This window comes from Streptomyces triculaminicus, from assembly GCF_017349075.1.
GTDB lineage: Bacteria > Actinomycetota > Actinomycetes > Streptomycetales > Streptomycetaceae > Streptomyces > Streptomyces triculaminicus.
In genome coordinates, this window is sequence record NZ_JAFMOF010000004.1 from 973,411 (window position 1) to 1,031,081 (window position 57,671).

The following is a 57,671-nucleotide window of genomic DNA, read 5'->3' on the forward strand; positions in this document are numbered from 1 at the left end:
CGCGGAAGGCAGCAGCCAGTAGTGCTCGCGCTGGAAGGCATACGTCGGCAGGTCGACCGTACGTGTGCCGCTCGGCGCATGGACGGCGGCCCAGTCGATCGGGATTCCGCGGATGTGCATCAGCGCCACGGCCTGCCACCAGGAGCTGAGCTCGTCGCGGCCCGCGCGCAGCGTGGGTATCGCGACGGTCTGCGCATCGTCTTCGATGCTCTGGCGGGCCATGGCGGTCAGGACGCCGTCGGGGCCCAGTTCGACGAACTTGGAGACGCCTGCCGCGCGCAGGCTCCGCACGCCGTCGGCGAAGCGGACGGCTTCGCGAACGTGGCGGACCCAGTATTCGGGAGTCCGGATCTCGTCGGGGTCGGCGAACTCGCCGGTGACGTTGGAGACGATCGGCAACTGCGGGGCGCGGAAGGCCAGCTTCCCTGCCACGTCGGCGAACTCGTCGAGCATCGCGTCCATACGCGGCGAGTGGAAAGCATGCGAGACCGTCAGCCGCTTGACCCGACGACCCGCCTCACGCCACACAGCCTCCAGCTCCGCGACCACATCCGCGTCACCGGACACCACCACCGAGGTAGGCCCGTTGACCGCGGCGATACCGACGCGACCTTCGTACGAGGACAGCGCCTCCGCGACCTCGGACTCCACACCCTCGACAGCAAGCATCGCCCCACCGGACGGCAACGCCTGCATCAACCGACCCCGCGCCGCCACCAGCGCGCACGCGTCATCCAACGACAACACACCCGCCACATGCGCGGCAGCCAACTCACCAATCGAATGCCCGAGAAGATAGTCGGGCGTGACACCCCACGACTCCAGCAACCGGAAGAGAGCAACCTCCAGCGCGAACAGCGCCGCCTGCGTATAAACGGTCTGATCGATCGCGTCCCCCTCGCCGAAGAGGACTTCGCGGATCGGCCGGTCCAGCCGGGCATCCAGCCGCTCCGCGATGGAGTCCAGCGCCTCCGCGAAGGCGGGGAACGCCTCATACAGCCCCGGCCCATCCCGGCCCGCTGCGCCCCTGCCCCGTGAACAGGAAGGCAGTCCGGCCCTTGAGCGTCGCCCCGCTCTCCACGTACGCGTGCTTCTCGCCCCGCGCGAGCGCGGTGAGGCCCGCACGGAAGCCCTCGCGGTCGGCGGCGAGCACCACCGCGCGGTGGTCCAAGGCGGCTCGTGTCGTCGCCAGCGACAGCCCGATGTCGGCGGGGTCGTGGTGGGGCGCGGTGTCGAGGAACGTACGGAGCCGGTCGGCCTGGCCGCGCAGCGCGTGCGCCGTCTTCGCGGACAGCGGCCAGGGCACCAGGGGCACGGGGGCCGGAAGGGCGGCGGGTGGGTTCTGCCTGGCCGTGTCGGCGGGCTCCGGGGCCTCTTCCAGGATCACGTGCGCGTTGGTGCCGCTCACGCCGAACGCCGACACGCCGGCCCGGCGCGGCGCGGTGCCCTTCGGCCAGTCGCGGGCCTCCGTCAGCAGCTCGACCGCACCCGCCGTCCAGTCCACGTGCGGCGACGGGGCGTCCACGTGCAGCGTCCGGGGCAGCACTCCATGCCGCATCGCCATGACCATCTTGATGACACCGGCCGCGCCCGCCGCCGACTGTGTGTGCCCGATGTTGGACTTCACCGAGCCGAGCCACAGCGGCCGGTCCGCCGCCCTGCCCCGGCCGTACGTGGCGAGGAGCGCCTGCGCCTCGATGGGGTCGCCGAGCGTGGTACCGGTGCCGTGGGCCTCGACGGCGTCGACATCGGCGGCCGACAGTCGGGCGTTCGTCAATGCCTCGTGGATGACGCGCTGTTGGGAGGGCCCGTTGGGGGCGGTCAGGCCGTTCGACGCGCCGTCGGAGTTCATCGCGGAGCCCCGGAGCACGGCCAGTACGGGATGCCCGTTGCGCCGTGCGTCGGACAGCCGCTCGATCAGCAACAGCGCCACGCCCTCGCCCCAGCCGGTGCCGTCGGCGCCCGCCGCGAACGGCTTGCACCGCCCGTCGGCCGCGAGGCCGCGCTGGCGGCCGAACTCGGCGAACGCACCCGGGGTGGCCATGACGGTGACGCCGCCCGCGAGGGCCATCGTGCACTCGCCGGAGCGCAGCGCCTGCGCCGCGAGGTGCAGCGCCACCAGTGACGACGAGCAGGCTGTGTCCACCGACACCGCCGGTCCCTCCAGGCCGAGCGAGTACGCCACCCGGCCGGAGAGCACGCTGGTGGCGGCGCCGATCAGGGAGTAGCCCTCGAGGTCCTCGGACATCGACGTGGCGACCCCGTAGCCGGAGTTGGTGGCCCCGACGAACACTCCCGTACGGCTGCCGCGCAGCGACGTCGGGTCGATGCCCGACCGTTCGAGGCACTCCCAGGCGGTTTCCAGGAGGATGCGCTGCTGCGGATCCATCGCGAGGGCCTCGCGGGGCGAGATGCCGAAGAAGTCCGCGTCGAAGGAGCCCGCGTCATGGACGAAGCCGCCCTGCCGCGCGTAGGTCCCGGGCCCTTCGGCCTCCGCGGCGTACGGCCGCTTCGTGTCCCAGCCCCGGTCGGCGGGGAATCCGGAGATGCCGTCGCCGCCCCGCTCGAGCAGTTCCCAGAAGGCTTCGGGGGAATCGATTCCGCCGGGCAGCCTGCAGGCCATGCCGACGATGGCGAGGGGCTCGCGGCCGGCCGCGGTCAGTTCGCGGTTGAGGGCCTTGAGCCGCTCGGTCTCCTTCACGGAGCTGCGCAGGGCTTCGACGTACTGGTCGATGGTGGCACTCATGACGCGCGGGCTCCCTCGTCGGTGGCGTCGTCGGCGTCGTCGACACCGGTGGCGGAGAACAGTTTGAGCAGGCTCTCGCCGTCCATGGCGTCGAGCTCTTCCGCACGGACACCGGAGCCGGCCCGGTCGTCGGCGGCTGCCGCCTCGGCGGTGCCGGGCTGTCCGGCGTCGGCCAGGCGGAGCAGGATGTCCAGCAGGCCGGCCTCGCGGAGCCGGGCGGGCGGGATGGCGGCGACCGTGCGCATGATCCGCTCGTCTTCGGGCGACAGCGGAGACAGTACGGGGCCGTCCGCGGGTTCCGGAGCCAGCTGGGCCAGCAGTCGGCCGGTGAGGGCGTCCGGTGTCGGATGGTCGAAGACGGCCGTCGTGGGCAGCGCGATTCCGGTGGTCGCCTCGATGCGGTCGCGCATCTGGAGGGCGGACAGCGAGTCGAAGCCGAGGTCACGGAACGCCCGGTCGGCCTCGACGTCGGAGGCGTCCGCGTGGCCGAGGACCAGCGCCGCCTGCTCCAGGACCAGTTCGAGCAGGGCGTTTTCACGCTGCGCGAGGGGGAGCGCGGCCAGTCGGGCCCGCAGCGCGGTGGTGTCGGCCCGGAGGCCGTCGCCCGGGCCCGCGGCGGGCGGCCGGGCCTCGGGCAGCGCGGCCAGCAGCGGGCTCGGACGGGCCATCGTGAACGCGGGGGCGAACAGCGGCCAGTCGACACCGGCGACGGTCACGCACGCCTCGTCCCGCGTCACCGCGTCGCCCAGAGCGGTCAGCGCGGGTTCCACCGCCATCGTCAGCACTCCGCGTCGGCGCAGTTCGGCGGCCGTGGCGCCGTCCCCCATGCCGGGCCCGTCCCAGGCGCCCCAGGCGATCGAGGTCGCGGGCAGACCGGCGGCACGGCGGCGCTGGGCCAGCGCGTCCAGGTGGGCGTTGGCAGCGGCGTAGGCGCCCTGGCCCGCGCCGCCCCAGGTCGCGGCGGCGGAGGAGAACAGCACGAACGCGTCGAGCGCGGGGCTGTCGCACAGGGCGTGCAGGTTCTCCGCGCCGGTGGCCTTGGCGGCGAGCACGGCGGCCAGGCGACCGGGGGTGGTGTCCGTCAGCGGGCCGAGGTCCCCGATCCCGGCGGCGTGAACGACCGTGGTGACCGGTTCGTCGGCGGGCAGTCCGGCCAGCAGCGCGGCGAGTGCCTTCCGGTCGGCCACGTCACAGGCGGCCACGGTCACCTTGGCGCCGAGCGCGCCGAGTTCCGCGACGAGGTCGGCGGTGCCGGGGGCGCGGTCCCCCCGGCGGCTGGTCAGGACCAGGTGCCCGACGCCCCGCTCGGCGAGCCTTCGGGCCACGTGCCGACCGAGACCGCCCGTACCGCCGGTGATCAGGGCCGTGCCGCGTGGCCGCCAGGTGTCGGTGAGCGGGTCACCGGTGGCGCGGACCAGTCGGCGGCCGTACGTGCCGGTAGGCCGCACGGCGATCTGGTCCTCGCCGCCGCTGCGGGCGCCACCGATTCCGGCATCACCAGTGCCGGAAGCACCGCTGTCGGCCAGGAGCGAGGCGAGGAGGGTGCCGGTGTGCGCGTCGAGGATTTCCGGGAGGTCGATCAGGCCACCCCAGCGGGTGGGGTGTTCGAGGGCGGCGACCCGGCCGAGGCCCCATACGGCGGGACCGGCGGTGCCGTACGGCGCCTCGTCGGGGGCGACCGCCACGGCGCCGCGCGTCAGCGCCCAGACCTTGGCGTCACCGGCGCCGGGCGCCTGCGCGTCCAGGGCCTGAAGCAGCGCCAGGGTGGCGGTGATCCCGGCGGGAACGTGCGGGTGGTCGGGATCGGGCCTCTCGTCCAGGGCGAGCAGGGACAGCATTCCGGTCGGGGTGCCGGAGGCCCCGGCCTCCCGCAGGGCACGGCGGAGGGTGTCGGGGTCAGGCCCGGCCGGGACGCGGACGACGGTCGCGCCGTGCCGGGTCACGGCTGCCGCGCAGGCTTCCACGACGGGATCGTGGGTTCCGGCCGGCGGCTCGATCAGCCACCAGGTCCCGGTGAGGCGTGGCCGCGGTGCGGCCGGGAGGGGCTGCCAGTCGATGCGGTAGCGCCAGTCGGCCGGGCTTCCCACGCCCGGTGCCACCGGCCAGAACTGTTCGCGCTGGAAGGCGTACGTCGGCAGGTCCACCCGCGTACCGCCCCACTGGGCGAACACCCGGTCACGGTCGACCGCGACGCCGTGGACGTGCGCCGTGGCGAGGGCCTCGATCGCGGAGGCGGCCTCGTCCCGGCCGCCCCGCAGGACGGGAAGGGCGACGCTGGTGCGCGTACCGGCCTCGTCCGCGAGGCACAGCCGGGTCATGGCGGTGAGGACGCTGTCGGGCCCCAGCTCGATGAACTTGGTGACGCCCTCGGTGTGGAGGCACCGCACCCCGTCGGCGAAACGGACGGCCTGGCGGATGTGCCGGACCCAGTAGCCGGGGGTCCGGATCTCGTCCGCGTCGGCGAGCTTCCCGGTCACGTTGGAGACGATCGGCAGCTGCGGGGCGTGGAAGGTGACCTTGCGTGCCGCGGCGGCGAATTCGTCGAGCATGGCGTCCATACGCGGTGAGTGGAAGGCGTGCGACACCGTCAGCCGCTTGACCCGCCGACCCGCCTCGCGCCACCCGGTCTCCAGCTCCGCGACGACATCCGCGTCTCCGGAGATGACCACGGAGGTGGGCCCGTTGATCGCGGCGATGCCGACACGATTCTCGTACGAGGCCAGAGCCTCCGCGATCTCGGGCTCCTCGCCCTCGACGGCCAGCATCGCCCCACCGGCAGGCAACGCCTGCATCAGCCGACCACGCGCCGCCACCAACGCGCACGCGTCGTCCAGCGACAACACCCCGGCAACGTGCGCGGCAGCCAGCTCACCGATCGAATGACCCAGCAGGAAGTCAGGGGTGACACCCCACGACTCCATGAGCCGGAACAGGGACACTTCAAGGGCGAAGAGCCCCGCCTGCGCGTAAACCGTCTGATCGATCCACTCCCCGTCACCGAAGAGGACCTCCCGGACCGGACGCTCCAACCAGGAGTCCAACCGCTCCGCCACCGCGTCCAACGCCCCCGCGAAGACGGGGAACGCCGCGTACAACTCGCGACCCATCCCGGACCGCTGCGCCCCCTGGCCGGAGAACAGGAACGCCACGTCTCCCGGCGAGGCGAAGCCTCGCACCACATGGGGGGCCTCCTCGTCGCCGGCCAGCGCGGACAGGCCGGCCAGGAATCCGGCGCGGTCGGCGGCCAGGACCACCGCCCGGTGGTCGAGGGCCGCCCGACTGGTGGCGAGGGAGTGGGCCACGTCGATGTCGGCGAGGTCGGGCGAGTCCGCCAGGAAGGAGGCGACGCGTTCCGCCTGGCCGCGCAGTCCGGCGGCCGAGCGTGCGGAAACCAGCCACGGGAGCACGGACGGCCGTGCCGCGGCCCGCACCGCGGGCTCGGCCCGTACCTCGGGGGCCTGCTCGAGAACGACGTGCGCGTTGGTGCCGCTCACCCCGAACGACGAGACGCCCGCCCGGCGCGGGCGCCCGCCGGTCTCCCACGGCCGGGCCTCGGTGAGCAGCTCGACCGCGCCCGCCGTCCAGTCCACGTGCGACGACGGTTCGTCCACGTGCAGGGTCCGCGGCAGGACGCCGTTGCGCATGGCCATGACCATCTTGATGATCCCGGCGACGCCGGCGGCGGCCTGGGTGTGGCCCAGGTTCGATTTGACGGATCCGAGCCACAGCGGCCGGCCGGCGTCCCGCTCCTGGCCGTAGGTGGCGAGGAGCGCCTGCGCCTCGATGGGGTCGCCGAGCGCGGTGCCGGTGCCGTGCGCCTCGACCGCGTCCACGTCGGCGGGCGTGAGGCGGGCGTTCGTCAGGGCCTCCCGGATCACGCGCTGTTGGGACGGTCCGTTGGGCGCGGTCAGGCCGCTGGAGGCGCCGTCCTGGTTGACCGCGCAGGACCGGACCACCGCCAGGACCTCGTGTCCGTTGCGCTGCGCGTCGGAGAGCCGCTCGACCAGCAGGACGCCGACGCCCTCGCTCCATGCGGTGCCGTCGGCGGCCGTGGCGAACGACTTGCAGCGGGCGTCCGTCGCCATGCCCTCGTCGAACTCCGACCCTGCGAACATCGTCGGGGTCGCCATCACGGTCACCCCGCCCGCCAGCGCCAGGTCGCACTCGCCGCCGCGCAGCGCCTTCACGGCCAGGTGCAGGGCGACCAGGGACGAGGAGCAGGCCGTGTCGAGGGTGATGGCCGGACCCTCCAGGCCGAGGGCGTACGCCACCCGGCCGGACAGCACGCTGCCCGCGTTGCTCGTCCCGACGAAGCCCTCCAGCACCTCGGGCACGGCGTGCAGGCCGACCGCGTAGTCGTGGTACATCGCCCCGGCGAAGACTCCCGTACGGCTGCCGCGCAGCGACAGCGGGTCGATGCCGCCGCGTTCGACGGCCTCCCAGCTCGTCTCCAGGAGGAGCCGCTGCTGCGGGTCCATGGCGAGCGCCTCGCGCGGCGAGATCCCGAAGAATCCCGGGTCGAAGCGCCCTGCCTCGTGCAGGAATCCGCCCTCACGGGCCGCCGCCCCCGCGAGCGCGCCGAGGTCCCAGCCGCGGTCGGTGGGGAAGCCGGAGACGGCGTCACCGCCCTCCGCGACCAAACGCCACAGGTCCTCGGGCGAGCGGCAGCCGCCCGGATAGTGGCAGCCCATGCCGATGATGGCGATCGGCTCGACCGCCCGGTCCTCCAGTTCGCGGATCCGCCGGTTGGACTCGCGCAGCTCGGCAGTGGCTCGCTTGAGGTACTGGAGGAGCTTCTCCTCGTCGGGCATCGGGGATCTCTCTTTCGGGTGCGGTAGGACCACGTGACCTTCATGAACCGGGATGGGAGCCGGCCGGGGCGGTTGCGGGGGACGTTCGCGGTCAGGGCCGCGTGAACTCCTCATCCAGCATCTGGAACATCTCTTCCGCCGTCGCCGCGTCGAGGCTGTCCGGTTCCGCCGTCGGCTCCACCGCCGACTTCCAGCCGGAGAGCAGGGACCGCAGTCGTATGGTGATCTCCTCGCGCCCGGCGTCTTCGGCGCCGACGTCCCGCAACAGGGCTTCCAACCGGGACAGTTCGGCCAGGGCTGTCGCCGAAGCGGTCCGCTCCTGCGGTTCCAGTGCGGTCCGCAGGCGCTCCGCGAGGGCACTGGCCGTGGGGTGGTCGAAGATGAGCGTGGCGGGCAGCCGCAGCCCCGTGGCACCGGCGAGCCGGTTGCGCAGTTCGACGGCGGTGAGGGAGTCCAGGCCGAGTTCCAGGAAGCCGCGCTCGCTGTCGACGGCGCCTGCGGAGGCGTAGCCAAGGACAGTGGCCACCTGCCCGCGCACCAGGTTGAGCAGGATGCGCCTGCGGTCCGCTTCGGTGCCCCGGGCCAGCTGCGCGTGCAGGGCGGGCACCGATTCGGTGCCGGCCGACGAGGTGCGCCCGGTGCGCGGCGCGGGCGGAACCAGCCCCCGCAGCAGAGGCGGGACGTCGGCCGAACGGCCTCGCAGCGCGGCCGGGTTGAACGCCATCGGCACGACGGCCGGCTCGCCGGTGGCGCAGGCCGCGTCGAACAGTGCCATGCCGTCGGCCGTGGGCAGCGGTGTCATGCCGGAGCGCATCAGCCTGCGGACGTCGGCCTCGGTCAGTTCCCCGGTCAGGCCGGTGCGCTGCGCCCACGGTCCCCAGGCCAGCGAGGCCCCGGGCAGGCCGTGCGCGGCTCGGTGCTGGGCGAGCGCGTCGAGGAAGATGTTGGCCGCCGCGTAGTTGCTCTGCCCTGCTCCGCCGAGCACGCCCGCCGCCGAGGAGAACAGGACGAACGCGTCCAGCTCCATACCCTCGGTCAGCAGGTGCAGGTTCCAGGCGCCGCGTAGCTTGGGGGCGAGTACGGCGTCGAGGCGCTGCGGTGTCATAGCGGCGAGGACGCCGTCGTCGAGGACGGCGGCGGTGTGCACGACCGCGCGCAGCGGATGCGCGTCGGGTATCTGCCCGAGGGTGTGCGCCAGGGCGTCGCGGTCGGCCGCGTCACAGGCCACCACAGTCGCTTCGGCACCCAGTTCGGCCAGCTCCGCCACGAGTTCGGGAGCACCGGGTGCGGCCGGGCCGCTCCGGCTGGTCAGCAGCAGGTGCCTCACGCCGTGTGCGGTCACCAGGTGCTTGGCGAGCTCGGCGCCCAGGGTGCCGGTCGCACCGGTGATCAGTACGGTGCCGTCGCCGCCCAGGACGGTGTCCTTCCGCCGGCCGGAGTCCGGCATCGGCACCCGGGTGAGGCGAGGGGCGTGGGCCCGGCCGGCCCGCAGGGCGAGCTGCGGCTCTCCGGTCCCGGCCCCCGTCTCTCCGGCCGTCCCGGTCCCGGCCTCGATGGCGTCCGCGACGGCCGCCAGGGACCGTACGTCGTCGTCGACGTCCAGCAACAGCAGCCCGGGGTGCTCCGACTGCGCCGAGCGCAGCAGGCCCCACACCGGTGCGGTCGCCAGGTCGATCGCCTCGTCGCCGGTGACGGCCACCGCGTGGCGGGTCACCACCACCAGCCGGGCGGAGGTGAACCGCTCGTCGGCCAGCCAGTCCTGGATCAGCTCGAGCGCCCGGTGCACGGCGTCCTCCGCCGCCGGTACGAGCGCGTCGTCGTCGACCGATCCCCCGGTTCCCCCGAAGCATTGCGCGACCACCACGTCGGGCACCTGCGTGCACTCGGCGAGCGTGGCGTGGACGGGCACCGGTTCCCCGTCGTCCGCCGTCAGCATCGTGGCCAGCCCCCACGCGTCCGCACCGAGCAGCGCCAGGCTGCGGGGTGCTGCGGCGGTGGGCAGGTCGAAGGCGGTGCCCCAGTCGACACGGAACAGTGAGTCTCCGCCCGATCCGCGGCGCAGGCCCGCGAGTTTTGTCGCTACGGGACGCCGGACGAGGGACCGCACCTCCATGACCGGCTGCCCGATGTCGTCCGTGATCGTGACCCGGATCGCGCCGTCGGCCTGGGCGATCCGTACGCGCACCGTGGTCGCACCCGAGCGGTGCAGGTGGACACCCTGGAAGGAGAACGGCAGCTCCACAGGCCGCTCACCGGTCTCTCGGGCCGCCGCGTCAGTCTCTTCGGACGGCTCTCCGGGCGTGTGCAACAGACCCATTCCGTGCAGGGCGGCATCCAGCAGCGCCGGGTGCACACCGAATCCGGCGGCCTCCCCGTGCAGCGCCTGCGGCAGGTCCACCTCGGCGTATACCGCGCCGTCGTGCCGCCAGGCGGCCCGAAGCCCTTGGAACGCGGGCCCGTATCCGTATCCGAGGTCCGCGACGGCCCCGTAGAAGCCGTCGATCGCGACGGCCTCGGCCCCCGCGGGCGGCCACTGCGTGCCCGGCGCCTCCTGGGGCTTCCCGACGGGCGCCAGGGTGCCGGTGGCGTGCCGGGTCCAGGGCGCACCGCCGGTACCGCCACCGAGCGTATCGTCCGGCTCCGGCTGTTCCGGTCGCGAGTAGATGTTCACCGGGCAGCGCCCGGACTCGTCCTGCGGGCCGACCACGACCTGCAGCTGGACGCTGTCCCGCTCGGTCAGCACCAGGGGCTGTTCCAGGGTCAGTTCCTCGGCCTGGCGGTGCCCGACCTCGTCGCCCGCCGCGAGCGCGAGCTCCACGAAGGCCGTGCCGGGCAGCAGGATCGTGCCGAGTACCGCGTGGTCGGCCAGCCAGGGCTGGCTGCGCACGGAAAGCCGTCCGGTGAGCACCGTGCCCTCTCCGTGGGCGAGCGGTACCGCGGCCCCGAGCAACGGATGCCCGAGGGCCCCGAGTCCGGCAGCCGACACATCGCCCGCGCCTTCCTGCGCCAACTCCAGCCAGTAGCGGCGGCGCTGGAAGGCGTAGGTCGGCAGGTCGGTGAAGGTGGCGTCCTGTCCCTCGAGGAAGGATGCGACATCGAGCGGCAGGCCGTGGGCGTGCCCCTCGGCCGCCGAGAGGAGGAAGCGGTCCAGACCACCCTCGTCACGACGCAGGGTGCCGAGCGCGACCACGTCCGGGACGTCCAACTCCTCAACCGACTGGGTCAGGACCGGGTGCGCACTGATTTCGACGAAGAAACGGAAACCATCCTCCACCAAACGGCGAACAGCAGGCTCGAAATGAACGGTCTGAGAAAGGTTGCGATACCAGTACGAACCATCCATCACCGTGGTGTCCAACCACTCACCGGTCACCGTGGACAACAACGGCACCGATCCCGCACGAGGCTCGAGCCCCTCGAGGACAGTGGCCAGCTCTTCCTCGATCAGAGCAACCTGACGCGAGTGCGACGCATAGTCGACAGGAACCCGCCGCACACGGACACCCCCCGCCTCAGCCGCCGCCAGGAACTCGTCCAACGCCGCCGACTCACCAGCCACAACCGTCGAACGCGGCCCATTCACAGCAGCCACCGAAATCCGCTCACCAAAAGGCTCCAGCAGCACACCCACCTCACCCGCGGGCAACGCCACCGACACCATGCCCCCACGCCCAGCCAACGCCGTAATAGCCCGACTCCGCAGAGCCACCACCCTCACAGCATCCGCCAGCGACAACACCCCCGCCACATACGCAGCAGCAATCTCACCCTGCGAATGACCGATGACGGCATCCGGCACCACACCCACCGAACGCCACACAGCAGCCAACGACACCATCACCGCGAACAACGCAGGCTGCACCACATCAACCCGCTCCAGCGACGCAGCACCCACCTCACCACGCAACACCGCCAACAACGACCAATCCACATGTACGGCCAACTCCCGCGCACACGCCTGAACCTCCGCCGCAAACACCGGCGACGACTCCAGAAGCCCACGAGCCATACCCACCCACTGCGAACCCTGACCAGGGAAAACAAACACCGTCTTCCCCTCCCGCACACCACCCTCAACAACCCACCCACTGGGCTCACCAGACGCCAACGCACCCAACCCGTCCAGGAGCCCCTCACGCCCACGCCCCACCACCACCGCACGCCGCTCGAACAACGAACGACCCAAAGCCAGCGAATACGCCACATCGACAGGGCCCACCTCCGGACGCACCTCCAGGTGCTCCCGCAACCGCCCCGCCTGCGCACGCAACGCCTGGTCCGTACGTCCCGACAACACCACCGGCACCAGCGCGTCGCCGTCCGCCGCACCGGAGTCCCGCACAAGCCCCTCCGCCGGCGCCTGCTCCAGGATGACGTGCGCATTCGTGCCCGTACCACCGAACGCGGACACCCCCGCGCGCAGCGGCCGGTCCACTTCCGGCCACGGCCGGGCCTCCGTCAGCAGTTCCACCGCGCCCGCCGACCAGTCGACGTGCGGCGTCGGCTCGTCCACATGCAGCGTCTTCGGCAGGACACCCTCACGAAGCGCCATGACCATCTTGATGACACCGGCGACACCGGCGGCGGACTGGGAGTGTCCGATGTTCGACTTGATGGAGCCCAGCCACAGGGGCCGTTCGGCGGGCCGGTTCTGGCCGTACGTCGCCAAAATGGCCTGCGCCTCGATCGGGTCGCCCAGCGTGGTGCCGGTGCCGTGCGCCTCGACGGCGTCGACGTCGGCCGGTTCCAGGCCGGAGTTGACGAGCGCCTGCCGGATCACCCGCTGCTGCGAGGGTCCGCTGGGCGCGGTCAGACCGTTCGACGCGCCGTCCTGGTTGATCGCCGTACCGCGCAGGACCGCGAGTACCCGGTGCCCGTTGCGGCGCGCGTCGGACAGCCGCTCCAGGGCGAGCATGCCGACGCCCTCGGCCCATCCGATGCCGTCCGCGCCGGCCGCGAACGGCTTGCAGCGGCCGTCGGCGGCCATCCCGCGCTGGCGGCTGAACTCCGTGAACGACACCGGTGACACCAGCGCCGCCACGCCGCCCGCCAGGGCGAGGTCGCACTCGTTCTGGCGCAGCGCCTGGCAGGCGAGATGGATCGAGACCAGCGATGACGAGCAGGCGGTGTCGACCGTGACCGCCGGGCCCTCCAGGCCGAGCGTGTACGAGACCCGGCCCGACACGGCGGCGGTTCCGGAACCGAACAGGAAGAAGCCTTCCGTTTCGCCGCCCGGCTTGCCACCGACTCCGTACCCGACGAAGGACGTACCGACGAACACTCCGGAGCGGGAGCCCTTGAGGGTGCGCGGGTCGACGCCCGCCCGCTCGACGGCCTCCCAGGACGATTCGAGGAGCAGCCGCTGCTGCGGGTCCATCGAGAGGGCCTCGCGGGGCGAGATCCCGAAGAATTCGGCGTCGAACTCACCGATGTCGTGGACGAATCCGCCTTCCCGGACGTACGAGGTTCCGGGGTGGTCGGCATCGGGGTGGAAGAGCCCCTCGAGGTCCCAGCCCCGGTCCTCGGGGAACGCGCCGATCGCGTCGACCTCGTCGGTGACCAGCCGCCACAGGCCGTCCGGGGAGTCGACGCCGCCGGGGTAGCGGCAGCTCATGCCGACGATGGCGATGGGTTCGTCGCTGAGGTCGGCGGCCTTGACGGCGGTGGTGGCCGTCTCGGCGCGGCCCAGGAGTTCGCCGAGGAGGTGGTCGGTGAGGGCGAGGGCGCTCGGGTGGTCGAAGACCATCGTCGTGGGCAGCTTCAGCCCGGTCACCTCGCGCAGCCGGTTGCGCAGGGCCACGGCGGTCACGGAGTCGAAGCCGAGGTCCCGGAAGGCCCGGTCGGGTTCGATCGCCGCCGGATCCTCGTATCCGAGGGCGGCCGCCGCCTGTGTGCGCACAAGTACCAGGAGGTGCGGGGCGCGTTCGACCTCCGGGAGGGCCCTGACCTGCTGGGCCAGTGCGGAGGTCGCACCGTCCGTCCCGGTCGCGTCCGGACCGTCGAGCGCGGCGCGCACCTCGGGGAGGTCCTCGATCAGCGGGCGCGGGCGGGCGGCGGTGAAGCCGGGGGCGAACCGCTCCCAGTCGATGTCCGCGACGGCGACGAAGGTCTCGTCGGCCTCGAGGGCCTGTTCCAGTGCGGCGATCGCCAGGCGCGGGTCCATCGGGCGCACCCCGCGCCGCGCCAGGCTCTCGGTCGCGGCGGCGTCCGTCATGCCGCCGTCGGCCCAGCCGCCCCACGCGAGCGCGGTGGCCTTCAGGCCCCGGTCGCGACGGTGCCGGGCGAGCGCGTCCAAGCGGGCGTTGCCCGCCGCGTACGCGGCCTGCCCCGCCCCGCCCCAGACGCCCGCGCCGGACGAGAACAGGACGAAGGCGTCCAGCTCGGTGCCGGCCAGCAGCTCGTCGAGGTGCTCGGCACCGGCCGCCTTGGCGGCCGTGACGTCCGCCAGTTCGTCCAGGCCGATGCCGGTCAGGGCGGTGGACTGGGCTGTTCCGGCGAGGTGGAAGACCGCGTCGAAGCGGTGCCGGGCGACGAGCCCGGCCACGGCCTCGCGATCGGATACGTCGCATGCCTCCAGGACGACTTCGGTGCCGAGTGCCGTCAGTTCGGCCGCGAGGTCGGCGGCACCTGGGGCGTCGGCGCCCCTGCGGCTGGTCAGTACGAGGCGGCTCGCGCCCCGGTCGGCCAGCCAACGCGACACGTGCCCGCCGAGGGCACCCGTACCGCCGGTGACCAGGACCGTACCGCGCGGGCTCCACCCGTCGGCGGCGGGCTCGGACAGCGCGGCGCGCACCAGTCGGCGGGCGAACAGGCCGGAGGCGCGGACCGCGAGCTGGTCCTCGGAGCGGAACCCGGCCAGCGCGGCCGCCAGGCCGCCCCAGATCCGTCCTTCGGTACGGTCGTCGCCCTCGCCGAGGTGCGACGGGAGGTCGATCAACCCGCCCCACTGTTGGGGGAATTCGAGTCCGGCGACCAGGCCGAGGCCCCACACGGCCGCCTGGCCGGGACGGCGCAGCGGCTCGGTGCTGCCGACCGAGACGGCGCCCGTGGTCAGCAACCACAGCGGTGCCCGCACCTCGGCGTCGGCCAGCGCCCGCACCAGGGCGAGGGTTCCCGCCAGGCCGGCGGAGATCTCGGGCCGTGCCGGGTGCGGAGCCTCGTCCAGGGCCAACAGGGACAGCACACCGGCGAGCTCGGGAACGGCGCGCAGTCGTGCGGCCAGCGCGGCGGAATCGTCGAGGTCGTCCCGGGCGACGGTGTGCGTGACGACGTCGGCGCCCGCCTCCGTCAGCCGGGCCGCGCACCGCTCGGCCGTGCCGCACCCCTCGATTCCGGTAAGGAGCAGCCATGTACCGGAGAGTTGGGGACGAGCAGGGCCGCTGACCGGCCGCCAGCTCACGTCGTACCACCAGCCGTCCGTGGGCGACTGTGCGCGCCGGGTCGCGGCACGCGGTGCGTCGGCGGGCTCCAGCCAGTAGCGCCGGCGCTGGAAGGGGTAGGTGGGCAGGTCGGTGAAGGTGGCGTCCTGTCCCTCGAGGAAGGATGCGACATCGAGCGGCAGGCCGTGGGCGTGTCCCTCCGCCGCCGAGAGGAGGAAACGCTCCAAGCCACCCTCGTCACGACGCAAGGTACCCAGCACGACCACATCGTCGGCCTCGAGCTCCTCGACCGACTGCGTCAGCACCGGATGAGCACTGACCTCCACGAAGAAACGGAAACCGTCCTCCACCAGACGACGCACAGCAGGCTCGAAATACACGGTCTGCGCAAGGTTGCGGTACCAGTACGAACCATCCATCACCGCCATATCCAGCCACTCACCCGTGACCGTCGACAACAACGGAACACACGCAGCACGAGGCCGAAGCCCATCAAGAACCGCGGCTAGCTCCTCCTCGATCAAAGCCACCTGACGCGAATGAGAGGCGTAATCGACAGGAATCCGCTTGGCACGAATCCCCTCGCTCTTCGCAGCACTCAGGAACTCCTCCAGAGCCACCGACTCACCCGCAACCACAGTGGAGCGCGGTCCGTTGACGGCAGCGACAGAGATCCGCTCCCCGTACGGCTCCAGCAGCACACCCACCTCACCAGCAGGCAACGCCACCGAGACCATGCCACCCAACCCCGCCAACGCCGTAATGGCCCGGCTCCGCAAGGCCACCACCCTGACCGCATCGGCCAGCGACAACGCACCCGCCACATACGCAGCAGCAATCTCACCCTGCGAATGACCGATGACGGCATCCGGCTCGACACCGGCCGAACGCCACACAGCAGCAAGCGACACCATCACCGCGAACAACGCAGGCTGCACCACATCAACCCGCTCCAGCGGCGCAGCACCCTCCTCACCCCGCAGCACCGCCATGAGCGACCAGTCCACATAAGGGGACAACTCGACGGCACACGCCTCCGCCTGCGCCGCGAACACCGGCGAAGACTCCAACAACTCACGGGCCATACCCACCCACTGCGAACCCTGGCCAGGGAAGACAAACACCGTCTTCCCCTCCCTCACACCACCCTCCACAACCCTCGCAGCGGGCTCACCAGCAGCCAGCGCACCCAGAGCGTCAAGAAGCTCCCCACGCTCACGGCCCACCACCACCGCGCGCCGCTCGAACAACGAGCGGCCTGCGGCCAGCGAATACGCCACGTCAACAGGCCGCGCCCCCGGATTCGCCTCCAGGTGCTCCCGCAACCGCGCAGCCTGCGCACGCAGAGCCTCACCACTGCGCGCGGACAGCACCACCGGCACGACACCACCCACAGCCGGCATCGCACCGGAGTCCCGCACCAGCCCCTCCGCCGGCGCCTGCTCCAGGATGACGTGCGCATTCGTACCGCTCATGCCGAACGCGGAGACGCCTGCGCGGCGCGGCCGGTCCACCTCCGGCCACGGCCGGGTCTCGGTCAGCAGTTCCACCGCGCCCGCCGACCAGTCGACGTGCGGCGTCGGCTCGTCCACATGCAGCGTCTTCGGCAGGACACCCTCACGAAGCGCCATGACCATCTTGATGACACCGGCGACACCGGCGGCGGACTGAGTGTGTCCGATGTTCGACTTGAGCGAGCCGAGCCACAGCGGCCGGCCCTCCGGCCGGTCCTGCCCGTACGTCGCGATAAGCGCCTGGGCCTCGATCGGGTCACCGAGTTCGGTGCCGGTGCCGTGTGCCTCCAAGACGTCCACGTCGGCGGGGCCCAGGTGCGCGGAGGCCAGCGCTTGCCGGATCACGCGCTGCTGGGCCCGGCCGCTGGGCGCGGTGAGGCCGTTGGACGCGCCGTCCTGGTTGATCGCCGTGCCGCGTACGACCGCGAGCACCTGGTGGCCGTTGCGGCGCGCGTCGGACAGCCGCTCCAGGAGCAGCATGCCGGCGCCCTCGCCCCAGCCGGTGCCGTCGGCGCCTGCGGAGAACGCCTTGCTGCGGCCGTCGCCGGACAGGGCGCCCGCCTGGCTGCTGTCGATGAACATGCCGGGGTTCGGCATCACGGTGACGCCTCCGGCCAGGGCCATGGAGCAGTCGCCCTGTTCCAGGGCGCGGACCGCCAGGTGCAGGGAGACCAGCGACGACGAGCAGGCGGTGTCGACGGTGATGGCCGGACCCTCGAAGCCGAAGACGTAGCCGATGCGCCCGGACAGGACGCTCGTGGAGGCGCCGGTCAGGAGGTGGCCGCGGCCGCCCTCCGGAATGTCGTACCGGCCGACGCCGTAGCCGGACGTCGCCGCGCCGACGAAGACGCCGGTCTGGCTGCCGCGCAGCGCGTGCGGGTCGAGCCCGGCGCGTTCGAAGGCCTCCCACGAGGTCTCCAGGAGGATCCGCTGCTGCGGGTCCATGGCGACGGCCTCGCGCGGGCTGATCGAGAAGAAAGCGGGGTCGAACTGCGGGGCGTCGTACAGGAAGCCGCCTTCGTAGGCCTGCCGCCCTTCGGACGTGGCGTCCGCGTACATGCCGGAGACGTCCCAGCCGCGGTCCGCCGGGAAGTCGGAGATCGCGTCGACGCCGTCCAGGACGAGCCGCCAGAGCTCGTCGGGCGTGCTGACGTCACCGGGGAACCGGCAGCCCATGCCGACGATCGCGATCGGCTCGTCCTCCTCGCGCGACACGCTGGGGGCGTGCGCGGCGACCTCGTCCCGCCGCCCGAGGAGTTCCCGGTGGAGGTGGTCCGCGAGGGCGGTGGGGGTGGGGTGGTCGAAGACGAGGGTCGGAGGCAGGCGGGTGCCGGTGGTGGCGTTGAGGCGATTGCGGAGCTCGACGGCGGTGAGGGAGTCGAAGCCGAGTTCGGCGAAGGCGCGGTGGGCCTCGATGGCGTCGGGGCCGCCGAAGCCGAGGACTGCGGCGGCTTCGGTCCGTACGAGGGTGAGCAGGAAGCGCGCCCCTTCGGCCTCGCCGAGGGAGGACAGCCGCTGTACGAGCCCTGCGGCCCCTTCGGTACGGGCCGTGCCCGCGGCGCGCCGTACCGGGCGGACGAGGGAGCTCAGCAGTGGGGGCAGTACGTCGAAGAGGCCGGTGAGGGCCTTGATGTCCAGGTCGACCGTGACGGGGGCGGGCGCGGGTGCGCGGAGTGCCTGGTCGAGGAGCGCGAGCCCGTGTTCGGCTGTGAGGGGGCGCAGTCCGGTGCGCTGGATGCGGTCGCGGTCCGCGTCGCTGAGCTCGGCGAGCATGCCGCCCGTGGTGACCTGCGCCCAGGGGCCCCAGGCCAGCGAGTGGGCGGCGAGGCCGTGGGCGCGGCGCTGCGCGGCGAGGCCGTCGAGCAGGGCGTTGGCGGCCGCGTAGTTGGACTGGCCCGGCGAGCCGAGGACTCCGGCGACCGAGGAGTACAGCACGAACAGGGAGAGGTCGAGGTGCGCGGTGAGCTCGTGCAGGTGCAGCGCGGCATCGGCCTTGGGCGCGGAGACGCTCTGCAGGCGGTCGGCCGTCATGGACTCGATGACGCCGTCGTCGAGGACGCCGGCGGTGTGGACGACGCCCGTGAGGGGGTGGTCGGCGGAGACGGTGCCGAGTACGGCGGCCAGTGCCGCCCGGTCGGAGACGTCGCAGGCCGCCACGTCGACCTCCGCGCCCATCTCCCGTATCTCGGCGACGAGTTCGCAGGCGCCGGGCGCGTCGATGCCCCGGCGGCTGGTCAGCAGGAGATGACGTACGCCGTGTTCCGCGATCAAGTGGCGGGCGAGGAGGCCGCCGAGCGCGCCCGTGCCGCCGGTGATCAGGACGGTGCCGTCGGCGTCGATCGGGCGCGGCAGGGTCAGGACGTTCTTGCCGATGTGCCCGCCCCGGCCCATGAGGCGGAACGCGGAGACGGCTTCGCGCAGGTCCCAGGCGCGGACGGGCAGGAGGTTCAGGTCGCCCTGCTCGAAGAGCCGGACGAGGTGGGTGAGCATGAGCTGGAGCCGGTCCGGTCCCGCGTCGAAGAGGTCGAAGGCCTGGTAGGTGATCTGCTCGGCGAACGTGTCGGACGAGGCGAACGAGCCGGCGTCCCGCAGGTCCGCCTTGCCCATCTCCACGAACCGGCCGCCCCTGCCCAGGAGCCGGGCGGAGGCGTCGATGTAGTCACCGGCCAGGGCGTTGAGGACGACGTCGATGCCGCGCCCGCCCAGCGCCTGCCGGAAGGTGTCCTCGAAGGCCAGGTCGCGGGAGGAGGCGATGCGCTCGCCCGGCACACCCAGGTCTTCCACGACGCCCCACTTGGGGGTGCTGGCGGTTGCGTAGACGTCGGCGCCCAGGTGCTGGGCGATCTGGACGGCGGCCATGCCGACGCCACCGGCGGCGGCATGCACGAGCACGGACTCGCCGCGCCGGAGTCCGCCGAGGTCGACCAGCCCGTAGTAGGCGGTGAGGAAGACCATCGGGACGGACGCGGCCTGGGTGAAGGTCCACTGCTCCGGCATGCGCGCGACCAGCCGCCGGTCGATCACGGCGACCGGCCCGAACCCGCCGCTGAGCAGGCCGAAGACCCGATCGCCGACCTTCAGGTCCGTGACGTCGGCAGCCACTTCGAGGACCACGCCCGCGCCCTCGGATCCCATGAGGGCGGTGGCGTCGGGGTAGGAGCCCAGGGCGATGAGGACATCGCGGAAGTTGACGCCGGCGGCGCGGACTCCGATGCGCACCTGGCCCGGCGCGAGCGCGGGGACGCCCACCGGAACCGGTGCGAGGTCCTCCAACGCACCGCGCTCCGAGCCCTGGAGCCGCCACGCCGTGCCGTCGCGGACCGGGTCCGGCAGGCACAGGCCGCCGCCGCCCTTGACCAGGCGTGCCCCCAGCAGGGCGCCGTCACGGACGGCCAGCTGACCCTCGCCGGACGCGGGGGCACCGGCCACGGCGCCCCAGGAGGCGGGCGCGTGGTCCGTGTCGACCAGGAGCAGACGGCCGGGGTGCTCGGTCTGGGCGGAGCGCACCAGTCCCCACGCGCCGGTGGCGGCGAGGTCGGTGACCGTGGCACCGTCGCCGGTGTCGACGGCGCCACGGGTCACCACGGCGAGCGGAACACCGTCGAAGCCGTCGTCGGCGAGCCACTCCTGGAGGACCGCGAGGACCTCGGCGGTGGCCGCCCCGGCGACGGGCAGCACCACCACGTCCGGTACCGCGTCGGCCAGTTCGGCCGCATCGCGCACGGTACGCACCGCCACACCGGCGGCGGTCAGACCCTCGGCGGCACCGAGCGCGTCCTCGCCCAGGACCGCGACGCGCGGGAGTTCACCCCCGGGGGCGGGCAGCCTGACCCACTCCACGCGATGCAGTCCGTCGACCTCCGCCGCCGCGCCCGCCAGCTGGGTGGCGGCCACGGGGCGCACCGTGATGCCCTCGACGGAGACGACCGGCGCCCCGGCGGCGTCCACGCCGTGCACCGAGATCCCGCCCGCGTCGGACGGGGAGATCCGGACCCGGAGCTCGGAGGCCCCGGAGGCCCACAGCGAGACGCCCGACCAGGAGAACGGCAGCCCGGCCTCGCCGCCGGCCCCGTCCACCGCGCCCGCCGCGGCCGCCTGCAGGGCGGCGTCCAGCAGGGCCGGGTGGATGCCGAACCGTGCCGCCTGTGCCTGCTCCCGCTCGGGCAGCCGCACCTCGGCGTAGATGTCGCGCCCGACGACCCATGCGGCACCGACGCCGGAGAAGACCTCCCCGTACGCCAGCCCGCCGTCGGCCAGGAACTCGTAGAGCCGCTCGGGCCGTTGCTCCCGTGCGTCGGGCGGCGGCCACGCGGAGAAGCCCTGGAAGCGCGCGTCCTGGGCGGCCGGCGGGGCGGCGGGGGCGAGAGTGCCGCTGGCGTGCCGGGTCCAGGGGAGGTCGGACCAGCCGTCGTCGGAGCCGGTGTGCTCGACGCGCCCGTACACGGCGAACGTACGGCGCCCCTGCTCGTCCAGGGTGTCGACGGTGACCTGGAGCTGGACGGCCCGGTCTGGCGGGAGGACGAGCGGGGTTTCGAGGATCAGCTCGTCGAGGTGTCCGCAGCCCGCCTGGTCGCCCGCCCGTACCGCCAGTTCCACGAAGGCGGTGCCGGGGACGACGACCTGGCCGTGCACGACGTGGTCGGCCAGCCACGGGTGGGTGGTCCGGGACAGCCGCCCGGTGAAGACGGATCCCTCGCCGCCGGCGAGGGCGACTCCGGCGCCGAGCAGGGGATGCCCCATCACGCCGAGGCCGACGGCACTGACGTCGCCGGTCCTGACCGTGCCCCGGGGCCAGTACCGCTCGCGGAGGAAGGCGTACGTGGGCAGTTCCACGACCCGTCCGCCGTACGGGGCGAAGAAGGCGGCCCAGTCGACGTCGGCCCCCTGCGCGTAAGCGGTCGCGAGCGCGCCGCACAGCACCTCGGTCTCGTCACGGTCGGTGCGCAGGACGGGGACGGCGACGGTGTCGACGGACTGCTGGGCCATGGCGGTCAGGACGCCGTCGGGGCCCAGCTCGAGGAGGGTTTTCACACCCCGGCCGTGCAGGTACCGGACGCCGTCGGCGAAACGGACGGCTTCGCGAACGTGGCGGACCCAGTATTCGGGGGTCCGGATCTCGTCGGAGTCGGCGAGCTCGCCGGTGACGTTGGAGACGATCGGGATCTGCGGGGCGTGGAAAGTCACCTCACGTGCTACGGACCCGAATTCATCGAGCATCGCGTCCATGCGCGGCGAGTGGAAGGCGTGCGAGACCGTCAGCCGCTTGACCCGCCGTCCCTGCTCACGCCACATCGCCTCCAGGTCCGTCACAGCATCCGTGTCACCGGAGACGACGAGCGAGGCGGGCCCGTTGACCGCCGCGATGCTCACCTGGCTCTCGTACGAGGCCAGCGCCTCCGCCACCTCGGACTCCTCGCCCTCGACAGCGAGCATGGCCCCACCGGACGGCAGCGCCTGCATCAGCCGGCCGCGCGCGGCGACCAGCGTGCACGCGTCGTCCACCGACAGCACACCCGCCACATGCGCGGCAGCAAGCTCCCCGATCGAATGCCCCAGCAGGAAGTCGGGCGTGACACCCCAGGACTCGAGGAGCCGGAAGAGAGCGACCTCCAACGCGAAGAGGGCCGCCTGCGTGTAGGCGGTCTGGTCGATCCACTCCCCGTCACCGAAGAGGACCTCACGCAACGGACGCTCCAGCCGGGAGTCCAACCGCTCCGCCACCGCATCCAACGCATCCGCGAAGACAGGGAACGCGTCATACAGCCCCCGGCCCATCCCGGCCCGCTGCGCCCCCTGCCCCGTGAACAAGAACGCCGTCTTCCCCGGGCTCGCCACCCCGCTGACGGTACCGCCGGGGCCGCTGCGGCCCTCGGCGAGCGCGCCCAGCCGCTCCGCCAGCTCCTCGCGGCCACCGGCCAACACCACGGCCCGGTGCTCCAGCGCCGCCCGTGTGGTCGCCAGCGACAGCGCGAGATCGGCGGCCGTCAGGTCCTTGCGCTCCGTCACAAAGGCGCGCAGCCGCTCCGCCTGGGACCGCAGCGCCGCCTCGGACTTCGCGGAGACGACGTAGGGCACGACGGACGGCGGCGGCACGGACGGTGTGTCCGCCGCCGCGAGCTCCGGCTCCGGCGCTTCCTCGATGATCACGTGTGCGTTCGTCCCGCTGACCCCGAACGAGGACACACCCGCCCGCCGGGGCGTCCCGGTGCGCGGCCAGGCCTGCTCCTCGGTGAGCAGTTCCACCGCTCCGCCGGTCCAGTCGACCTCGGGTGTCGGCTCGTCGACGTGCAACGTGCGGGGCAGCACCCCGTGCTCGAGCGCCTTGACCATCTTGATCACACCGGCGATGCCCGAAGCGGACTGGGTGTGGCCGATGTTGGACTTGAGCGAGCCCAGCCACAGCGGTCGGTCCGCGTCGCGGCCCTGGCCGTAGGTGGCGAGCAGCGCCTGTGCCTCGATCGGGTCACCGAGGGTGGTACCCGTGCCGTGCGCCTCGACCGCGTCCACGTCGGACGTCGACAGCCGGGCGTTCTCCAGAGCCTCCAGGATGACGCGTTGCTGCGACGGGCCGTTGGGGGCGGTCAGGCCGTTGGAGGCGCCGTCGGAGTTGATGGCGGAGCCGCGGACGACCGCCAGCACCCGGTGGCCGTTGCGGCGGGCGTCGGAGAGGCGCTCCAGGAGAAGCATGCCGGCGCCCTCGGCCCAGCCGGTACCGTCGGCGGCGGCGGCGAAGGACTTGCAGCGGCCGTCGGCGGCGAGACCGCGCTGGCGGCTGAACTCGGTGAAGACGGCGGGTGTGGACATCACCGTCACGCCGCCCGCCAGCGCCAGCGAGCACTCACCGACGCGCAGCGCCCGCGCCGCCAGGTGCATGGCCACCAGCGACGACGAGCAGGCGGTGTCGACGGTGACGGCAGGGCCTTCGAGTCCGAAGGAGTACGCGATACGGCCCGAGGCCACCGCGGTCGCGCCACCGGTCAGCAGATAGCCCTCGCTGTCGTGCGCGGAGCCGTCGAGGAGGGCCAGGTAGCCCTGGTCGTTCGTACCGGCGAAGACGCCCGTGCGGCTGCCGCGCAGCGCGGTCGCATCGATCCCGGCACGCTCGAACGCCTCCCAGGAGGTCTGCAGCAGCAGTCGCTGCTGCGGGTCCATGGCGAGTGCCTCGCGCGGCGAGATGCCGAAGAAGGCCGGGTCGAAGTCCGCGACGTCGGTGACGAATCCGCCCTCGCGCACATAACTGGTGCCCGCCTGCTCGGGGTCGTCGTCGAAGAGCCGGGACAGGTCCCAGCCGCGGTCGTCGGGAAAGCCGGATATCGCGTCCCCGCCGGCGGCGACGAGCCGCCACAGATCCTCGGGCGATGCCAGGCCCCCCGGATAGCGACAGCTCATGCCGATGATCGCGATCGGCTCGGCGTCCCTGGCCTCGATGTCCTGAAGCCTCTTACGGGTCTGCCGGAGGTCGGCCGTCACCAGCTTGACGTAATCGCGCAACGTCTCTTTGTCTGCCATGTACGTCAACCTCTTGTCAACGGCTTGTCAGCGGGTTTTTCCTGCGGCTCTGGTCAGCGGGCTCGGATTAGGCTGCCGCGACGGGAAACTGCAACATGCCGCGCACGATGTAGGAATTCCGGCGTCGAACGGGTGCGACCTGCCGGAGATCCGGAAGTCGTTTCGCCACGGCGGTCATGGCCACTTCCGCCTCGATGCGGGCGAGCGTGGCACCGAGGCAGAAATGCATTCCCATGGAGAAGGAGAGAACTTCCGGCTCTCCCCTTCTGGTGGTGCTTCTGGTGATGTCGAAGCGGTCGGGGTCGTGGTACGCCTCGGGGTCCCGGTTGGCCGCGCCGGCGCAAATGGCCAGTTCGGTGTCGGCGGGCAGGAACACGCCGCCCAGCTCCAGGTCCTCCTGGACGATCCGCCGGTACTGCTGGACCGGGGTCTCGTACCGCAGCGTCTCCTGCACGACGCCGGGCGCCAGGCTCACGTCGTCCTTGAACATCGCCCACTGCTCGGAGTGGCCGAGCAGGGTCGCCGTGGCGTTTCCGATGAGGTTCACCGTGGTCTCGACCCCGGCCAGGATCAGGAATGTGCACAGCGCGATCAGTTCGTCGAGCGAGAGCGTGCCGTCGTCGAGCGCGGGGAGCAGGTCACTGATCATGTTCTCGCCCGGATTCTCCCGGACCAGCACGACGATCTCGCCGAACACCCTGGCCGACTCGTCGATCGCCTGCAGCACGTCGTCCGCGACCTCCGGGGACGCGTCGCCGTCCATGAGGTGCGCCATGCGCCGAGTCAGGCGGAACGCACTGCGCCAGTACTGCTCGGGAATACCCAGCAGTTCGCTGACGACCCGTACCGGCAGCTGCTGGGCGAAGGCCGTCATGAAGTTGAACTTGCCGCCCTTGGCCAGGATCCGGTCGATGAGCTCGTCGACGTACTCCTCGACCCTCGACCGCCATTTCTCCATGCGGCGCGGATTGAACGTGGGAGCCGCGAGTTTCCGCAGCCGGGTGTGGTTCGGTGGGTCCTGGCCCAGCATGGAATTATCGAACTCAATGGCCTCCGGGGCCTTTTCACCGTTGGTCAGGCGAACTCCGAACCGCCGGTCCCGCAATATCTTTCCGGCCACCGCGTGCCGACCGGTCACCCAGGTTCCAATGGCGCTCCTGTAGAGTGGCCCCTTTTCCCGCAGCTGCGCGTAGAGGGGACCCGGATCCTCCGGCACGCCCAGCAGAAGCGCATACGGGTCACCCTGCTGCGCCGCGGAGCCGAGAAAGGCGTTCCACACCTCACGACGCGCCTGCTCCCGCTGACCCGCACCCCCTGCCATCACCGCTCCCCTGCCCGAAATCGAGGCCAAAGTCGATAAACCCGCCGTACCCTAACCAGCGAGAAACCCCTAACCACAACCCTTAGCCATCCCCTAACCGCGGACGCGATGACGGAGGCATTCGAAGGTCGGAACGGCAGGAGTGGCTCATCGGGGCCGTACGGCCTGCCCCGGGGACCGTCCGGCAAACCGCCTCAGAGCCCTTTTAGGGGTCTAGGGGGCATGACGGTGCGCCACCCCGCAGTTTCGCCACGGTATGGATCCCCGCCGCCGTCGGTTCTACCGTGGGGGTCCGGCACGGCATTCGGTCCGGCCGACTCCTTGCCCGGTGCTCTCTGCGAGGTCCGACACGGAGGTCAAGCATGCGCAGTCAACCGGCGCCCGGCGTGAGCGTCAACATCGGCACGGACGGCTGCCTGGAGCTGCGGTCGGATTCGACCGTACGCCCCGGCGTCTACCGCTGGGCTCCCGTGTGCACGGCGATGTGGATCGCCTTGCGCCAGCACGACGGCGACGTCGACGCGGCGGCCCGCACGCTCGCCTCCCAGTGGGGCACCGCGCCGACGGACACCCGTGCGGACCTGGGAATCTGGGTGGACGAACTCCGCGATGCGGGACTGGCGTACTGACGGAGGACGCATGCCGGGGCCTCTCCTCCCCGGGCACCCCCTAATTCTGGAACGGAATCCGCCCCCGCGACAGCCTCCCTCCGCCCGCGCTCCTTTTCCGCTCTAGCGGGACTACGGGTCTGGCTCCCGGTTCGGCTAGGGGTCCCGCTGTGGCAGCGCCAGCAACCCTTGAAGTGCGGTGAGCAGTGGTCACGTCGGCCACACGGACGTCACGGCGACAGCCGGTCAAAAGGGGGCATAGTGGAGCGCGAATACAGCGACGCACTGGAGGGTCTCGTCGGGCAGTTCGAGGCGTGCGCCGAGGGCGGCGGCGGTCAGCTCGCCCTGGTGACCGGCGGATTGGCGAGCGGTAAGACCCATCTGGCGCACGCCTTCGCGCGGCACACGACGCGCAACGGCGCGTTGCACCTCATGGCGACCGGCTCCCGCGCGGAACGCGACTTCCCCGGCGGGGTCCTCGACCAGCTGTTCCGCAACAGCCGCGTGCCCGCCGAGACCGCCGCCAGAGTCACTCGGCTCCTCTCCGAACTCGCCGACCCCGGCACAGGATCCGGCACCGCATCCGACGCCGGCCCCGGCATCGCCCCGCCGCACGCCGAGGCACGCGTCCTGCACACCCTCTGCGTCGAACTTCTCGAACTGGCCCGGCAGCGCCCCCTCGTCGTCAGCGTGGACGACATTCAGTTCGCCGACGCCTTCTCCCTGCGGCTGGTCCTGCACCTGCGCCAGCGCATGGCCGCCGCACCCGTGATGATCGTGCTGACCGAATGGAGCTGGGGACTGCCCACCCTGTCGCGGTTCCACGCCGACCTCGCCCGGCAGCCGTACCAGCTCGTCGAGCTCACCGCACTGCCCGTCGCCGCCGTCGCGGCAGGGCTCGCCGAGCGGACCACCCCGCAGCAGGCCCAGGACCACGCGGCGCACGTCCACCGGCTCGCGGGCGGCAACCCCCTCCTCGTACACGCCCTCACGGAGGATCTGCGCAACGGCCGTCCCGTCCCTTCCGCCACCTGCGCCGAGGCCGGTCCCGCGTTCACCCAGGCCGTGCTGAACTGCCTTTACCGCTGGGACGGCGACCTGCTCAGCGTCGCCCAGGGCATCGCCGTCCTCGACGAGCACGCCTCGGCGCCGCTTGTCGCGGAGCTGATGTCCCTGCCCGCCGACCGGGTCGGTAGAACGCTCAACGCCCTGGCCGCCGCCGGGCTCGTGGACGGCGCGCGGCTGCGCCATCCCGTGGCCCGCACCGTCGCCCTCAGCCCCCTCCCGGCCACCGAGCGGGCCCACCTCCACCGCACAGCGGCAGAGTTGCTTCAACACCGGGGCGCCGACCCCGTCACCGTTGCCGAACACCTCATCACCGCCGGCTCCGCCGACCCTTGGGCGACCGGCGTCCTGCGCGCGGCCGCTGCCCGCGCCACCGCCTACGACAACGTGGAACTGGCCACCCGCTGCCTCGAGCTCGCCATGGACAGCTGCTCCGACCCGGCCGGCGCGGCCGCCCTGCGCCACACCCTGGCCCGCACGCTCTGGCGCGTCGAGCCGGCCGCCGCCGCCCGCCACCACGCCGCCGCCCGCACCGCGCTGGACCACGACGGCCTGGCCGTCCGCGACGCCCTGCCGCTCCTCAAACAGGCCCTCTGGCAGGGCGACCTCGACACGGCACGGGGCGCTCTCCGCACCTACACCCAGCAGGCCGCCGACGACGAGCGCGACAGTTACGCGGAGGCCGAACTGCGTCTCGCACAGCGCTGGTTCTACGGCGCCACCTTCACTCGCGGCCCCGGCGCACCGGACTGTCGCGAGAAGTGGTGCGCGCGCGGCCCGCACACCGAGGACCCGTGGACCCGCGCCGTCGACGCGGTGTGCGACGGGATCTCGGGAAGCACCGCGAAGAACGCCGTGGCCAGCGCCGAGCACATCCTCAAGAGCTGCCGGCTGGGCGAGACCTTCCTGGAGGTCGTCCTCGCCGCCCTGCTCACCCTGATCCGCGGCAACGGCCTGGAGCGGGCCGCCGAGTGGAGCGACAAGCTGTACGCCGAGGCCGTGCGGCGCGGTGGGCTCACCTGGCAGGCCGCACTCGGCGCCGTACGTGCCGACATCGCCCTGCGGCGCGGTGAACCGGGCACGGCCGCCGTCCACGCCCGGACCGCTCTGGACCTGCTGGCACCCCAGAGCTGGGGGGCGCTGCGCGGCTACCCGCTCGGCACCCTCGTCGCCGCGCACACCGCCCTCGACGACCCGGACGCGGCCGAGGAAGCGGTGCGCCAGATGCCCTCCGACTCCTTGTCCCCCACCGTGTGGAGCCTGACCTTCCTGTACGCGCGCGGCCGCCACCACCTGTCCGTCGGCCGGGTCCTGGCGGCGGCCAAGGACTTCCGGAACTGCGGCGGCCTCGCCCAGGAATGGGACCTCGATTCCCCCGAACTCGTGCCGTGGCGCAACGGCCTCGCAGAGGTGAACCTACGACTCGGCCGCACCGTCATCGCCCGCGACCTGGCCAAGCAGCAGCTCGACCGCTACCGGGGCACGAGCCTGCGCACCCAGGGCGTCTCCCTGCGGCTGCTGGCCGCCACGGCCGAACCGCCGCAGCAACCCGGGTTGTTGCGCAAGTCCGTCAGCCTGCTCGAAGCCTCGGGCGACCGCATGGAACTGGCGCGCTCCCTGGCAGACCTGAGCGTGGTCCTGCGGAGCATCGGTGAACTCGACGAGGCCCGTGCGGCGTCCTGGCGCGCCGCCCAGGAGACCAAGCTCTGCCGGTCCGCCATCGTCCGCCCCGAAGCGCCGGCTCTCCCCGAGCAGAACCCGCTCGCCCACACGCACTCCGGCATCCCCGCCTCGGACACCCCCGGTCCGGGATCGTCCGAGACCACCGAGATCTCCCTGCTGAGCGACGCGGAGGGCCGGGTCGCTCTGCTGGCGGCGCGCGGGTTCAGCAACCGCGACATCAGCCAGCAGCTGTTCATCACGGTGAGCACTGTCGAACAGCACCTGACGCGCGTCTACCGGAAGCTCGGGGTGAGCGGACGACGCGGCCTGCTCACCCTGCTGCCGAACCCGCAGCGCCAGTCCGTCTGAGCGGGAGCGGCCCCGGGCCCACGTGCCATGCACGCGGGCCCGGGGCCGGTCACCGCCGGAGCCACGGTGGCGTCCTGGCCGGTGACTCCTCCTGGCGGGTCACGCGGCGAACAGGTCGAAGGTCGAGGTCCGCTGGGGGCCCGAGGTCACATTCAGCAGCGGGTCCACCGCGAGCATCGCCTGGTGCAGCCGCTGGAGCTGGCGCGACGGCTCCACGCCCAGGTCCTCGATGAGCCGCGTCCGCAGCCTTTGGTAGATGCTGAGCGCCGAGCCTTGCCTGCCCGAGCGGTAGAGCGCCACCATGGCCTGCGAGTGCAGCCCCTCGTGATGCGGGTGCCGGGCCGTCAATTCGGTGAGGTCGACGAGGAGTTCGGCGTGCCGACCGAGACGAAGGTCGGCGTCGATGCGCCGCTCCACGGCCACCAGCCGGCTCTCCTCCAGGCGCATGACCTCGATCTCCAGGATCGGCCCGACCTTCAGGTCCACCAGCGCGGGCCCGTTCCACAGGTCCAGCGCCTTGCGGAACCGCTGGGAGGACCGTTCGTTCTCGCCCGCTTCGAACGCGACCCGGCCCTCCGCGACCAGCAGTTCGTACTCGTGCATGTCGACGCAGGCCTCGGGGATCCGGAGCAGGTAGCCGCCGTGCCGGGTGGCGAGCACCTCCTTGGCGTCGCCCGGCGCGTCGGGCCCCATGGCCTTTCCGATCCGCCGGCGCAACTGGAGGATGTACGACTGGAGCGTGGTGATCGCGCTCTGGGGCGGACGCATCCCCCAGATCTCCTCCATCAGCGTCTGCATGGGAACCACGCGCCCCGGGTAGAGGGCAAGAAGTGACAGGATCTGCCTTGGCTTGGTCGCCGTCGGAATGATTGATTCCCCATTGACATCGGCAGCCAACGGCCCCAGAAGCTGAATCTTCATGTTCCCCTCGTACCTTCTCGGCGGTCTCCGGCGGCAATCAATCGCGCCACCATTCGCAAACTAGTACTAGCCCGAGGAGGCCATGGGTCATTTCAAGCGCCCCTCTAGCGCTCCGCCACCGCAGAAGCCGCACAGCTCACAAAAGCTCACATGCGAGCGCTCTCGCGGGTGTACCCGCGGTAGCAGAGGAGGGGCTACGGGTGCGTCCCAGGACGCCGACGCACTCCGGGACTGCGTGCGGCACTACGTCACCGAGCAACTCGGCCGCCCCGCGCGACGGGTTGATTGTGGATGACACCGACTTCGTCAAGAAGGGCACGATTTCGGCCGGTGTCGGCTCTCGCTCACGTCTTCCCGGCCGCCCTCGCAGCCCAGGCCGCAGCCCGGCACTGCCACTACCGAAGAAGAACCAGCAGCACCTTGGGTCCAATCCGATGTCAAGGGTTGACCAGTTGGTCATGGCATGTATTCTCTAATTGAGAGATCGTTTAGGAAGACCTCGGTAGACCCCGGAGGGATCCTTGTTAGACCGGTTCGGTTGGCGGCTGCAAGTTAGCGATCCAGTTACTGTCAGTGGACGTATCTATAACGAGGCCTACCTTCACGGGTACACGGTTTCATCAGAGGGCTCGCTCGTGATCGTGTAGCTGTTGAATTACTCACTCCGCCCTCGACGCGTCGGATGGGCGACCGAGCGGCGTAAACGGCTGATGAAGCGTGTCGCTAGCCAGGCGAATTCCCAGCATTGACTGAGCGAATCTCGCCGCGCCCCGGCTCGGGAGAACCTGACCGCCGCCCGCGCCGACTTTCAACACCGCCCTCGCGCGCCTGCGAGCCCCCGCAGAGCGGCCCTTCGCCCAGCTCAAGAGCCGGCGCATGCCGCACAAAATCCACATCAGCCCCGGACGGGGCACCGTCCTGCTGCACGCGCTCCTCGCCGTCAACCAGCAACGGCGCTCGCTCGCAAGGACGTAGGCGATGCCGAGGTCGCCGATTCGACCATCGTCATGATGACGTAGGAAACCGATTCCGTCCCTGACTCTTCACAGAGATACAGCAGCGACGACAACTCACTGAACAAGGGAACAATCTTGTCTGAAACACTTTCCGGTCGGCATATCGAAATCGCCTGGCCCGACCTGGGTATCACCGTGACCGCGGAACTCGACGGCCGCAACCCTGAACTTGCCGACGCGCTGTGGGAGGCGTTGCCCTACCAGAGTCTGCAGGGACACGCGCTGGTGGCGGGACAGCATCTGTATCACGCGGCTCCGATCCCGTCGTTGCTGCATCTTTCCGCGTCCACTCGGATAGCAGATCGACGCGAGGCGCCCGACGGGACCGTATTCTGCTCCGCGCTTCAGCATTTGGGCATCAAGTACGGCACGTTGACCGAACCGATGCCGGCATCCCCGGTGGGCCGGATCCGGCAGGAGGATATGCCCGCACTCCTGGAGGCCGGGCAGGCGACCTGGGATTCGGTCTATTCGACGAAGAAGGCGATCCTGGTGGAGGTCCGCAAGGCAGGAACCGAAGGCGGCCACCGTATTCCGCATTTGACCGCCGCCGACCCCGACGCGAAACGTCTCATCCACGACGTGTACACCGCGACCGAGCGGGCTTGGCTGTCCGCACCGCAAGAGCTCGCTGATCTCCACGAGGGGGTGATCCCTTCCGGGGCAGGGAGTTTTGAGACGGTGTTGCCCACTCTGCTTTTCGTCAACGGTGAGACCCGCCCGCTGGGGTATGCCACCTACGGTGGTCTGGTCCGGGCCGCGGTCCAGGACATGCCGATGGATTCATTGCGTCACATGGCGCGCCTGCTGGTCGGTCTTCCGGCCGAGTTTCTGGGCTACTGCGGCCTGGAGCAGCTCTGGAGTTTTACCCAGCGCTTCCTGAACTGCCTCGACCAGCTCGATCGCGACGATTTCCTGAGCGTGGTGAGCCAGCTGGCCCTCTACGTCAACTGTTTGGGTGGTTGGAATCTGCACCTGTACCCGTGGGACACCGGAAATCACCTGCGCCAACTGCGCTCCAGTGAATCGGTCCACCAGTCGTGAGCCAACTCCCCGAACGCACGGACGCCCTCGTCATCGGTGGAGGCGTCATCGGCAACTCCATAGCGTGCCAGCTCGCCGAGGCAGGCGTCGGTACCGTTCTGCTGGAGCGTGGCGCGCTCGGATCGGGATCGTCCGGGACCACCGCGGGCGTTGTGCGTACCTACTTTCCCGGCAACGCTCTCATCAGCAGCCTTGCCGTTCGGAGCCTGTCGGCCTACCACGCCTTCGCCGAACGGACCGGAACCGACCTCGGCCTGAAGCGTATCGGCTTGCTCGTGCTGTTCACCGACGAACACCAGGTGCAGGACTTCCGACACACCCAAGCTGCCCAGCAGGCAGCTGGAGTGGACGTCGAACTCGTGACCGCTGCTGAAGCGGCGCGCCTCAACCCGCTGGTCGACGAGCGAACCGTTCTGGCTGCGGCCTGGTCGCCCGAGGCCTACGCCTGCGATCCCGCCGCGATCGTGCGCGGCTATGCCACAGCCGCCCAGCAGGCCGGCGCCATCCTGCGGACGGAAACACCCGTCACCGGCATCGGCCCGGATGGGCGGGTCCACACGCCTGCGGGCAGCATCCGCGCCGACACCATCGTCTGCGCGGCAGGCCCCTGGGCGGGAACGGTCGCCGCCATGGCCGACGTGCACATTCCTGTGACCACATACCCCGTCGAAATGCTCCTGACCGACTCCCCCGGTAGCGCCCCGCGCAACGCTCTGCCGATGACCATGCACCCGTCCAGCCTGCGGATTCGAAGCTGGGGAGACCGCATCCTCATCGGAATGGGCCGCCCCGCTCCGGACGAATCCCGACAGGCCTGGCTGCAACGAGTGTCACACCGCCTCGGCACGACCTTCCCGACCCTCGCCGGCAACGGCCTCGAGCACGGGTGGAGCGGAGACCTCGACGTCAGTCCGGACGGGATGGCTTTCATCGGTCGCGATGACTCCCGCCCGTTCCTCTACGCGGCTGGATTCTCCGGTCAGGGACTGTGCCAAGCACCCGCCGCCGGAGAGATCATCCGAAACCTCGTGCTCGGCAAGGAGTCCTGGATCGACACGGCCGGCCTCTCCACCGCCCGCTGCCTCAGTGGTTCGGCCGAGACCGGATAGGAACGCAAGCAGTCGCCGGGCATTTGTTCAATTATTTCGAGAGGAAAATCCATGGTCGAGCACACTGGCGGAGAGTTCGTTCGGGAGATGATGCGGTGGCACTTCAGCCCGGAGACCGGGTCACCGTTCTGGCTGAAACGGGCCGAGACCCTCGACTTCGATCCGCTGACCGATGTCCGGGATTTCGACGATCTCGGCTTGTTTCCCAATGTGGTGGACGAGCTGCGCGATGTCGGCGTCCGTGGCCTGATTCCCCGTGGCTACGGTGACGAGCACGGGGCGGCCGTCTACGAAAGCGGCGGTACCACAGGGCAGCCCAAGCGGGTGATGTACGCCGCGGAGTGGCATCGGCGCAGCGTCGAATGGTTCAGTGAGCGACTGGATTCTCACGGCGTGCCTCGAAATGTCGACTGGCTCAGTGCGGTTCCCAGCGGGCCGCACAATGTCGGAGCAATGGCGGCCGATGCCGCGATGACTCGGGGTGGGCTGAACTTCAGCATCGATCTGGACCCGCGATGGGTGAAGAAGCTGCTCGCGCAGGGCCGGACGGACATGGCCGACGCCTACACCGATCATCTCCTCGAGCAGATCGGCTACATTCTGGCCAGCCAGGATGTGGGAGTCCTCTTCGCCACCCCGCCGATGCTGGAGCGCCTCGCGCAGCACGACGATCTGGTCGAGTTGGTGAACCGGAAGGTTCGCGCCATCATCTGGGGTGGTACGCATCTGGACGCTGACACCCGAGACCTGCTGCGCGACGAGGTGTTCGGAAGCGCCAAGTTGGTCGGTGGATACGGCGGCACGATGATGCTGGGGACATCGGTGGAGCGACCCGGCCTCGGTGACGACGAGCCGTGCGTGTTCGACTCCTTCGCTCCGTACACCACGTTCCGGGTGATCGACCCCGACACCGGCCAGGTTGTTCCGTACGGCGAGCGCGGGCAGATAGTCGTGCATCACATGAGCCGATCCGCCTTGTTGGTCAACAACATCGAGCGGGACTACGCAACCCGGATCGCACCGGTGGATGGCGGCTTCGGTGATTCGGTCGCAGACGTCGCACCCGTGGCGTCCTTCGGCGATACGACGGTGATCGAGGGCGTGTACTGATGCTGTCCCTGGACGTTCTCGGCCCCGGCGGCCCCTATCGGTCCCGGCGCCAGGAGACCATTCGAGATCTTGCCGGAAACACGGTCGCGACACTGAGTCTCGCGCCCTCGCTCTACATCACCCGCGCGATAAAGTCCCTGCGCCGAGCACCGGCGCTACCGGTCGACGCGCGGATCGCGGCGTTCGCACAGGCGGCCCGGGCTTTCGCCACTCAGCCGATCGCGGGACTGACGGTGCAGGAATATCAGCACACCGTCAGCGCGGTCACCGGGATACCGATCACGGTGGTGCGCAATGCCACCGACGATATTGCGCGGGCCGCCGAGCGGATCCACCACAGCGTGGAGAACGCGCGGCCGGCCGGTGCGGTCAGCTCCTGGCGCGATCCGCGAACCCGGGACGGTGCGGCCGTGTGGACCCGGCGCGGTGCGGTATTCGCCGTCCATGCGGCGGGCAATCACCCTGCGGTGCACCAGGGCTGGTTCGATGCCCTCGCGCTCGGCTATCGCGTTGCCGTGCGTCCCTCCCGTCGTGAGCCGTTCACCCCATATCGGCTGGTCACCGCCCTGCGCGAGGCCGGTTTCGGCGACGAGGGAATCGCGTTCCTGCCCACCGACCACAACGTGGCCGACGACATCCTCCGGCACGCCGACTTCGGAATGGTGTACGGCGGTGCGGATGTCGTGGGCAAATATGCGGGCGATCGGCGCATTCTGCCGCAGGGTCCCGGGCGCTCCAAGATACTCATCACCGCCGAAGCCGAGTGGGAGCCGATCGTCGACACCATCGTGGAGTCGATCAGCAGTGGTGGAGGCGTCGGTTGCGTCAACGCCACCGGCGTACTGGTCGAGGGCGACCCCTCCCCCGTGGCCGCGGCGATCGCCGAACGCCTAGCCGCGCTGCCCAGCCTGCCCGCGACGGACGAACGCGCGGTCCTGCCCGTGCAGCCCGTCGGTCTCGCCCGTCGGTGGGACGCATATCTGCGGCAGCGGGCAGCGGGCACCAAGGCGTGGCTCGGCGGCGACGGTATCGTCGACGATCTCGGCGATGGTTCCGCGGTGCTCCGACCGGCGGTGCACCAGCTCGACAGCCCGTTCGCCGAACAGCTCGGGATGGAGTTGGGCTTCCCCTGTGCGTGGGTCGCACCGTGGGACCGCGACGCCGGGATCCGGCCGCTGCGCGACACCCTCGTCCTCACTGCCGTCACCACCGACGCGAACCTGATCGACGACTTGGTGGCCGAGCCGACCATCGCCAACGTCTACGTCGGCGACCATCCGACACCCTGGATGGAGCACGGACTGCCGCACGACGGCTACCTCGCTGAATTCCTCATGCGCACCAAGACGATTCGATGCTGACCCACGTGGGTGCCGTGCCGAGCACGGCACCCACGGGCTGCCGAGGTCAGCGGTGGTCCACCAGGTGCGACGTGTCGTTCAGCGATTGCACCGACGTATTCCCATCCCCGTAATAGGCCACGGTCGACAACGAGGCCGCCGACAGCTCCATCCGGAACAGCGACTCGGGCGGCGCGCCCAGTGCCAGCCGGACCAGCGTCCGCAACACCCCGACATGCGAAACGACCAACACCGTCTGCCCCTCGTACCGCGCCAGGAGCCGGTCCCGCGAGACCGAGGCCCGGCGCGCGATCGCGGTGAACGTCTCCCCGGTTCCGCCCGGCACCGCCGCCGGAGAGCTGAGCCACGCTGCCAGCTCGTCCGGGTAGCGCTCGCGCACCTCGGTGAACGTCAGTCCCTCCCAGGAACCGAAATCCGCCTCCGTGAGCCCTTCGTCGACTTGGACTTCCAGGCCCAGCCGTCGTGCCGCTGCCTCGGCCGTCTGCTGGGCTCGGCGCAGCGGTGAAGACACCACCACCTGGGCCGCGCCACGTGCCGCGAGCACCCTCCCGACGGCCTCGGCCTGCCGTCGCCCGGCCTCCGACAACACCGGATCGGAGCCGCCGCTGCCGGACAACCGCTTCTCCGGTGTCAATGCCGTCTCGCCGTGGCGTAGCAGCATAAGGGTCGTGGGGGCGCCCCGGTCGGCGAGGGCAAGATTCACGCCGGCCGCTCCGCCGCCGGCTCTGGAGCCGATGCTCATCGGGTCACCCCTTTCCGCATTGTGGTGAAGTGTGCAGGTCAGCGTAGCGCGGCGATGACCGGCGCGAAGTTCTCCATGTTGTATTCCATAACCGTGAAGTAGGTGATTCCGTAGCGTTCACGGCGTTCCTTGAGTTGTTGCGCCATCTCCGCTGGGGTTCCGATCAACACAGAGGGCAGATCCTCGGGGCTGTGCACGGCGTCGGGCGGCAGCGGCGCGAACCTGTCAGGTATGGTGGCGCGTTCGGAAGGCGGAATCACCTGCTGGACCATGATATTCAGCTCCACGGCGTCGGCGCGGTCACCGAGTAGGCCGCGCACATAGGCGACCCGTTCTTCCGTTTGCGCGATTCCGGCCAGATGGAGCACATCACCGGTGGTGTTGGCCCAGCCTCCGGTGAAGGCGATGATGTCGGCGTGCGCGGCGGCTAGCCGCAGCAGCCGGTCGCCCCAGCCCCCAATCAGCAGTGGTGGCCCGGAGGCTTGGGCTGGGCGCGGTTGACATTCCGTGTCCGCAAACAGAGAACGCAACGTGGTGACAGTCTGTTCCAGCTGTTCGACCCGCCTTCCGCCGCTGGGGAACGGTATCCCCGCGGTGTCGAACTCGGCCTTCACGTAGCCTGCGCCGAGCCCGAGTTCCATACGCCCGTCGACGAATTGGTCGGTGCTCGCCACGTCACGCGCGAGGAGGACGGGGTTGTAGAACGGCGTGTTCAACACGAACGTACTCAGCCGTACTCGTTCGGTCGTTTCGGCTGCGAGCACCATTGCTGGAAACGGCGCGGCGAACCCCAGATGATCGGCCACTCCGACTACATCGAAACCGAGTTCCTCGGCTCGGCGGCACTTCGCGCTCCACTCGCGTCGCGAAACGGGAACGAACATGTTGACACCGAAGCGGAAAGGGCGCTGCGAAGGCATGATGTCTGTATACCACACGTTGATCATCTCGTCATCCCGCTGGGCGGGGCGAATTCATCTCGAACTGCCCCGGCCGACGACGACTATGACGACTTGTCAGAAAGATGGAGAGCGCCCTGACGGAAGGAGCCCGAAGGGTCGGCTTGTTCCGCCACACGCTCACCCACGAGCCCGCGGGAACTTCGACCTGACTCGGCGTCAGCGGAGCGCGTGTACGCAAGCCGGGCCAGCAGAAGCACATCGACGCCGGCGGCCAGGCTCAGACGCCGGAGGAGACCTCAGCCTTCTCGTTTGACCCCGCGTCCTTTCCCTCGGCCGCCGCCAGCCTGCGGTTGCGCTGGACCGAGGAGAAGAAGGACCAGCCGATCAGGACGACGCCGACGAGGCCCGTGATGACCTCGTGGATCTCGTACTGGATGGTGACGAGAAGGATCACGGCGAGGGCGCCGATCGCGTAGTGCGCGCCGTGCTCCAGGTAGACGTAGTCGTCGAGGGTGCCCTGGCGGACCAGGTAGACCGTGAGCGAGCGGACGTACATCGCGCCGATGCCGAGGCCGAGCGCCATCAGGACGATGTCGTTGGTGATCGCGAAGGCGCCGATGACGCCGTCGAAGGAGAAGGACGCGTCCAGGACCTCCAGGTAGAGGAACATGAAGAACGCGGCCTTGCCGGCCATCACGACCGCCGGGACCTTCTTGCCGCTCCTCTTGGCCTCTTCCTCGGCCTCGTGCTCGCGCTCCTCCTCTTCCTCGAGCTTGTTCTCGAAGTAGCCGGAGAGTCCACCGACGATCAGGTAGGTGATCAAGCCCGCGATGCCGGCGATCAGGACGCTCTCCGTCTTGTCCGCATGGATGCCGCCGTGCTGGTGGGCGTTGGTGGCGAAGGTCATCGCGGAGACGAGCAGCACGATGAGCGCGATGCAGACCGAGAGCATGTCGACCTTGCCGAGCTTGGCGAGCGGACGCTCCAGCCGGCCGAGCCACTTGATCTCCCGGTCCTCGAAGAGGAAGTCGAGGAAGATCATCAACAGGAAGATGCCACCGAAGGCGGCGATCGACGGGTGGGCGTCGGTCACCAGCTGCTGGTACTTGTCCTTGTCGTCGAGCGCGAGCCGTACCGCTTCGATCGGACCGATCTTGGCGCTGATGGCGACGATCACGACCGGGAAGACCAGGCGCATGCCGAAGACCGCGATCAGGACGCCGACGGTGAGGAAGATCTTCTGCCAGAAGGCGTTCATCTTCTTCAGGATCCCGGCGTTGACCACGGCGTTGTCGAAGGACACCGAGATCTCGAGGATGGACAGGATCGCCACGATCCCAAAGCCGGTCCATCCCCCGTACAACGCCGCCGCGACCAGGCCGAGCGCGGTGACCGCTAACGACGAGCCGAACGTTTTCAGAAGCACTGACTACCCAATCGTTGTGTACGGGGCTCCCTCGCGCCGTACCTGGCTTTACGAAACATTGACCCCGAAGTCTAGATCGATGCCTCGCAGCCCTGACACATACCCCGGGCCAACGGCGCGGAACTTCCACTCGTCGCAGTGCCGTTGGAGCTCGCCGGAGAACATCGCCGGCTCCGTGGAAGCGTCTTCGCCGAGGTCATAGCGGGCGAGCTCCTGGCCGTCGGCCTGGTTCACCACGCGGATGAACGCGTTGCCGATCTGGCCGAAAGTCTGCCGCCCACGCGATCACGGACTGTCCGTGGACGTGGAGTACCGCGAAGGACTCCCCCACCCGCACCGCGCCCGGGTCCGCTGGTTCGACCCCGCATCACGCAAGCGCCCCTCCCGCTCGCGGATGCTGCCCACGGCCGACGGCTCTTCACCGGACCGCGCGGCGGGCGGATCACCGCGGCCATCCTGCGCGACGCCACCCACTGGGACGAGGTCGTCGTCCGCCTCGGCTACGAACACCTGCGTCGCCACGATCTGCGGCACACCGGGCCGACCTGGATGGCGGACGCCGATATCCGTCCACACCCTCCGCGAGATCGCCGTCAGGTGATCAACACGAAAAAGCCTCTGACCTGCGGTTTCCCGCAGATCAGAGGCTTCTTTCATACCGTCGGGACGGCGGGATTTGAACCCACGACCCCTTGACCCCCAGTCAAGTGCGCTACCAAACTGCGCCACGTCCCGGTGCTTGTCCGACCTGGGCTTTTGTGCCCTCGTCGACCGCGCATGAGAACAATACCGTACTTCGCGCGGTGGTCGTGCACGCCTTCGGCGGCCTCGGCGCCGGCGGCGCCCGGCGCCGCCTCCATCCCGTTTCCTCCCAAGATCGTCCACGCCCCTCCGGTCCGGGTGCGGTGTTGACCCGGCACCTGCGCGGCGTGCGACCATCGGGCCTCGGATGTAGCTGCCGCCTCTCGCAACTCCCCTGGCTCAGGAGGACAGTTGGACACGAGCAACTCCCGTGGCGCACCCCCCGACGCAGCCACCGGCGCACCCCCCGGCACACCCCGGAGCGTCTCCCGGCGCGGGTTCCTGCAGACGGCGGCCGGGACCGCCGCGGTGGTGGGGGTGGGCGTCGCGCTGCCCGTGGGCGGCGAGGCGGTGGCGGCCCCGGGGGCGGGGGCGGGGCGGCGGGGGTGCTGTCGTTCAGTGGGGCCACCAACGGTGCCGGGACGCTCTCGCCCGCCGGTGACCGGCTGGTCGCCGAGGTAGAACGTGCTGTGGTCCGTTCCGCGCAAGGGCGGCGAGGCGGTCGCGATCACGCCGGCCGACCTGGAGCCGACGCGGCCCGTCCACTCCCCCGACGGCCGGCGGCTCGCTGTCTGCGCCTACCGGGGCGGCGGCTTCCATATCTGGGTGCTGAACACGGACGGCTCGGGGCTGCGGCAGCTGACCGACGGCCCCTGGGACGACCGGGGGCCGTCGTGGTCGCCGGACGGGCGGAAGATCGCCTTCGCGTCCGAGCGCGGAGGCGACCCGGTGGCGGGCAGTCCGTACCGCGTGTGGGTGATGGACGTGCGTACGGGATCGCTCGAGCGGGTGACGGGGTGGCCGGGCAGGAGGGGCCCGGGCAGGGCGGGGCGTGGGAGGACTTCGACCCCGTGTGGTCCCCGGACGGCAGGCGGCTGCTGTTCGTGCGGGGACGGGTCGTGGAGGGCGCGCTGCAGGCGCGCACGATCATGTCCGTGCCGGCCGACGGGCGCGGGCCGGTGCGGGCCGAGCACACCGAGACCACCGCCGCGCAGGTGATGACTCCGGCCGTCTCGCCCGGCGGGCGGCTGGCCTACCTGCGCGTCACGGCGGCGCCCGCCGCGTCCTGCACGCTCGTCGTGGACGGGGCCGCCGTGCCCGTCGAGGGGGACGTGGCGCCCGTACCGCCGCGGTGGGTCTCGCACGACGAGCTGTTGCTGACCGTGAGCGGACAGTTCCGCGTCGTCCGGCCGGGTGTGGGCGAGGGGGCGCAGGCGGGGCCGCGCACGCCCGCCGACTCGCTTCCGCACCCCTCGGCGGCGCCCGCGCCCACGCCGCCGGCGGTCACCATCCCCTTCACCGCGAAGCTGCCCGTGGACCGGCCCCGCTACGACGTCAAGCGGTTCGACTTCGGGGGCGAGGGCGTGCGGCCGGTGCGCGCGCTGCATCTGCCGGCCCTGTCCCCCGATGCCCGACGGGTGGCGTTCGCCGCGCTCGATGCGCTGTGGATCGCGGACGTGGCCGGCGGCCGGGCGCCCCGGCGGGTGGTGAGGTCGGCCCCGGGCCGGTACGTACTGGCGCCGTCCTGGTCCCCGGACGGGCGGGCCCTGGTCTACGCCGACGACCGTGACGGGCTGCTCGCCGTGCGCCGCCACGACCTCGCCTCGGGCGAGGAGGAGGTGCTGGCCGACGGCGGGCGGGTGTTCCCCGTGCTGTCGCCGGACGGGGGCCGCCTCGCGTGCCTGGACCTGTCCGGGAACCTCGTCGTGCGCGATCTGGCGGCCGGCACCGACAAGGTGCTGGCGGCGCCGCTCGGCGCGGGCGGCCTGCCGGGCAGACCGAGCTGGTCGCCGGACGGCCGGTTCCTCGCCCTGTGCGACCGCAATCGACTGAACCAGCGGTTCCGGGAGGGCTACAACCTGATCCGCGTCGTCGAGGCGGCCACCGGGGCCGCCCGGCTGCACGCGATCGCCCCGCACGCCTCGGTCTCCGACCGCTACGACTCCGGGCCCGTCTGGTCCCCCGACGGCCGCTCCATGGCGGTGATCAGCGAGTCCGCGCTGTGGCTGCTGCCCGTACGGGCCGACGGAACGCCCGACGGCGAGCCGCGCCGGCTGACGGACGAGGCCGCCGACCACCCCTCCTGGTCGGCCGACGGGCGCCGGATCCTCTACCTCTCCGCCGGCCGCCTGCGGCTGCTGGAGACCGCCGGCGGCTCCGCCCGCACGGTCCCCGTCGCGCTCGACTACCGGCGCCCCACCCCGGCCGACACCGTCGTGCACGCGGGCCGGCTCTGGGACGGCACGGGCACGACGGTGCGCGAGGACGTCGACCTCGTGGTGCGCGGCGGCCGGATCGCCGCCGTGGAACCGCACCGGGCCCGGCGCGCCGCGAAGAACACGGTCGACGCCTCGCGGCGGACCGTGATCCCCGGGCTGTGGGACGCCCACACCCACCCCTGGCTGAGCACCTACGGCGGCCGGCAGCCGGCGTCGTTCCTGGCCTACGGGATCACCACCACCGTCTCCCTCGGCGGCTTCGCCTACGAGCAGGCCCGCCTGCGCGAGGCCGTGAACGCCGGCGCCATGGCCGGCCCGCGGCTGCTGACCTCCGGGGAGCTGCTGGACGGCGGGCGGGTCGCGTACAGCATGGGCCGCGCCCACCGCACCCGCGAGGGGCTGCGCCGGTCGCTGACCCGGGCCGCCGCCCTGGACTGGGACTTCGTGAAGACCTACGTCCGCGCGCCCGGCTGGGTGATGGAGGAGGCGGCCCGCTTCGCGCACGAGCGGCTCGGGGTGCGGGCCGGCAGCCATCTGTGCTCCCCCGGCGTCCAGCTGGGCCAGGACCTGACGACCCATCTGCAGGCCACCCAGCGGCTGGAGTTCGGCCACGCCACGACGGCCACCGGGCGTGCCTACCAGGACCTGGCGGAGATCTACACCGCCACCGACTTCCGCCTCGTGGCCACGCTCTTCACCTCCACTCCCCTGCTGGGCGCGGACCCCGCGCTGGCGAAGGACCCCCGGGTCACCGAGCTGATGCCGCCGTGGGACGTGGCGGTCGTCCAACAGACGGCCGCCAAGGCGCCCACGGAGGAGCAGCTGGCCACGCTGCGCCGCGAGGTCGACGTCTCCCGCCGGGTGCTGTCCGGCGGCGGGCTCGTCGCCCTCGGCACGGACGCCCCGCTGGTGCCGGTCGGCCTCTCCCTGCACATGGGCCTGCGGGCCCTGCACCGGTACGGGGGGTTGTCGCCGGCCCAGGCGCTGAGCACCGCGACGGTGCTGGCGGCACGGGCGTACGGCGCGGAGCGGGACCTGGGCACGCTGGAGGCGGGCAAGCTCGCCGACGCCACCGTGATCGACGGCGACCCGTTCAGCGACTTCGACTCGCTCGTACGGACGACGTCGGTGCTGCGCGGCGGGGTCGCGTACGAGCAGCGCGAGCTCGTCGGCGCGTACGAGCGGGCCGGCGGCGCGGCGCCGCGCGTGGGCGGCCGGCCCGGCGACTGGCTGGAGGTCGGGCGGCAGCTGCGGCGGGACTCCTGCTGCGACATGGAGCACCTGCTGGATCAGCTGGGCCACTGAGCGTGCGCTCCCCCGGGAGCGCACGCCCCCGCGGCGCCTACTCGTTGATCTGGTAGGAGTCGCCGTAGACCTTCCACTTCAGCGGCGGCACGAGGTCGAGGTTGCCGCTCTCGAGGAAGACGCGCTGCGCGGTGTCGACGCGGCTGGTGTCGTTGTGCGCCTCTTCGCCCCGCATGGCCTTCTTGCGGGCGTCGAGGAAGGCGTTCAGGTAGGTCTTCTCGTCGCCGCCCTGGGCCGGGGGCTTGGCCTTGGCCAGGGCGGCCTTGCGGATGCCGCCGAAGCTGTTCTTGCCGCTGCCGGGGCCGTGCATGACGCTCGCGTCGTAGTAGGCGAACTGGCCGAGCGCGCGCAGCCCGTCGTCCTTCGCCTGCTTGACGGCCGGGTCGAAGTAGACCCGGTCGCGCTCGGACTCCTGGGCGTCCTGGAAGGCCTTGTCCTGGGCGGCCTTGTGCCAGGCGTCCTCGAAGGGCTTGCCGAGGCCGGCGTGCGAGGCGGTGCCGTCGACCTTGCGCAGGGCGGGCAGGAAGGGCGCCAGCGGGTTGCCGGGCTTGCGCTGGGTGTAGTGCTCGACGAGCTCGAGCATGTCGCCGGTGCCCGAGCAGAAGCCGATGATGCCGGCGGTGTAGCCGCGGCCGTCCTTGATGTCCTCGATATAGGTGAACTGGGCCCGCCAGTCGAGCGAGGAGTTCTCCGCGCTCGACACCAGCCGCATGGCGATGTCCTTCTTGTGCGGCTCGTCCAGGCCCGGCGCCGCCGCGTCCGCGTGCCGTATCGCCACGGTCGGCGCCGGCGCGGACGCCGACGCGGAGGGTGCGGGTGTCGCCTGGCCGGTCCCCGCCAGGGCGAGGGAGGCGGGGAGGGCTACGGCCAGGCCCAGGAGGGCGGCGCGCACCGGCTTCTTCGAGGGGCGTGCGGACATGCGAGGCTCCGTTCGTTCCCGATGGTCGGCCGACCCGATGGGTCGGCTGAATGTTAGGAAACTTTCCTAACCGACCTCGGCATTGAAGCGACACGTCCGCTTACCTGACAAGGGGTCATCCCACCCCCTGGGTAAACGCGCCAACGCCGCGCGGGACGACCGCGCTACGCCTGGAGGAGCACCTCGGCCGTCTCCGGCTCCTCGGCCGGACGCTCGCCGTCGCCCGTCGTCGGCGCCGCGACCGCCCGCCACCACGGCTCCAGCGGCAGCCCCACGGCCGGCTCGAACGGCTGGCCGGGCCGGGGGGCGACGACCCGGGCGCCCGCGCGGCGGCCGGCGGCGAGCGTTCCCTCGGCCGGCTCCTCCCAGGGGTGCGGGGCGAGGTTGAAGGTGCCCCAGTGGATCGGCAGCATGACGCCCAGCGCGGCGTCGCCGCCCTGCAGGTCGGTGTGCGCCCGCATGCCCTCCTCGGGGGTCATGTGGATATCCGGCCAGAATTCGCTGTAGGCGCCGATCTGCACCATCGTGGCGTCGAACGGCCCGTACTGCGCGCCGATGCCGGCGAACCCGGGGAAGTAGCCGGTGTCACCGCTGTGGAAGACGCGGTGCTCGGGGCCGGCGACCACCCAGGAGGCCCACAGGGTGTGCTGGGTGTTGCGCAGCGCCCGGCCGCAGAAGTGCCGGGCGGGGGTGGCGGTGAGGGTGAGGCCGGCCACCTCGGTCGACTCGTGCCAGTCGAGCTCGGTGACACGGTCCGCGGGGACGCCCCAGTGCTCGAGGTGGGCGCCGACGCCCAGCGGGACGACGAACGCCGTGCCGGTCCGGGCCAGCGCCCGGACGGTCGGCATGTCGAGGTGGTCATAGTGGTCGTGGGAGATGACCACGGCGTCCAGCGGGCCGGTCTCGGCCAGTGGTACGGGCACCGGGTGCAGCCGCCGGGGGCCCAGGTGGGCGAACGGCGAGCAGCGCTCGGACCACACGGGGTCGAAGAGCACCCGCGCGCCGTCGATCTCGGCCAGCACGCTGGAGTGGCCCATCCAGGTCAGGCGCAGCCCGGAGGCCGCGGGCACGGCCAGGTCGGCGACGGTGGTGGGGTGGACGGGCACGGCGTGGGCCGGGGCCCTGCGCAGGCGCTCCTCCTTGCGGAAGTACGTGGGCAGGAACTTCAGCATGGAGCCGGACGGGGTCCGCCGGGCGCCCTCCGGGTTGACGAACACGCCGCCCTCGAAGTTCGGCGACCGCCTGATGCGCGCCATCCGCTCCCCTGCCGGGTCCGCGCCGAAGGCGTCCGGCCGCAGCGAGTCGAGTGGTGAGCGGGTCGGACGGGAGCCGGTCACGGCGCCTCCAGGGTGAAGTCGGCAGGTCACCCCATTATCCGTCCGGGAAGGATCACCGCGGCGCGGGCCCTGCGCCAGGCGGCCCGCGACGCGTCACCCGTGGGCGCGACGCGTACGGCCGGCCGGGCCCACCCCCGTCGACCGGGGCCCGGACGGCGTCGTACGCACGGCCGGGGGCCAACTCTGCACGCTTCCTCGCACGGTCGCATCCGAATTTCCCGGCGGCCGTCGTTTCCCGGCGGCGCCCCGGCGCGGCCGGCGTCACAGCCCGCTCACCCGCAGCGTGATGTTCAGCCGCCCCGTCAGCCCCAGGGCGGGGGGCGCGGTCCCGGGCAGGACGCGCGGCACGCCGTGATAGGCGCGGCGCGCCGGGCCGCCGAAGACGAGGAGGTCTCCGCTGCGCAGCTCGACGTCCGTCCAGGGGCGGGTGCGGCCGTCGGTGTTGCCCAGGCGGAAGACGCAGGCGTCGCCGAGGCTGAGCGAGACGACGGGGGCGTCGGACCTCTCGTCGCCGTCGCGGTGCATGCCCATCTTCGCGGCGTGGTCGTAGAAGTTGACGAGCGCGATGTCGTACGCCTCCGGGCCGGCCGGCCGCCCGTACGCCCGGGTCACCGCGTCCCGGGCGAGAGCGTCCAGCCAGGGCGGGAAGGGTTTGACGGGCGCGCCGTCGCCGTCGACGACGGTGCGGGCGTAGCCGTAGGGGAACCAGTGCCAGCCCAGGCAGACCGTGCGCACCGACATCAGGCCACCGCTCGGCATGCGCACGGTGCGCAGGCCGGCGGGCGGCCTGGCCCACTCGCGGCAGGCGGCGAGGAGGCGGAGCTGGGCGTCCTGGTCCAGCCATCCGGGGAGGTGCACCGCGCCGGGCGCGATCTCCGCCGGGGGCCGGGGGAAGAGCTCACCGTCGTCCATGCGACCACCCTAGGACGGGCCGCTGACACCGGCCCTGACCTGGGAGTTTCCTGAGGGGGCGGCGGTCAGCCCTTGCGGCCCACGCCTCCGTAGAAGATGGTGTTGCTGAGCTCCTCGGGGCCGGGCACCGGTCCGTCCGGCCGCCACAACGGCACCCGGACCAGGCCGGGCTCGAGGAGCCGGAAGTCGCCGAAGAGCGGCTCGATGGCGGCCCGGCCGCGCAGGTTGAGGGCGGCGGTGGCGTTCTTGTAGACGTCCAGGACGCCGTCCCGGGCGACGGTGTCCGTACGGCCGGCCGCGTATCCCTCGTACGGCTCCCCGGTGGCGTGGGAGAGGACGAGCATGCTGCCGGAGGGGAGGGCGTCGCCCAGGGTGGCGACGATGCCGGCCGGGTCCTCCTCGTCCTTGACGAAGTGCAGGACGGCGACGAGCAGCAGGGCCACGGGCTCGTCGAAGTCGATGAGCCCGCGGACGACCGGGTCGTTCAGGATCGTCTCGGGCCGCCGTACGTCCGCGAGCGCGAACCCCGCGCCGCCGGCGTCGGTCAGCTTCGCCCCGGCGTGGGTGGCGACGATGGGGTCGTTGTCGATGTAGGCGACGCGCACCCCGGGGTCGGTCTCCCGGGCCACCTCGTGGGTGTTGGGTGAGGTGGGGATGCCGGTGCCGATGTCGATGATCTGGCGGATGCCGCCGCGTACCGCCTCGTGCACGGCCCGGCGCATGAAGGCCCGGTTGGCGCGGGCGGACAGCCGCACCTGCGGGTGGGCCGCGATGACGCGCTCGGCGGCCACCCGGTCGACCTCGTAGTTGTCCCAGCCGTCGAGGTAGTAGTCGTACATACGGGCCGGGTGCGGCCTGCTGGTGTCGATCTCCTCGGCCGGGAAGCCCTGCTCGCCCGCGCCTATGCCGGGCATGCTCTGCTCGATCACGCCGTGTTCCCTTCGGTGCGCATGCAGATGTCGACGCATGCGGAGGTCCACGCATGCGGAGGTCGCCGGGCCGCCTCGTCCCGCGGCCGGGCGGGGCGCTAGTCCGCGCTCGCGCGCGGGCCCGCCAGCAGGAAGTCCGCCTCGCCGGCCTTCGCGCCCCGGATGAAGGTCTCCATCTCGTGACGCGTGTAGATCAACGCGGGGCCCCCGGGGTCGGTGGACTGTCTCAGGGCCACCCGGCCGTCGCACAGCCGCATGACCTCGACGCAGCTGCCGCCGTTGCCGCCGCTCCACGGCTTGCTCCAGCCCTCGGTGCCGAGGTCGGTCGCGGGCATGCCGTTGTAGACGCTGTCCAGATCCATGGTTCAGATCTCCTTACGAAGGCCACCCAGGATTGCCTTGGTGGTGTGTGCCGGCGCGGCCTGCGCGCACATCCGGTCCAGCGCTTCCAGGAAGGACGAGACGTCGTCGCGCTGGTCGAAGTACGAGGCTCCGACGAGGTTCTCCGCGTAGGCGATGTCCGGCAGTTCCTGGATGGGGAACCGGAAGATATGGAAGGGGCCGTACATCGCCGGGTGCGGCCCGGCGGCGAACGGCATGAACTGCAGCCGTACGTTCGGCATGTCGGTGGCCTCGACGAGCCGGTCGAGCTGGGCGCGCATGACGTCCGGCCCGCCGATGGGCCGGCGCAGCACGGTCTCGTCCATCACCACCCACAGCAGGGGCGCCTTCTCCCGCGTGAGCAGGCCCTGGCGTTCCCGGCGGACGGTGACGGCGCGCTCGACGTCGGCCTCGCGGGCGTGCGGCATCCCGGCGCGGAGGACCGCGCGGGCGTAGTCCTCGGTCTGCAGCAGTCCGGGGATGTAGTGGGGTTCGTAGGCGCGGATGAGATTGGCCTCACCCTCCAGGCTGACGAACGCGCTGAACCACTCGGGCAGGACGTCGCGGAAGCGGTGCCACCAGCCGGGGCGGTTGGCCTCCCGGGTGAGGGCGAGGAAGCCCTCCACCTCCTCCGCGTCGAGGACCCCGTAGACGCGGAGGAGCTTCTCCACGTAGGGGATCTTCAGCCCGACCTCGGCCTTCTCCATCCTGCGGACGGTGGCGTGGGTGACGTCGAGGGCACGGCCCGCCTCCTCGTAGGAGAGCCCGGCCTTCTCCCTCAGGTCGTGCAGGCGCTTGCCGAGCACGACCCTCAGGACGGTCGGAGCACCCGTCGGCCGCGAGTCCGCCACTGTCCACCCCCTCCAACTGCCGTCATATGCCTGCAGTGTGCCACGCGGTCTGTCGACCCGACAGACTGTCCTTACGATTCTGCAATTTGCAGATTGAACCTTGCCACAGACGATCGACATCGCACATAGTTGCGGAGTGCTCCCCTCCCACGACGCACCCTCGCTCGCGTTCCGCGGCGGCTCTTTCGCGGCCCGGCTGCAGGACGCTTTTCACTTCCCGGCCCTCAACACCTCGGTGGCGGAGGCGCGACAACGAGTGCTCGCGCGGCTGCGGGAATGGGGAATCGACGAAGTCGCCTGCGACGACGCCCAGTTGGTGGTGTCCGAACTGGTCACCAACGCGGTGCGGCACACCGACAGCGACAAGGTCAGCTGTCAGCTGCGGGTCGGCGGAGCGGCGCTGCGCATAGAGGTCGCCGACCGGGGGCACGCCCCGACCCAGCCCGTCGCCCGGTGCAGCGGGACGGACGAGGAGAGCGGACGGGGCCTGCTGCTGGTCGGGGCGCTGTCCCAGGCGTGGGGCGTACGGCCCGACGACGACGGCAGAGGCCGCGTCGTCTGGGCCGACGTGCCGCACCGGCGGCTCGCCCGCTGAAAAGCCTTCCGGGGCCCTCGCGGGCCCCGGGCGTCACAGCGGCAGCAGGTCCGGGCGCTTGGGCTCGACGTTGTCGCCCGAGGACTCGCCGCGCAGCCGGCGGCCGATCCACGGCACAAGGTACTCGCGGGCCCAGTGGACGTTGTCCCGGCGCACCTCGGCGGCCGAGCGCTGCTCCTCGGTCGGCCACTCCTGGTCGGGGTCGGCCGGCACCTCCAGACCGAGGACCTGGGCGGCGCGCAGGGCGACGCGGGTGTGCCCATCCGCCGACAGGTGCAGGCGGTCGTCGCTCCAGGCCCGCCGGTCCTGCACCGAGCGCAGCGACCACAGGTCGAGGACCGGGCAGTCGTGGCGGTCGGCGATGGCCCGCACATGGGCGGTGTACGTCGCGATCTTGCCCCGCAGGTGGCGCAGGACCGGAACGCCCCGGGTGTCGAAGCCGGTGCACAGCAGGACCGTTCCGACCGAGCCGGTGAGCCGGACGACGGCGGCCTCGTAACGCTCGGCCACGTCGTCGGGGTCGCTGCCCGGCCGCAGGATGTCGTTGCCGCCGGCGCAGAAGGTGACGAGGTCCGGCCCGAGCTCCTGGGCCCTGGGGACCTGCTCCTCGACGATCTGGTCCAGGAGCCGGCCGCGGACGGCGAGGTTGGCGTACGTGAACGAGTGCTCGGGCTGCTGATCGGAGAGGAGTACGGCCAGTCGGTCGGCCCAGCCGACGAAGGCGCCGTCGGGTCCTGGATCCCCGACGCCCTCGGTGAAGCTGTCCCCGACGGCTGCGTACGACCCGATCGCGCCGATGGCGCGCTTGCTGAAGGAATTCGAATCGTCTGCCACGTCAGTGCATCTTTCACCTTCAGGAGTGACCTACGCCACCGTAACCAGGGGTTGACGTGCCGTGATGTATCCCACCCCGGCAAAATCGCCGCTCCCGGAATACGATTTGGCGTCACCCCCGACGGCCCGTCGCCGCCATGATTCCGAGGAGCGCCCGTGACGCAGACGCCACACGTCCCGTCCACCGAGCCCGAGCTGGCGGGAGTGCGCAACTTCCGTGACCTGGGCGGCCTGCCGGCCGCCGGCGGGCGGAGTGTACGGCCCGGCGTCCTCTTCCGCAGCGGCCACCTGGCCCACGCCACCGAGGCCGACACCGCCTTCCTCGCCTCGCTGGGCCTGCACACCGTCTTCGACTTCCGCAACGCCGCGGACATCGCGCTCGAGGGCCCGGACGTGACGCTCCCCGGCGTGCGCAACCTCAACATCCCGCTGTCCGACCCGGCGGACGGCAGCGAGTTCTGGCGGATGGTCCGCGACGGCGACCTGGACATACTGCGGTCCGTGCTGGGCGAGGGCCGTGCGGCGGGCCGGATGGCCGCGTCGTACCGCACGATGATCACCACCCGCACCGCCGAGCACAGCCGGGTCCTGCACACCCTGGCCGACGAGTCCGTCCCCGCCCTGATGCACTGCGCCGCCGGCAAGGACCGCGCGGGGCTGTCGATCGCGGTGACGCTGCTGGCCCTCGGGGTCGAGCGCGAGGCCGTCGAGGCGGACTACCTGGAGTCGAACGCGCCGCACCGGCGGTACCGGGTGCGGCGCGGCGACGGCACGGACGGTTCGGCGTCCCCGGAGGTGCTGGAGCTGCTGTCGCCGCTGTTCGAGGCGCGGAGCATGTACCTGGCCGCGGCGTTCGCGGCGATCGACGAGCGGTGGGGAGGCACCGAGCGGTACCTCTCCGAGGGGCTCGGGCTGGCCCACCACACTCGCGACCGGCTGCGGGAGCGGCTGCTCGGCGACTGAGGCCGGGGGTGAGGGCCGGCCGGCTCAGCGGCTCCCCACCGCCTGCTTCACCAGCGTGCGGCCGAAGTCCCACATCAGGCCGCCGCCGTTGTGGGCCTCGTCCATGACGGCCGTGAAGGCCTTCACGAACCGGTCCACCTCGGGCTCGCCGATGATCAGCGGCGGGATCAGCTTGATGACCTCGAGGTGGTCGCCCGAGACCTGGGTGAGGATGCGGTGCCTGCGCAGCAGCGGCACCACGACCATCTGCGCGAACAGTCCCTTGCGGGCCGCCTGCAGCATCGTCCAGCGGCTGCGCAGCGCCAGCGACCTCGGCCTGCCGAACTCGATGCCGACCATCAGGCCCCGGCCGCGCACCTCGTGCAGCAGCTCGTAGCGGTCGACCAGCGCCGCCAGCTTCGAGCGCAGCAGGTCTCCGGTGGTCCGGGCGTTCTCCACCAGACGCTCCTCCTCCATGACGGCGAGCACCGCCAGCCCGGCCGCCATGGCCTGGGCGTTGGAGCCGAAGCTGGCCGAGTGGACCAGCACCCGGTCCATGGAGGAGTAGACCTTCTTGAAGATCCAGTCCTTGCCGAGCGTGGCGCCGACGGGGACGTAGCCGCCGGACAGCGCCTTGGCCACGCACACCAGGTCCGGCTCCACGTCCCGCTCGTGCCGGTAGGCGAAGAAGTCGCCGGTCCGCCCGATGCCGGTCTGCACCTCGTCCGCGATCAGCAGCGCCTTGTGCCGGTGCAGCAGCTCCTGTGCCGCGCGCAGGAATCCGGGCGGCGCCTCGTGCACGCCCTTGCCCTGGACGGGCTCCACCACGAAGCCCGCCACGTCCCCCCGCTCCAGCTCCCGCTCCAGGCGCCCGAGGTCGCCGAGGGGGATCGCGGTGTCCGGCAGCAGGGGCGCGAAGCCGTCCCGGAAGCCCTCCTCGCCGTTGACCGACAGGGAGCCCGCGGTCAGGCCGTGGAAGGCGTGCTCGCAGTAGAGGATCCTCGGTCTGCCGGTGGCGTACCGGGCGAACTTCAGCGCCGTCTCCACCGCCTCGGTGCCGCTGTTGCCGAAGAACACCCGGTCCAGGTGCGGCGCGTGGGCCAGCAGCTTCTCGGCGAGCAGGCCGGGCAGCGGGGGGCAGTCGAAGCGGGTGAGGTCGGCCAGCTGGGCGTCGAGGACGTCGTGCAACGCCTTGCGGACGACCGGGTGGTGCCGGCCCACCCCCATCACCCCGAAGCCGGCGAGCATGTCGAGGTAGTCCTGCCCGTCGGCGTCCCAGAAGTAGGCGCCCTCGGCGCGCTCGTAGACCTTGTCGAAGCCGATGGTGCGCAGCATGCGCGGCAGCTGGTGGTTGAGGTGCCGGGCGTGCAGGTCGTACCGCTCGCCGCCGCGCTCGGCCAGCAGGTGGGCCAGGTCGAAGCCCTTGGGGTCGTCGGCGGTCATGCGGTGCTCTCCTCCTTGACGGCCGTCTCCTCGGCGCGGGCCAGGGCCTCGCTGATCCGGCCGGCGATCTCGGCGGGGGTCAGGCCGAGGTCGGCGAGCACCTCGGCCCGCTTGGCGTGCGCCAGGAACTGCTCGGGGATGCCGAAGGTCCGTACGGGCAGGTCGACGCCCGCGTCGCGCAGCGCCTGGGACACGGCCCAGCCGACGCCGCCGGTACGGCTGTTGTCCTCGGCCACGGCGACCAGGCGGTGGCGCGCGGCGAGGCCGGGCAGGGCCTCGTCGACCGGCTTGACCCAGCGCGGGTCGACGACCGTGCAGGTGGTGCCGCGATCCCGCAGCAGCCCGGCGACGTCCAGCCCCACCTCCGCCATGGCCCCGACGGCGACGAACAGCACGTCGGCGCCGTCGCCCTCGCCGTCGTTCACGCCCTCGTCCGCGCCGTCCGGCCGGGCCAGGACGTCCATGCCGCCGACCCGTCCGACGGCCGGGATGTCCCGGCCCACGGTCTCCTTCGGGAAGCGCACGACGGTCGGGGCGTCCTCGACGGCCACGGCCTCGCGCAGCTGGGCGCGCAGCTGGCCGGCGTCGCGCGGGGCGGCGATGCGCAGGCCGGGGACGACCTGGAGGATCGACATGTCCCACATGCCGTTGTGGCTGGGCCCGTCGGTGCCGGTGACGCCGGCCCGGTCCAGCACGAACGTCACCCCGCACCTGTGCAGGGCCACGTCCATGAGCACCTGGTCGAAGGCGCGGTTGAGGAAGGTGGCGTAGACGGCGAAGACGGGGTGCAGGCCGCCGGTGGCCAGCCCGGCGGCCGACACCGCGCCGTGCTGCTCGGCGATGCCGACGTCCCAGACCCGGTCGGGGTAGGCCTCGGCGAACTTCGTCAGCCCCACCGGGTGCAGCATCGCCGCCGTGATGGCGACGACGTCGGGCCGCTCGGCACCGATCCTGAGCATCTCGTCGCCGAAGACGGACGTCCACGACATGCCCGTGGAGGGGGACAGCGGTTCGCAGGTCAGCGGGTTCATCACGCCGACCGTGTGGAAACGGTCCGCCTCGTCCTCCAGCGCCGGCCGGTAGCCGCGCCCCTTCTGGGTGCGGCAATGTACGAGGACCGGGCCGTGGAAGCGCTTGGCCCGGCGCAGCGCCGACTCGACGGCGGCGATGTCGTGCCCGTCTATCGGGCCGAGGTACTTCAGGCCCAGGTCCTCGAACATGCCCTGGGGGGCGAAGGTGTCCTTGAAGCCCTTCTTCGCGCCGTGCAGCGACTCGTAGAGCGGCCTGCCGAGGACCGGGACGCGCAGGACCGCGTCCTTGCCCCACGACAGGGCGCGTTCGTAGCCGTCGGTGGTGCGCAGCGTGGCCAGGTGGTCGGCGAGGCCGCCGATGGTGGGCGCGTAGCTGCGGGCGTTGTCGTTGACGACGATGATCAGCTGCCGGTCCTTGGCGGCGGCGATGTTGTTCAGCGCCTCCCAGGCCATGCCGCCGGTGAGCGCGCCGTCGCCGATGACGGCGACGACATGGCGGTTCCAGCGGCCGAGGACCTGGTTGGCCTTGGCGAGGCCGTCGGCCCAGCCCAGGACGGTGGAGGCGTGGCTGTTCTCGATGACGTCGTGCTCGGACTCCTCGCGGGAGGGATAGCCCGACAGGCCTCCCTTGCCGCGCAGCTTGGAGAAGTCCTGTCGCCCGGTCAGCAGCTTGTGGACGTAGCTCTGGTGGCCGGTGTCCCACAGGATGCGGTCGGCGGGCGAGTCGAAGGCGCGGTGCAGGGCGATGGTCAGCTCCACCACGCCGAGGTTCGGCCCGAGGTGGCCGCCGGTCCTGGCCACGGCGTGGACCAGGAAGTGGCGGATCTCCTCGGCGAGGTCGGTCAGGTCCTCCCCGTCCAGTGCCTTCACGTCGTGCGGACCGCGGATGTTCTCCAGCAACGACACGCCGGCCCCCTCCTCTTCTGTCGGCCTGGTGCGCCAGGCTCGTTCGGACCCCGCCGGTCAGACGACGGTGACGGCGGGGCTCCCCGACAGGGCGCCGTCCTTCTCCATCTGCTCGGCGAGCTTCAACGCTTCGTCGATGAGGGTCTCGACGATCTTCGACTCGGGGACGGTCTTGATGACCTCGCCCTTGACGAAGATCTGGCCCTTGCCGTTGCCGGAGGCGACGCCCAGGTCGGCCTCGCGGGCCTCGCCGGGGCCGTTGACGACACAGCCCATGACGGCGACGCGCAGCGGAACCTCCATCCCCTCCAGGCCCGCGGTCACCTGGTCCGCGAGTTTGTAGACGTCCACCTGCGCCCGGCCGCAGGAGGGACACGAGACGATCTCCAGGCGGCGCCGGCGGAGGTTGAGGGACTCCAGGATCTGGATGCCGACCTTGATCTCCTCGGCCGGCGGGGCCGACAGGGAGACGCGGATGGTGTCGCCGATGCCCTCGGAGAGCAGCGCGCCGAAGGCGACGGCGGACTTGATGGTGCCCTGGAAGGCCGGGCCCGCCTCGGTGACGCCCAGGTGCAGCGGGTAGTCGCACTGGGCGGCCAGCCGGCGGTAGGCGTTGACCATCACGACCGGGTCGTTGTGCTTGACCGAGATCTTGATGTCGCGGAAGCCGTGCTCCTCGAAGAGGGATGCCTCCCACAGCGCCGACTCCACCAGCGCCTCGGGGGTGGCCTTGCCGTACTTCTGCAGCAGGCGGCGGTCCAGCGAGCCGGCGTTCACGCCGATACGGATCGGGGTGCCGGCCGCCGAGGCGGCGCGCGCGATCTCCTTGACCTTGTCGTCGAACTGCCGGATGTTGCCCGGGTTCACACGCACCGCCGCGCAGCCGGCGTCGATGGCCGCGAAGACGTACTTCGGCTGGAAGTGGATGTCCGCGATCACCGGGATCCGGGACTTCTTCGCGATGACCGGCAGCGCGTCGGCGTCGTCCTGGGTCGGGCAGGCGACGCGCACGATCTGACAGCCGGCGGCCGTGAGCTCGGCGATCTGCTGCAGCGTCGCGCCGACGTCCGCCGTGACCGTCGTGGTCATCGACTGCACCGACACCGGGGCGTCGCCGCCGACGGGGACCGGCCCGACCTGGATGCGCCGCGAGGGGCGGCGCACCGCGAGCGGCCGGGCCGGGGCCGTGGGCAGCCCGAGGGAGACGGGCTCCGTCGTGGCCACGACGGTCAGCCCCGGTTCCCGGAGACGGTCTCCCGGGCCGCTCGCAGCGATTCCTTGAGCGAGCCCATCGTGGCCAGCACCGCCGTGGGTTCGTAGCCGCAGTGGGCCATGCAGTTGGCGCACCGGGGGTCCTTGCCCCGCCCGTACTTCTCCCACTCGGTCTCCTCGATGAGCTGCCGGTACGTGGGGACGTAGCCGTCGCTCATCAGGTAGCAGGGACGCTGCCAGCCGAAGAGGGAGTAGTTGGGGATGGCCCACGCAGTGCACGGGAAGTCGGCCTTGCCCTCGAGGAAGTCGAGGAAGAGCGGGCTGTGGTTGAGCCGCCAGCGCCGCCGGTTGCCGCCGGCGAAGGCCTTCTTGAACAGCTCGCGGGTCTGCTCGACGCCCAGGAAGTGCTCCTGGTCCGGTGCCTTCTCGTAGGCGTAGGCGGGCGAGATCATCATCTCGTCCACCTGCAGGTCGTCGTTGAGGTAGTTCAGCACCTCGATGACGGTCTGCGCGGTGTCGGTGTTGAAGAACGTCGAGTTGGTGGTGACCCGGAAGCCGCGGCGCTTGGCCTCCTTGATCGCCTCCACCGCCTCGTCGAAGACGCCCTCCTTGGCGACCGACTCGTCGTGCCGCTCGCGCAGCCCGTCGATGTGCACCGCGAACGCGAAATAGGGAGAAGGGGTGAACTTCTCCATCTTCTTCCGCATCAGCAGGGCGTTGGTGCAAAGGAAGACGTATTTCTTCCGGGCCACCAGCTGCCGCACGATTTCATCGATCTGCGGGTGCATCAAAGGCTCGCCGCCGGCGATGGAAACCATGGGTGCACCGGATTCCAGCACCGCGCCGACCGCCTGGGCGACGGGCATGCGCTGTTTCAGCACACCGGCCGGATGCTGGATCTTCCCGCAGCCCTCGCATTTGAGGTTGCAGGCGAAAAGCGGCTCGAGCTCCACGATCAGCGGGAACTTCTCCCGCTTGCGCAGCTTCTGTTCAAAGAGATAGGTCCCGACCCGGATGGTCTGGCGGAGCGGCATGGCCATCTGGCTCACCTCCTGGGGAGCAGCAAAGAACGGTGCCATTCGAAAAAGGCCGGCAGGACGGTGCGGAGTACGCGGAAGGCCGATATTCCACCCCGCAGGGTCCCGATTCGTACCAGTTCATGTTCTGGAGCGTCCACGACCACTCTTACGGCCGCAACCGGGCGGGAACCCGCTCGAACGGCGCTTCGGAGCGTGGCGGCGGACTCCATGTCCGTGGCGAGCGCACCCGCGGCGTGCAGCGCCTGTCGTTCCGCGCCGCGCACGACGTGGTCCGAGCCCACCAGCGGCCCGGTGTGGATGACGCGCCGGGGCGCGAGGCGGGCGAGCTCCTTGGCGAGCAGCTCGGCGCCGACGCACTCCGTGCGGCCCGCGCCGTCGCGCGTCTCGTCGGCGACGACCAGGTCGCCGGGGTGCATCCCGGGGGCCAGGCCGGCGCAGAAGCCCGTGGCGATCACGGCCGCGTCGCGCAGGGCCTCGTCCTCGCCCAGGGCCCGGGCGACGGCGCGCTCGGCGGCCTGCGGGCCCATGCCGGTGCGCAGGACGGTCACGGGTCCGGCCGCGCCGCCCTGGCCGCCGCGCAGGGCGAGGCGCTCGATGCCGAGCGCACAGGCGATCAGCAGCGGGGCGGGGGCCGGCGTGACCGTACCGGGCTTCATCAGCCCTCCAGCCGTTCGTCGGCGAAGGGCTCGCCGTGCAGGTACCGGCCGAGCGCGGTGAGCGGGAAGACCTGGCGGTAGAGGTGGTAGTTGATGGAGAAGTCCCACGGGAAGCCGGTGCCGGTGAAGTACGGCTCGTCCCAGGAGCCGTCCTCGGCCTGCGTGTCGGTCAGGTGGGCCACGCCCCGGACCACGGCCTCGCTGTCGCGCTCCCCGGCGGCCAGCAGGGCCAGCAGGGCCCACGCCGTCTGCGAGGGGGTGGACGCGCCGCGCCCGATCCACTCGGGGTCGCGGTACGAGCGCAGGTCCTCGCCCCAGCCGCCGTCCGGGTTCTGCACCTCGCGCAGCCACGCGACGGCCCGGCGCACGGCCGGATGCGAGGCGGGGATCCCGGCGGCCACCAGGGCGGGGAGCACGGACCCGGTGCCGTAGACGTAGTTGACGCCCCAGCGGCCGAACCAGGCGCCGGACTCCTCCTGCTCGCCCAGCAGCCACTCGATGCCGCGCCGGGTGCGCGGGTCGTGCCGCTTGCCGAGGACGGCCAGCATCTCGACGACGTGCGCGGTGACGTCGGCGGACGGCGGGTCGACGACCTCGCCGAAGTCGCAGAACGGCAGCCGGTTGGGGAAGGGGCTGGTGTTGTCGGCGTCGAAGGCGCCCCAGGCGCCGTTCCTCGACTGCATGCCCACCGTCCAGCGGGCGGCGCGGGCGAGGGCCCTCTCCACCCGGGCGGGGTCGGGGTG

28 protein-coding genes, 1 tRNA gene and 4 pseudogenes (2 of these 33 only partly in view) are annotated in these 57,671 nt (G+C 71.5%); 10 read left to right on the forward strand and 23 right to left on the reverse strand.

The features are described 5' to 3' along the window. The 4 genes and pseudogenes from J1792_RS35190 to J1792_RS27505 all read right to left on the reverse strand — a co-directional run. Nucleotides 1-2,746, reverse strand: a pseudogene (locus J1792_RS35190) (type I polyketide synthase); its annotated part reaches 5,867 nt to the left of the window's first position; the annotation flags it as partial. Then, a complete protein-coding gene (locus J1792_RS34630; RefSeq protein ID WP_242646627.1) occupies nt 2,743-7,557 on the reverse strand; it encodes a type I polyketide synthase in 4,815 nt (1,604 codons plus the stop codon). The pseudogene J1792_RS35190 and the gene J1792_RS34630, both read right to left, overlap by 4 nt. 91 nt (nt 7,558-7,648) lie before the next feature. Next, entirely contained in the window at nt 7,649-23,959 is a 16,311-nt protein-coding gene (locus tag J1792_RS34635; protein ID WP_242646628.1) for a type I polyketide synthase, read from the reverse strand. A gap of 67 nt (nt 23,960-24,026) precedes the next feature. Next, nucleotides 24,027-25,280: a cytochrome P450 gene (locus J1792_RS27505; protein WP_086571439.1), complete on the reverse strand. Its 1,254-nt coding sequence runs from the start codon at nt 25,278-25,280 to the stop codon at nt 24,027-24,029. Between the two features lie 362 nt (nt 25,281-25,642). Between J1792_RS27505 and J1792_RS27510 the strand changes: the two genes are divergently transcribed. Further along, nucleotides 25,643-25,909, forward strand: a complete 267-nt coding sequence (locus J1792_RS27510; protein ID WP_086571437.1) for a hypothetical protein — start codon at nt 25,643-25,645, stop codon at nt 25,907-25,909. Nucleotides 25,910-26,149: 240 nt separating this feature from the next. Continuing rightward, on the forward strand, nt 26,150-28,984 hold the full coding sequence (locus J1792_RS27515) for a helix-turn-helix transcriptional regulator (protein ID WP_143587707.1): 2,835 nt from the start codon (nt 26,150-26,152) through the stop codon (nt 28,982-28,984). Nucleotides 28,985-29,083: 99 nt separating this feature from the next. Here the strand turns inward: J1792_RS27515 and J1792_RS27520 are convergent, their stop codons facing one another. After that, nucleotides 29,084-29,905 carry an AfsR/SARP family transcriptional regulator gene (locus tag J1792_RS27520; protein ID WP_086571433.1) on the reverse strand — a complete coding sequence of 274 codons (822 nt, stop codon included), beginning with the start codon at nt 29,903-29,905 and terminating at the stop codon, nt 29,084-29,086. A gap of 1,091 nt (nt 29,906-30,996) precedes the next feature. On the opposite strand from J1792_RS27520, the gene J1792_RS27525 reads away from it, so the two are divergent. From J1792_RS27525 to J1792_RS27540, 4 genes are read left to right on the forward strand one after another with little or no spacing between them, the layout of a single operon-like run. Next, entirely contained in the window at nt 30,997-31,965 is a 969-nt protein-coding gene (locus J1792_RS27525; protein ID WP_207248406.1) for a cucumopine synthase-related protein, read from the forward strand. Then, complete coding sequence (locus tag J1792_RS27530; protein WP_086571429.1) at nt 31,962-33,074, forward strand: NAD(P)/FAD-dependent oxidoreductase; 1,113 nt, start codon at nt 31,962-31,964, stop codon at nt 33,072-33,074. Before J1792_RS27525 ends, J1792_RS27530 begins: the two co-directional genes overlap by 4 nt. Nucleotides 33,075-33,125: 51 nt before the next feature. After that, the gene (locus J1792_RS27535) at nt 33,126-34,184 is read left to right on the forward strand and encodes an AMP-binding protein (protein ID WP_086571427.1); all 1,059 of its coding nucleotides are present in this window, start codon (nt 33,126-33,128) and stop codon (nt 34,182-34,184) included. After that, complete coding sequence (locus J1792_RS27540; RefSeq protein WP_086571425.1) at nt 34,184-35,545, forward strand: aldehyde dehydrogenase family protein; 1,362 nt, start codon at nt 34,184-34,186, stop codon at nt 35,543-35,545. Before J1792_RS27535 ends, J1792_RS27540 begins: the two co-directional genes overlap by 1 nt. 46 nt (nt 35,546-35,591) lie before the next feature. On the opposite strand, the pseudogene J1792_RS27545 reads toward J1792_RS27540, so the two are convergent. From J1792_RS27545 to J1792_RS27565, 5 genes and pseudogenes are all read right to left on the reverse strand, one after another. Continuing rightward, a pseudogene (locus J1792_RS27545) lies at nt 35,592-36,239 on the reverse strand (histidine phosphatase family protein); the annotation flags it as partial. Nucleotides 36,240-36,325: 86 nt separating this feature from the next. Then, the gene (locus J1792_RS27550) at nt 36,326-37,207 is read right to left on the reverse strand and encodes an LLM class F420-dependent oxidoreductase (RefSeq protein ID WP_086571441.1); all 882 of its coding nucleotides are present in this window, start codon (nt 37,205-37,207) and stop codon (nt 36,326-36,328) included. A gap of 259 nt (nt 37,208-37,466) precedes the next feature. Beyond that, nucleotides 37,467-38,615: a DUF475 domain-containing protein gene (locus tag J1792_RS27555; RefSeq protein ID WP_086571423.1), complete on the reverse strand. Its 1,149-nt coding sequence runs from the start codon at nt 38,613-38,615 to the stop codon at nt 37,467-37,469. Nucleotides 38,616-38,663: 48 nt separating this feature from the next. Then, a pseudogene (locus J1792_RS27560) lies at nt 38,664-38,888 on the reverse strand (TerD family protein); the annotation flags it as partial. Nucleotides 38,889-39,276: 388 nt separating this feature from the next. Next, a tRNA-Pro gene (locus J1792_RS27565) sits at nt 39,277-39,350 on the reverse strand. 258 nt (nt 39,351-39,608) lie between these two features. On the opposite strand from J1792_RS27565, the gene J1792_RS36135 reads away from it, so the two are divergent. Both J1792_RS36135 and J1792_RS27570 read left to right on the forward strand, forming a co-directional pair. Continuing rightward, nucleotides 39,609-39,878, forward strand: coding sequence for a twin-arginine translocation signal domain-containing protein (locus J1792_RS36135; RefSeq protein WP_443742778.1), 270 nt, complete (start codon nt 39,609-39,611; stop codon nt 39,876-39,878). Continuing rightward, nucleotides 39,806-42,940: pseudogene (locus J1792_RS27570) on the forward strand (amidohydrolase family protein); the annotation flags it as partial. The gene J1792_RS36135 and the pseudogene J1792_RS27570, both read left to right, overlap by 73 nt. A gap of 37 nt (nt 42,941-42,977) precedes the next feature. On the opposite strand, the gene J1792_RS27575 reads toward J1792_RS27570, so the two are convergent. From J1792_RS27575 to J1792_RS27600, 6 genes are all read right to left on the reverse strand, one after another. Continuing rightward, nucleotides 42,978-43,859: a chitosanase gene (locus tag J1792_RS27575; RefSeq protein WP_207248407.1), complete on the reverse strand. Its 882-nt coding sequence runs from the start codon at nt 43,857-43,859 to the stop codon at nt 42,978-42,980. 164 nt (nt 43,860-44,023) lie between these two features. Further along, nucleotides 44,024-45,196, reverse strand: coding sequence for an MBL fold metallo-hydrolase (locus J1792_RS27580; protein ID WP_207248408.1), 1,173 nt, complete (start codon nt 45,194-45,196; stop codon nt 44,024-44,026). A 261-nt stretch (nt 45,197-45,457) separates the two neighbouring features. After that, entirely contained in the window at nt 45,458-46,108 is a 651-nt protein-coding gene (locus J1792_RS27585) for an alpha-ketoglutarate-dependent dioxygenase AlkB family protein (protein WP_207248409.1), read from the reverse strand. Between the two features lie 65 nt (nt 46,109-46,173). After that, on the reverse strand, nt 46,174-47,022 hold the full coding sequence (locus J1792_RS27590) for an SAM-dependent methyltransferase (protein WP_207248487.1): 849 nt from the start codon (nt 47,020-47,022) through the stop codon (nt 46,174-46,176). A 113-nt stretch (nt 47,023-47,135) separates the two neighbouring features. Further along, a complete protein-coding gene (locus J1792_RS27595) occupies nt 47,136-47,399 on the reverse strand; it encodes a DUF397 domain-containing protein (RefSeq protein ID WP_086574570.1) in 264 nt (87 codons plus the stop codon). 3 nt (nt 47,400-47,402) lie between these two features. Then, nucleotides 47,403-48,269 (reverse strand): Sco1979 family transcriptional regulator, encoded by an 867-nt coding sequence (locus J1792_RS27600; RefSeq protein ID WP_207248410.1) that lies wholly within the window; start codon nt 48,267-48,269, stop codon nt 47,403-47,405. Between the two features lie 100 nt (nt 48,270-48,369). Here J1792_RS27600 and J1792_RS27605 point away from each other — a divergent pair, with 100 nt between their 5' ends. Beyond that, nucleotides 48,370-48,864 carry an ATP-binding protein gene (locus tag J1792_RS27605; RefSeq protein ID WP_242646629.1) on the forward strand — a complete coding sequence of 165 codons (495 nt, stop codon included), beginning with the start codon at nt 48,370-48,372 and terminating at the stop codon, nt 48,862-48,864. 33 nt (nt 48,865-48,897) lie between these two features. On the opposite strand, the gene J1792_RS27610 is transcribed toward J1792_RS27605, so the two are convergent. Continuing rightward, on the reverse strand, nt 48,898-49,698 hold the full coding sequence (locus J1792_RS27610) for an SGNH/GDSL hydrolase family protein (protein ID WP_207248411.1): 801 nt from the start codon (nt 49,696-49,698) through the stop codon (nt 48,898-48,900). A 156-nt stretch (nt 49,699-49,854) separates the two neighbouring features. Here J1792_RS27610 and J1792_RS27615 point away from each other — a divergent pair, with 156 nt between their 5' ends. After that, on the forward strand, nt 49,855-50,661 hold the full coding sequence (locus J1792_RS27615; RefSeq protein ID WP_207248412.1) for a tyrosine-protein phosphatase: 807 nt from the start codon (nt 49,855-49,857) through the stop codon (nt 50,659-50,661). Between the two features lie 24 nt (nt 50,662-50,685). On the opposite strand, the gene J1792_RS27620 is transcribed toward J1792_RS27615, so the two are convergent. The 6 genes in view from J1792_RS27620 to shc are tightly spaced (at most 57 nt apart) and all read right to left on the reverse strand, a layout consistent with a single transcriptional unit that may run on beyond the window. Continuing rightward, nucleotides 50,686-52,083 (reverse strand): aspartate aminotransferase family protein, encoded by a 1,398-nt coding sequence (locus tag J1792_RS27620; protein WP_086568492.1) that lies wholly within the window; start codon nt 52,081-52,083, stop codon nt 50,686-50,688. After that, complete coding sequence (gene dxs / locus J1792_RS27625; RefSeq protein ID WP_086568490.1) at nt 52,080-54,020, reverse strand: 1-deoxy-D-xylulose-5-phosphate synthase; 1,941 nt, start codon at nt 54,018-54,020, stop codon at nt 52,080-52,082. Before dxs ends, J1792_RS27620 begins: the two co-directional genes overlap by 4 nt. Before the next feature lie 57 nt (nt 54,021-54,077). Continuing rightward, complete coding sequence (gene ispG / locus J1792_RS27630) at nt 54,078-55,244, reverse strand: flavodoxin-dependent (E)-4-hydroxy-3-methylbut-2-enyl-diphosphate synthase (protein ID WP_207248413.1); 1,167 nt, start codon at nt 55,242-55,244, stop codon at nt 54,078-54,080. Between the two features lie 5 nt (nt 55,245-55,249). Beyond that, on the reverse strand, nt 55,250-56,272 hold the full coding sequence (gene hpnH / locus J1792_RS27635) for an adenosyl-hopene transferase HpnH (protein ID WP_179198842.1): 1,023 nt from the start codon (nt 56,270-56,272) through the stop codon (nt 55,250-55,252). A 5-nt stretch (nt 56,273-56,277) separates the two neighbouring features. Next, nucleotides 56,278-56,928: a phosphorylase family protein gene (locus tag J1792_RS27640; protein ID WP_086568485.1), complete on the reverse strand. Its 651-nt coding sequence runs from the start codon at nt 56,926-56,928 to the stop codon at nt 56,278-56,280. After that, on the reverse strand, nt 56,928-57,671 hold the end of the coding sequence (gene shc / locus J1792_RS27645) for a squalene--hopene cyclase (protein WP_086568483.1). Its footprint extends 1,275 nt past the window's final position; the window shows 744 of its 2,019 coding nt (coding positions 1,276-2,019); the start codon falls outside the window, past its right edge; it ends in the stop codon at nt 56,928-56,930. Before shc ends, J1792_RS27640 begins: the two co-directional genes overlap by 1 nt.

What these genes read in the sequence shown, in the direction of transcription:
- J1792_RS27640 (WP_086568485.1), bottom strand. Translation starts at nt 56,928, where the DNA reads ATGAAGCCCGGTACGGTCACGCCGGCCCCCGCCCCGCTGCTGATCGCC.
- J1792_RS34635 (WP_242646628.1), bottom strand. Translation starts at nt 23,959, where the DNA reads ATGGCAGACAAAGAGACGTTGCGCGATTACGTCAAGCTGGTGACGGCC.
- J1792_RS27575 (WP_207248407.1), bottom strand. Translation starts at nt 43,859, where the DNA reads ATGTCCGCACGCCCCTCGAAGAAGCCGGTGCGCGCCGCCCTCCTGGGC.
- J1792_RS27585 (WP_207248409.1), bottom strand. Translation starts at nt 46,108, where the DNA reads ATGGACGACGGTGAGCTCTTCCCCCGGCCCCCGGCGGAGATCGCGCCC.
- J1792_RS27520 (WP_086571433.1), bottom strand. Translation starts at nt 29,905, where the DNA reads ATGAAGATTCAGCTTCTGGGGCCGTTGGCTGCCGATGTCAATGGGGAA.
- J1792_RS27540 (WP_086571425.1), top strand. Translation starts at nt 34,184, where the DNA reads ATGCTGTCCCTGGACGTTCTCGGCCCCGGCGGCCCCTATCGGTCCCGG.
- J1792_RS27595 (WP_086574570.1), bottom strand. Translation starts at nt 47,399, where the DNA reads ATGGATCTGGACAGCGTCTACAACGGCATGCCCGCGACCGACCTCGGC.
- J1792_RS27535 (WP_086571427.1), top strand. Translation starts at nt 33,126, where the DNA reads ATGGTCGAGCACACTGGCGGAGAGTTCGTTCGGGAGATGATGCGGTGG.
- J1792_RS27510 (WP_086571437.1), top strand. Translation starts at nt 25,643, where the DNA reads ATGCGCAGTCAACCGGCGCCCGGCGTGAGCGTCAACATCGGCACGGAC.
- J1792_RS27590 (WP_207248487.1), bottom strand. Translation starts at nt 47,022, where the DNA reads ATGCCCGGCATAGGCGCGGGCGAGCAGGGCTTCCCGGCCGAGGAGATC.
- J1792_RS34630 (WP_242646627.1), bottom strand. Translation starts at nt 7,557, where the DNA reads ATGCCCGACGAGGAGAAGCTCCTCCAGTACCTCAAGCGAGCCACTGCC.
- J1792_RS27620 (WP_086568492.1), bottom strand. Translation starts at nt 52,083, where the DNA reads ATGACCGCCGACGACCCCAAGGGCTTCGACCTGGCCCACCTGCTGGCC.
- hpnH (WP_179198842.1), bottom strand. Translation starts at nt 56,272, where the DNA reads ATGGCCATGCCGCTCCGCCAGACCATCCGGGTCGGGACCTATCTCTTT.
- J1792_RS27550 (WP_086571441.1), bottom strand. Translation starts at nt 37,207, where the DNA reads ATGCCTTCGCAGCGCCCTTTCCGCTTCGGTGTCAACATGTTCGTTCCC.
- J1792_RS27505 (WP_086571439.1), bottom strand. Translation starts at nt 25,280, where the DNA reads ATGGCAGGGGGTGCGGGTCAGCGGGAGCAGGCGCGTCGTGAGGTGTGG.